Origin of the sequence: Streptomyces sp. NPDC059994, from assembly GCF_042737755.1 — a bacterium.
GTDB lineage: Bacteria > Actinomycetota > Actinomycetes > Streptomycetales > Streptomycetaceae > Streptomyces.
Genome location: NZ_JBHWUR010000032.1, coordinates 1 through 56,465 on the forward strand (window position 1 = coordinate 1; position 56,465 = coordinate 56,465).

Sequence of the window (56,465 nt, forward strand, 5' to 3'; positions counted from 1 at the left end):
CTAGCACGCCGCCCTCTCAAGGCGGTAGCGCCGGTTCGAATCCGGTCGGGGGTACGTGAAGAAGGGGCCCGGCACACATTGTGTGCCGGGCCCCTTCCGCATGCCCGGGAGCGGTCCGGCCCCGGGCGGCGCTCACGGCCGGACGAACCGCCGCGCCGACTCCTGCGCCTGGGCCAGCCGCCGCAGACTCAGCAGCACCGGCTCGTACAGGACGGTCAACGCCACGGCCGCCTCGATCTGTTCGGCGGGGGCGGCGTAGCGCTCCACCAAGTCCAGGTCGGTGATCGCGACTTGGGCGGCGGCCGCCGCGTACGGGGCCAACTCCTCGGCGGCGCAGGGATATCCGAGCCGGGTGAGCGCGGTCACCGCCGCCAGCAGCGTCCGATACGCCCCCGAGCTGCCCTGCGGGTGAGAGCCGCCGTACTGCCAGCCGAGTCCGTCGATCAGCGCGTCCACCGACTCGCGCGCGGCCCGCGCGTACGGGTCGGCGGGGTCGGGCTCCGGCGCGTTCGGCAGAGCCTCCACGGCGACGCCCAGGCGGGAGTGGTGGTCCAGGGAGTCGTCCTCCAGGGCCGTGAGCACCTCCTTGGCGGCGGCCACCGGCACCCGGCCCACCTGGATCAGCGCGCGCACCAGCTTGAGCCGCTGGACGTGGGTGGTGTCGTAGTCGGCCTGGGTGGCGGTGACCCGGTGGCCGGGCGGCAGCAGCCCCTCGCGCAGGTAGTACTTGATCGTCGCCGGGGCGACCCCGCTCCGCTCGCTCAGCTCCGCCAGTCTCATTCCTCTTGCGCCTTTCCTTGGAGAGTGCCACTATCTAACCACCGGATAGCGAAACTATCCAATGCACGCCCAAGCAGCTGTCACTGGTCACTGGGGGAACGCCATGAGTGAGAAGCCGATCGAAGGACGCATGACCGCCGCCGCCGAGGGGGACGTGGTGGTCTTCCTCATCGGGATGCGCATCAACCGCTTCCGCGCGCTGCGCAGTTGGCTGCCGGTCACCTCCGCGATGCCCCGGATGCTGAAGGAACTCGTCAAGGAGGAGGGCAGCGGGCTGCTCGGCTTCCAGCCCGTCCTGGCCGGGCCGCGCACGCTGGCGGTGGTGCAGTACTGGGAGTCCAAGGAGAAGCTCCTGGCGTACGCGTCGGCGCAGGACAAGGAGCACCGCCCGGCCTGGACGGCCTTCAACCGCCGGGCGCGCGGGGCCAAGGGGGCCGTGGGGGTCTGGCACGAGACGTATGTGGTCCCGGCGGGCTCGTACGAGTCGGTCTACTTCTCGATGCCGGGGTTCGGCCTGGGCAAGGCGACGGGCGTGGTCCCGGTCGGCCGCCGGGGCGACCGCGCGGCGGACCGCCTGAAGGCGGCGTAGCGCTCCGCTGGCGGGGCGCAGGTTTTTGGCTGCGGGCCGGGGTGTGTGCTCCGTCGAGGAGGGTCGTTCTCGGCTGCGGGCCGGTGGGGGTTGCTCGTGCGGTTCCCCGCGCCCCTCAAAACCTGTGGCTGAGCTGCGTTCTCAGGCCGTGGCGGACCCCCTGAGGGGCGCGGGGACCTGCGCGACCAGCCACAGAAGGCCCGCGGGCAAACACCGCGCCCCTCAAAACCTGTGGCTGAGCTGCGTTCTCAGGCCGCGACGGACCCCCTGAGGGGCGCGGGGACCTGCGCGACCAGCCACAGAAGGCCCGCGGGCAAACACCGCGCCCCTGAAAACACGCCTCCGGCCCACCGCTGCGGCGTTGAAGCGGTGGGCCGGAGACGGACGTGGGGCGGGCTAGCCGTTGCGGCGCAGGGCCTCGGAGAGGCGGGCGGCGGCGTCGATGACCGCCTGGGCGTGCATCCGGCCCGGATGGCGGGTCAGGCGCTCGATCGGTCCGGAGACCGAGACGGCAGCCACCACGCGGTTGGACGGGCCGCGCACCGGCGCCGAGACCGAGGCCACGCCCGGCTCGCGCTCGCCGATCGACTGGGCCCAGCCCCGGCGCCGTACGCCCGACAGGGCAGTCGCCGTGAAGCGGGCGCCCTGCAGGCCCCGGTGCAGGCGCTCCGGCTCCTCCCAGGCCATCAGGATCTGGGCGGAGGAGCCCGCCTTCATCGTCAGGGTCGAGCCGACCGGCACGGTGTCCCGCAGTCCGGACAGCCGCTCGGCCGCCGCCACGCAGATCCGCATGTCGCCCTGACGGCGATAGAGCTGCGCGCTCTCGCCCGTCACATCGCGCAGATGCGTGAGCACCGGCCCGGCCGTGGCCAGCAGACGGTCCTCGCCGGCCGCTGCCGCGAGCTCCGCGAGCCGCGGACCGAGGATGAACCGGCCCTGCATGTCCCTCGCCACCATGCGGTGGTGTTCCAGTGCCACGGCAAGGCGGTGTGCCGTGGGTCGTGCGAGCCCGGTGGCCGCGACCAGAGCCGCGAGGGTGGCCGGACCGGACTCCAGGGCGCTCAGGACGAGAGCCGCCTTGTCGAGAACGCCGACGCCGCTAGAGTTGTCCATGAAACGATACTCGCGTCTCACTCTGTGAAACGCAAGTTCAATTTTCTCCGGAACTTGCGAACCTGTACTGGCGGTCCGCACAACGGTCCGCAGCCACCGTCCGGTCCCGGGGGCCCGGGCGGAGCACCCGGTCTCTAGTTGGGCCGGCGACGACGCCGGCCGGAGGGAAAGCGATGGGTAGGACACTCGCGGAGAAGGTCTGGGACGACCATGTCGTCAGGCGCGCCGAGGGCGAGCCCGACCTCCTCTTCATCGATCTGCACCTGCTGCACGAGGTGACCAGCCCGCAGGCCTTCGACGGTCTGCGCGCCAACGGCCGCCCGGTCCGGCGCCTCGACCTCACCATCGCCACCGAGGACCACAACACCCCGACCATCGACATCGACAAGCCCATCGCCGACCCGGTCTCCCGGGTCCAGCTGGAGACGCTGCGCAAGAACTGCGCCGAGTTCGGCGTGCGGCTGCACCCGCTCGGCGACGTCGAGCAGGGTGTCGTCCACGTGGTGGGACCGCAGCTGGGCCTGACCCAGCCCGGCACCACCGTGGTCTGCGGCGACTCGCACACCTCCACGCACGGTGCCTTCGGCGCCCTGGCGTTCGGGATCGGCACCTCACAGGTAGAGCATGTGCTCGCCACCCAGACCCTGCCACTGGCGCCCTTCAAGACCATGGCCATCACCGTCGAGGGCGAACTGCCCGACGCCGTCACCGCCAAGGACCTGATCCTGGCCATCATCGCCCGGATCGGCACCGGCGGCGGCCAGGGCTACGTCCTGGAGTACCGCGGCCCGGCCATCGAGAAGCTCTCGATGGAGGCCCGGATGACCATCTGCAACATGTCGATCGAGGCCGGTGCCCGGGCGGGCATGATCGCCCCCGACCGGACCACGTTCGACTACCTCAAGGGCCGCGCGCACGCCCCCGAGGGCGCGGACTGGGACGCGGCGGTCGCGTACTGGCAGACCCTGAGGACGGACGAGGACGCGGTCTTCGACGCCGAGGTGGTCATCGACGCCACCGAGCTCTCGCCGTTCGTCACCTGGGGCACCAACCCGGGCCAGGGCGCACCGCTTTCGGCGTCGGTCCCCGACCCGGCTTCGTACGAAGACGCTTCGGAGCGCCTGGCCGCCGAAAAGGCCCTGGAGTACATGGGGTTGACCGCCGGGCAGCCGCTGCGCACCATCGATGTCGACACCGTCTTCGTAGGTTCGTGCACCAACGGCCGCATCGAGGACCTGCGCTCGGCCGCCTCCATCCTGGAGGGCCGCAAAGTCGCCGACGGCGTACGGATGCTGGTCGTCCCGGGCTCGGTGCGGGTCGCCCTGCAGGCCGTCGAGGAGGGCCTGGACAAGGTCTTCACCGCCGCCGGCGCCGAATGGCGGCACGCGGGCTGCTCGATGTGCCTGGGCATGAACCCGGACCAGCTGGCCCCCGGCGAGCGCTCCGCCTCCACCTCCAACCGCAACTTCGAGGGCAGGCAGGGCAAGGGCGGCCGCACCCACCTGGTCTCGCCGCAGGTCGCGGCCGCGACAGCGGTTCTCGGCCATCTGGCCTCGCCCGCCGACCTCACCGACGCCCGTACGCCCGCTGGAGTCTGATCAGCCATGGAAGCTTTCACCACGCACACCGGCCGGGCCGTCCCGCTGCGCCGCTCCAACGTCGACACCGACCAGATCATCCCGGCCCACTGGCTGAAGAAGGTCACCCGGGACGGCTTCGAGGACGGGCTGTTCGAGGCCTGGCGCAAGGACCCGTCCTTCATCCTGAACCAGCCCGAGCGCCAGGGGGCGTCGGTGCTGGTCGCGGGCCCCGACTTCGGTACGGGATCCTCCCGCGAGCACGCGGTCTGGGCGCTGCAGAACTACGGCTTCAAAACCGTGGTCTCGTCCCGGTTCGCCGATATCTTCCGGGGCAACTCGCTGAAGAACGGGCTGCTCACGGTGGTTCTCGACCAGAAAGTCGTGGACGCGCTCTGGGAGCTGACGGAAAGCGACCCGACCACCGAGATCACGGTGGACCTCCAGGACCGCCAGGTCCGCGCGAAGGGCCTCACGGCGGACTTCGAACTCGACGAAAACGCCCGCTGGCGGCTGCTGAACGGCCTGGACGACATCAGCATCACCCTGCAGAACGAGGCGGACATCGCCGCGTACGAGGCGAAGCGGCCCTCCTACAAGCCCAGCACCTCGCAGGTCTGACGGCCGGACGCCGCCTCTCCGGCGGGCCTTCGGCAGTCTTTCGGCCCAACACGCCCCCTGTCTTTCGGGACAGGGGGCGTGTTGCGTTGCGGGGTGTCAGGGTGGCGTCAACTAGCCTAGGCTGCACAGCAGATGGCCGGATTGGGACTTGCGCGACCGATGGTCGTTGGGGAGCCGGAAACCACCCGGAATCCCTCAGTTGCCCCCGCCGGAGGCGACAACTCGCCCCAGATGGCACAATCGGCGCATGGAACGCGACAGCCAACTCAAGCTCTACCGGGTCGTCGCGGACCGACTGAAAGAAGCGCACACAGTGGTGCGCGAACTGCAAGTCCCGGAGGGCGTACGGATGGCGCTGTCCCGGAAGCTGCTGGTCATCACAGCGGCTGCCAAACACGATCTCGCCGATGCGGCAAGGCGTCTGGACCGGTTGATGAAGGACCTCGACGAGGGCCGATTCCCCGAAGGCGACTGAGTCACAAGGAGTTCGGCGAAGGCCGACTTCGTTGCGGCACTAGGGTGATTAGCCCGTTTCGTGTTTGATTTGCGGTATATATCTGCCTAACGTGCGAAAAAGCCAGAACAGATTCGTTCCGGCCAATGTCTCCGAAGGGGAAGACGTGAACAAGGCGCAGCTCGTAGAAGCGATTGCCGACAAGCTCGGCGGCCGTCAGCAGGCCGCGGACGCCGTGGACGCGGTGCTGGACGCGGTCGTCCGGGCCGTCGTCGCCGGCGACCGTGTCTCGGTCACCGGTTTCGGTTCGTTCGAGAAGGTCGACCGTCCGGCCCGGTACGCCCGCAACCCGCAGACGGGTGAGCGTGTGCGGGTCAAGAAGACCTCGGTTCCGCGCTTCCGTGCGGGTCAGGGCTTCAAGGACCTGGTCAGCGGCTCGAAGAAGCTCCCCAAGGGCGACGAGGTCGCCGTGAAGAAGGCGCCCAAGGGCAGCCTCTCCGGTGGCACGTCCAGCCGGAGCACGGTCAAGAAGGCCGCGGCCAGGAAGGCCACCACCGCCAAGAAGACCACCGCCGCCAAGAAGACCACGGCGAAGAAGACGACCGCCAAGAAGACCACGGCGGCCGTGAAGAAGACCACGGCGGCGGCCAAGAAGGCCACCACCGCCAAGAAGGCCACCCCGGCCGCGAAGAAGACCACCACGGCGAAGAAGGCCACCACGGCCAAGAAGGCCACGGCGAAGAAGACCGCGCCCGCGAAGAAGGCCGTCGCGAAGAAGGCGCCCGCCAAGAAGGTCACCGCGCGAAAGACCACCGCCAAGAAGACGACTGCCCGCAAGAAGTAGGCACCGCCGGACGGCTCACGCGCCGGGCCGGGCTCCCCTCGGGGAGCCCGGCCCGCGGCATGTCCGGCCCGCCCTCCGGAAGGCCCGCCCTCCGGAAGGCCTCCGCCTCTGCAAGGCCTGCACCCCCGGAAGGCCTCCGCCTCCGGAAGGCCTGCGCCTCCGCAAGGTCCGCACCTCCGGAAGGCATGCGCCTCCGGAAGGCATGCGCCTCCGGAAGGCCTGCGCCTCCGGAAGGCCTGCGCCTCCGGAAGGCCTGCGCCTCCGGAAGGCCTGCGCCTCCGCAAGGTCCGCACCTCCGGAAGGCCTCCGCCTCCGGAAGGCCTGCACCCCCGGAAGGCCTTCGCCCCCGCAAGGCCCGCACCCCCGGAAAGCCCGCACTTCCGCAAGGCCCGCGCCCTCAGAAGGTCTGTAGCGTCACCAGTGTGATGCGCAGGGACGTGCCCGCGCCCTCCGTCTCGATACGGACGCGCTGGCCCACCCGCAGCAGCCGCAGCCCGCCCGCGTCGAACGCCTCGGCCCCGAAGTCCACCGGGGTGCCGTCGTCGAGCAGCACACTGCCGCTGCGGGTCTCGAAGTCGTATGTGTACGCGGTCGCCTGCATACCGGAAAGCCTAGTGCCCCGGTACGACATCCACCGCTGCCCGCAGCGCCGCCGTCGCCGGGCCCGGGCCCAGGGTCAGGGCGGCCAGCAGGTCCGCGCCGGTGTCCACGTCCCGGCGTACCGATTCCACCCCGTCCAGCAGGATTTCCGCCGCCCCCGAGGCCGAATGCGCGGCGCGCGAGGGGCCGCCGAAAAGCGGGGCCAAATCCACCCCGGGCCCGGCGGAAAGGAATGTCGTCCCGATTCCGGCCGCATCGGCAAGAAATGCGCGCGGAAATGTGGAGGCGGCATCCAGGACCCGGCCCAATTCCGCCGGCCGCAGTGCGGGGAGATCCGCGTTCAGGGCCGCGACCGCCGCCCCGGGGCGCAGCGCGCGTACCGCGTACGCCCCGTGCGCGAGGGCGGCGTTGAGGCCCGCGCCCGGGCGGTCCTCGACGATCCGGGCGCCCAGTGCGGCCAGCTCCGCGCCCGCCAGCGGATCGTCCGTGACTACTGCCACATCCCGTACCTCGGGGCAGGTGAGCGCCGCCCCCACGGTGTCCAGGGCGAACGCCAGGGCGAGCCGGGGCCGCAGCGCCGCGCCGACGGCGGCGGCGAGCCTGCTCTTCGCCAGTGCCAACGGCTTCAGCGGCACGACCAGGGACCAGCGGCCCGGTGATGCGGTGTTCGTGGCGTCCCCCTCGCTCTTGTCCCTCCCCGCCCCGTCGAACGGATAGGCGCTGGACAGGACGGGGATCATTGTCACCCGGCCAGGAGGAGTCGCCCCACGGCCGGGGCGTACGGTGTTCTCGACAGACCGGAGGGCCGGGGCGACACTTGCTCCCTGCGTTGGTCGCGCAGTGGTCGACAGTGGTCTGTCCTAGAGGAAGGTGCTCCGAGTGTCCCGCCGCAGAATCGGCTTCTGGTACCGCCTGGCGGCGGTCATCGCCAAACCTCCACTGGTGGTGCTTTTCAAGCGGGACTGGCACGGAATGGAGAACATTCCGGCGGAGGGCGGTTTTATCACCGCCGTCAATCACAACTCGTATCTCGACATGTTCTCCTACGGGCACTTCCAGTACAACACCGGACGGGTCCCCCGATTCCTCGCCAAGGCCGCGCTCTTCAAGGTGCCCGTGGTCGGGCCACTGCTGCGCGGCACGGGCCAGATCCCCGTCTACCGCGAGTCCTCCAACGCCTTCGGCGCCTTCCGGGCCGCCGTCGAGGCGATCGAGGGCGGCGAATGCGTCGCGTTCTACCCCGAGGGCACCCTCACCCGCGACCCCGACATGTGGCCGATGACCGCCAAGACCGGTGTCGCGCGCGCCGCGCTGCAGACGAGGGCCCCGGTCATCCCGGTCGCCCAGTGGGGCGCCAACTTGGCGATGCCGCCCTACGCCAAGGAGAAGAGGGTCCGCTTCTTCCCCCGCAAGACCCTTCAGGTGCAGGCCGGTCCGCCGGTCGACCTGGAGCGCTTCTACGGCAAGGAGCCCACCCCCGAGGTGCTGCGCGAGGCGACCGAGGTCATCATGGCCGCGATCACCCGCCAGCTGGAGGAGATCCGGGGCGAGAGCGCCCCCGCGAAGCCGTACGATCCGCGCGACGTCCGCGCACAGCTGCGCCGCAAGGCGGCCGGGGAGGGCATCAAGTGACGCACGCCGCCACCAAGGCAGCAGTATTCGGCACCGGCTCCTGGGGCACGGCGTTCGCCATGGTCCTCGCCGACGCGGGCTGCGAGGTGACCCTCTGGGGCCGCCGCCCCGAACTCGCCGAGGCGATCAACACCACCCGCACCAACCCCGACTACCTGCCGGGCATCGAACTGCCCGCTGCGGTACGGGCGACCACCGACCCCGCCGAGGCCGCCGAGGGCGCCGACTTCACCGTCCTGGCCGTGCCCTCGCAGACGCTGCGCGGCAACCTCGCCGCCTGGACACCGCTGCTCGCGCCCGACACCGTGCTCGTGTCCCTGATGAAGGGCGTCGAACTCGGCACCGCCAAGCGGATGAGCGAGGTGATCGAGGAGGTCGCCAAGGTCACCGCCGACCGCGTCGCCGTGGTCACCGGACCCAACCTCGCCAAGGAGATCGCCCAGCGCCGGCCCGCCGCCGCCGTGGTCGCCTGCCGCGACGAGGCCGTCGCCCAGCGCCTCCAGGCCGCCTGCCACACCCCGTACTTCCGCCCGTACACCAACACCGACGTCGTCGGCTGCGAGCTCGGCGGCGCCGTCAAGAACGTCATCGGGCTCGCCGTCGGCATCGCCGACGGCATGGGCCTGGGCGACAACGCCAAGGGCTCGCTCATCACCCGGGGCCTCGCCGAAACCACCCGGCTCGGCCTCGCGATGGGCGCCGACCCGCTGACCTTCTCCGGTCTCGCGGGCCTCGGCGACCTCGTCGCCACCTGCTCCTCGCCGCTCTCGCGCAACCACACCTTCGGCACCAACCTCGGCCGGGGCATGACGCTCCAGGAGACCATCGCGGTCACCAAGCAGACCGCCGAGGGCGTCAAGTCCTGCGAGTCCGTACTGGATCTGGCCCGCCGCCACGGCGTCGACATGCCCATCACCGAGACCGTCGTCGGCATCGTCCACGAGGGCAAGTCCCCGGTGGTCGCCCTCAAGGAGCTGATGTCGCGCAGCGCCAAGTCCGAGCGGCGCTGAAGGCGGCGGACCGAACGGGTACGCTCAACGCGATATGAGCAGCGAGAACCTCCCCCAGAGCCCTGAGAGCACCCAGCAGCCGCGCAAGCCGCGGGTGGCCGTCGTGTTCGGCGGCCGCAGCTCCGAGCACGGCATCTCGGTCGTCACCGCCGGTGCCGTGCTGCGCGCCATCGACCGTACGAAGTACGACGTGCTGCCCATCGGCATCACGACGGACGGCCGCTGGGCGCTCACCGCCGACGAGCCGGAGCGGATGGCCATCGCCGACCGCAAGGTGCCCAGCGTGGCGGAGCTCGCCGAGTCCGCCGAGGGCGGCGTCGTGCTGCCCGTGGACCCGGGCAACCGCGAGGTCGTCTACACGGAGCCCGGCGCGGTCCCCAAGGCGCTCGGCGAGGTCGACGTCGTCTTCCCGGTGCTCCACGGCCCGTACGGCGAGGACGGCACCCTCCAGGGCCTCCTGGAGCTCTCCGGCGTCCCCTACGTCGGCTCGGGCGTGCTCGCCTCGGCCGTCGGCCAGGACAAGGACTACATGAAGCGGGTGTTCACCTCGTTCGGGCTGTCCGTCGGCCCCTACCTGGTGGTCCGGCCGCGCGAGTGGGAGCAGGACGAGCAGGGCGCCCGCAAGCGGATCGCCGCGTTCGCGGGCGAGTACGGCTGGCCGCTGTTCATCAAGCCGGCCCGGGCCGGATCCTCCTTCGGGATCACCAAGGTCGACTCCTTCGACGGCCTGGACGAGGCCATCGAGGAGGCGCGGCGCCACGACCCCAAGTTCCTGGTCGAGTCGCTGCTGCGCGGCCGTGAGATCGAGTGCGGCGTCCTGGAGTTCGAGGACGGGCCGCGCGCGAGCGTGCCGGCGGAGATCCCGCCGGTCAGCGACCACGCCTTCTACGACTTCGAGGCCAAGTACATCGACTCGGCCGACGGGATCGTGCCCGCGCCGATCGGCGCCGAGGCCACCGCCGAGGTGCGCCGGCTCGCCGTGGAGGCGTTCGAGGCCGCGTCCTGCGAGGGGCTGGTCCGGGCGGACTTCTTCCTCCAGGAGAACGGCGAGTTCGTGATCAACGAGATCAACACGATGCCGGGGTTCACGCCGATCTCGATGTACCCGCGGATGTGGGAGGCGACGGGCGTGGACTACGCGGAGCTGGTGGACCGGCTGATCGACGCGGCGCTGCGCCGTTCGACGGGCCTGCGCTAGGGGCTGTCCGGTGGGTCTGGTCGGCTTCGGTGCGGGGTGTGATTTCGGTGCTGGTGAGCGGGTGTCTGGTGCGTCCAGCTGCGAGGCGGAGGATCGAGGCGACGCGGAGCGTCGGTGATTGACGACAACGCCGCAGATGGGCGTGCCGGACACCCGCGTGCCGACCAGGCCCACCGGACAGCCCCTACACCGTCTTCGGGATGGCCTTGCGGACGGGGGCGCCGAACGGCTGGAGCACGGACGCGTCGTTCGCGTACCGCTTCCCCGTTCGCAGCTCGACATAGGGGTCCCGGTACTGCGTGATGAAGCGGGGCCCCTCGTCGCGCTGCTGCACGGTCCAGTCGACGCCCTCCACGCCGACGCCCGGGAGCTTCGGATCCGACATCTCCTCGGGTCGCGGAATGCCGCAGCGCAGTACGATCTCCGCGTCCCCGTTCCCCCATCGGGCCGTCAGCGGTGAGTCAGGGGTGGGGTCGTGCCGCTTCTGCCCGGCCACGGTGTCCGGCAGCGCCTTGTCCAGCGCCGCGCAGGCGGCCGCCTCCTTCGCCGTCGGCGAGGGAACCGCGACCCCCGCGTCGGCGTCGGACGAGGAAGAACAGCCCGCGGCCGCCATGAGCATGGCGACCGCGGGCAGGACGAGCGGCGGACGGCGGCGCGGAGAAGTCACCGGTCAAGGGTAAGCGGGGGCTACAGATGAACCACGGGGCAGGTCAGGGTGCGGGTGATCCCGTCCACCTGCTGGACCTTGGCGACCACCATGCGGCCCAGCTCGTCGACCGTGTCCGCCTGGGCGCGCACGATCACGTCGTACGGCCCGGTGACGTCCTCGGCCTGGATCACTCCCGGAATCTTTGCGATGGTCTCGGCGACGGTCGACGCCTTGCCCACCTCGGTCTGGATGAGGATGTACGCCTGTACCACGGAACCTCCAGGGCGGCCACGAGGATCATGTCCCCTCCCTACGGCGGGGAGGCCCAAGGGGGGAAGAAAGAGACGCCACGGTATCGCGTCGCCGTGCGCCCGGGGGAGTACCGCGCAGGCGCGGGCGCTCGCACATCCGCGTGCGCGCAGCAGAAGTTGACGTATGTGTCGACGGTACCCACCGAGGTGACCGCTCGCGACCGCGAGCGCGCCGGGTGCCAAGGGGTAAGAGGATGAGAGGTGGCACGGTGAAAGGCACTGTGGGCGAGTTGGGGGAGTTCGGGCTCATCAGGGAGCTGACCTCCCGGCTCACCTCGACCCCCGCGGTACGGATCGGCCCCGGCGACGACGCCGCGGTCGTGACCGCACCCGACCGCAGGGTGGTGGCGAGCACGGACATCCTCCTGGAGGGCCGCCACTTCCGGCGCGACTGGTCGACCGCGTACGACGTGGGCCGCAAGGCCGCCGCGCAGAATCTGGCCGATATCGCCGCCATGGGCGCGGTCCCGACCGCGCTGCTGCTCGGCCTGGTCGTCCCGGCCGAGCTCCCGGCCACCTGGCCGGTCGAGCTGATGGACGGGATCCGCGACGAGTGCCAGGTCGCGGGGGCGGCCGTGGTCGGCGGCGACGTGGTCCGCGGCGACACCATCACCGTCGCCATCACCGCCCTCGGCGACCTGCGCAACCACGAGCCGGTGACCCGCGGCGGCGCGCAGCCCGGCGACGTGGTCGCGGTGACCGGCTGGCTGGGCTGGTCGGCGGCGGGTTACGCGGTCCTCTCACGCGGCTTCCGCTCGCCGCGCGCCTTCGTGGAGGCCCACCGCCGCCCGGAGCCGCCGTACCACGCGGGCCCCGCGGCCGCCGGGCTCGGCGCCACCGCCATGACGGACGTCAGCGACGGCCTGGTGGCGGACCTCGGGCACATCGCGGAGGCGAGCAAGGTCCGTATCGACCTGCGCTCGGGCCTGATCGACATCCCGACGCAGATGAACGACATCGGCCAGGCGGTCGGCGTCGACCCGCTCCAGTGGGTGCTGACCGGGGGAGAGGACCACGCGATCGTGGCGACCTTCCCGCCGGATGTGAAGCTGCCCGCCCGCTGGAAGGTCATCGGGGAGGTGCTCAACCCCTCGGCGCTGCCCCAGGTCACTGTCGACGGCGCGCCCTGGACCGCCAAGGGCGGCTGGGACCACTTCGGGGACGAGGAGTGAGCGCCGCGCCGCCCCGGGTGCTGACCGTCGCCGGTTCCGACTCCGGCGGCGGCGCGGGCATCCAGGCCGACCTCAAGACGATGCTGGCCCTGGGCGTCCACGGGATGAGCGTGATCACCGCGGTGACCGCGCAGAACTCGCTGGGCGTCCAGGGCGCCTGGGAGCTGCCCGCCGAGGCGGTCCGGATGCAGTACCGCTCGGTCGTCGACGACATCGGCGTCCAGGCGGTGAAGACGGGGATGCTCTCGTCCGCCGCCCTGGTGGAGACCGTGGCGGAACTCCTGTCCGGCACGGACGCGCCGGTGGTCGTGGACCCCGTGGGCGTCTCCAAGCACGGCGACGCGCTGCTCGCCGCCGAGGCGCTGGAATCCGTACGGAAAAGGCTGCTGCCGACCGCGACCGTGGCCACACCCAACCTGGACGAAGTGGCGCAGCTCACGGGCGTACGGGTCGAGGACGAGGACGGGATGCGGCGGGCGGCCGGGGCGATCCTCGCCTTCGGCCCCCGCTGGGCCCTGATCAAGGGCGGCCACTTCCCGGGCGACGCGATCGACCTGCTCACCGACGGCACGGAGGAGCACTGGCTCCGAGCCCCTCGCCACGACAACCGCCACACCCACGGCACGGGCTGCACCCTGGCATCGGCGGTGGCGTCGGGCCTGGCCAAGGGGCTGACGGTCCCGGAGGCGGTGAGGCAGGCGAAGGAGTACGTGACGGGCGCGATCACGCAGGGCTTCGCGCTGGGGGCGGGGATCGGCCCGGTGGATCACGGGTGGCGGTTCCGCACCCCGTAAGGGGCGCGGGGAACTGCGCGACAAGCCCCCGCCGGCCCGCAGATGACAGACCGCACTCCCAGCGGAGCGCTCCCGCAGCCTGAACGGACACGGCAAAAAGCCGGCCCACCGAGGTGGACCGGCTTTTTAAGGCAACCGCAGGGGCTGCGCTACGACGAAACGTCGCGTGTTAGCGCGAGACCTTGCCGGCCTTGATGCACGAGGTGCAGACGTTGAGCCGCTTCGGCGTCCGACCGACCACGGCACGCACACGCTGGATGTTCGGGTTCCAGCGACGAGACGTACGGCGGTGCGAGTGCGAAATGTTGTTGCCGAAGCTCGGCCCCTTGCCGCAAACGTCGCAGTTGGCAGCCACGGGTCACTCCAAAACTTCAGATGCACTTACAGTGAAATCCGGCGCACCGGAATCAGAGATCTGAAGTGGCTTGCCGGGGGAATGGCCCGACTCTCGCCGGGCAACCGGAGCAGCATACAACGGCTGCTCCCGAGATACGAAACTACCATGACCGCCGCCGCACCCCACCCCGGGCCAGAGCCCCTCCGCGGGTCTACCCTGCTGCTGGCCCGCAGCTCACCGGCCGCCCAAGGAGGACACCAGGTGCACGAGAAGGAGGGGCGGCCCGCAAGGCCTCCGTTGAGGGCGGTGGCGGGAGACGGGCGGGCTTTCGACGCCGTCGCGGTGCGCACCTGGTGCTCGCTGGCCCTGGACGGGCTCGGCCGGGACCGCGAGGAGATCGACGCGGTCAACGTCTACCCCGTCGCGGACGGGGACACCGGCACCAACCTCTATCTGACCGTGGAGTCCGCCCACCAGGCGGTCGAGGCGGTCTTCGCCGCGTACACCGAGGTGCCGGAGACGCCCGACGTCATACGGGCCATGGCGCACGGCGCCCTCGTCGGCGCCCGCGGCAACTCCGGCACCATCCTCTCCCAGCTGCTGCGCGGCATGGCCGAGGTGCTCGCCGAGCGCGGCACGGATCTGTCCGGGGCCCTGCGCCGGGCCGCCGAGTCGGCGTACGAGGCGGTCGCGCACCCGGTCGAGGGCACGGTCCTGACGGTGGCGAGGGCCGCGGCCGAGGCGGCCCTCGGGGTGGACGGCGACGCGGCGGCCGTGGCCACCGCGGCCTACGGCGGCGCCCGGCGGGCCCTGGAGGAGACGCCCGGGCAGCTCGCGGTCCTCGGCCGTGCCGGGGTCGTGGACGCGGGCGGCTGGGGTCTGGTGACGGTCCTGGGGGCGCTGGCGCAGGCGCTCACCGGCGAGGCCGCGCCCGTACGGCACGAGGCGCATCCGCCGCTCGACCCGCACTCCTGCCCCGCCGACCCCGCCGAGAGCGCCGGTCCGGCCTTCGAGGTGATCTACCTCCTGGAGGCCGGGGACGAGGCCGTGGCCCGGCTGCGGGGCCGCCTGGACGCGCTCGGGGACTCCCTGGTGGTCGTCGGCGGCGACGGGCTGTGGAACGTCCACGTACACGTGGACGACGCGGGCGCGGCGGTCGAGGCGGGCGTGGAGGCCGGGCGGCCGTACCGGATCCGCATCACCCACTTCGGGGCCCGCCCCGAGCCGCGCGAGCAGGTCCAGCGGGCCGTCGTCGCGGTCGTGCCCGGTGAGGGCCTGGCCGGGCTGTGCGCCGAGGCCGGGGCGACCGCCGTCCTGGCCCGGCCCGGCGAGCCCCCGGCCAGCGGCGAGCTCGTCGACGCGATCCGCCGCGCCCACGCGCGCGAGGTCGTCCTGCTGCCCAACGACGCCGAGCTGCGCCATACCGCCGCCGCGGCCGTGGAGCAGGCGCGCACCGAGGGCGTACGGGTCGCGCTCATCCCCACCCGGTCCGCCGTCCAGGGCCTCGCCGCGCTCGCGGTGCACGCCCCCGACCGCCGCTTCGACGAGGACGTGGTCGCGATGACCGCGGCGGCCGGCGCCACCCGGTACGCCGAACTGGCCGTCGCCGAGCGGCAGTCGTGGACCACGGCCGGCATCTGCCAGGCCGGGGACGTGCTGGGCCTCATCGACGGCGACGTGGCCGTGATCGGGCAGGACCTGGCCCGTACGGCCAAGGCGGTCCTGGACCGGATGCTGGCGGCGGGCGGCGAGCTGGTCACCCTGGTGCTGGCCGCCGACGCCCCGGCGGACCTGGCGCCCGGCATCGAGGCCCATGTGCGCGAGGCCCATCTGGCGGTGGACACCGTCGTCTACGACGGCGGCAACCAGAGCGCCCCGCTGCTGATCGGCGTCGAGTAGCGGGGCGAGTAGCGGGTCGAGCAGCCGGTCGAGGGGCCGGCCGAGTGGCCGCCGTACGCGGCGAGTTGTCCACAGGGGGCCGGGGGATCCTGCGGGATGTCAGTGGCGTGGTGTGCAATGGATCGCGTGCCTGCGCTCGATGAACCCCTCAAGAAGCTGCTCGGCGGACCCACCGCGAAGGTGATGGCCGAGCAGCTCGACCTGCACACGGTCGGCGACCTCCTCCACCACTACCCGCGGCGGTACGAGGAGCGCGGCCAGCTGACGAAGCTGGCCGAGCTGCCCCTCGACGAGGACGTCACGGTCGTCGCCCAGGTGGCCGACGCGCGCGTGCACACGTTCAACGGCGGCCGCGGCCAGCGCCTGGAGATCACCATCACCGACGGCAGCGGCCGCCTCCAGCTGGTCTTCTTCGGCCGCGGCATCCACAAGCCGCACAAGGAGCTGCTGCCCGGCAGCCGCGCGATGTTCGCGGGCAAGGTGTCGTTGTTCAACCGCCGCCTCCAGCTCGCCCACCCCACGTACGCGAAGCTGAGCGCCGAGGGCGACGACTCCGCCGACGTGGTGGACTCCTGGGCGGGCGCGCTCATCCCGATCTACCCCGCCTGCAAGGGCCTGGAGTCCTGGAAGATCGCCAAGGCGGTCGACGCGGTGCTGCCCAGTGCCCAGGAGGCCGCAGACCCGCTGCCCCCCTCCCTGCGGGAGGGCCGTGGCTTCGTCCCGCTGCCCGAGGCGCTGCTCAAGGTCCACCGCCCGCACAGCAAGGACGACGTGGAGCAGGCCCGCCAGCGGCTGAAGTGGGACGAGGCGTTCGTCCTCCAGGTGGCACTGGCCCGGCGGCGGTTCGCGGACACGCAACTGCCCGCCGTGGCGCGCAGGCCCGCCCCCGACGGCCTGCTCGACGCCTTCGACGCCAAACTGCCCTTCACCCTCACCGACGGCCAGCGCAAGGTCTCCAAGGAGATCTTCGACGACCTGGCCACCGAACACCCGATGCACCGGCTGCTCCAGGGCGAGGTGGGGTCGGGGAAGACCATGGTGGCGCTGCGCGCCATGCTCGCCGTGGTCGACAGCGGCGGCCAGGCCGCCATGCTCGCCCCGACCGAGGTCCTGGCCCAGCAGCACCACCGGTCCATCACCGAGATGATGGGCGAGCTGGCCGAGGGCGGGATGCTGGGCGGGTCCGACCTCGGCACCAAGGTCGTGCTGCTCACCGGCTCGATGGGCACGGCCGCCCGCCGCCGGGCGCTGCTCGACCTGGTCACCGGCGAGGCGGGGGTCGTGATCGGCACGCACGCGCTGATCGAGGACAAGGTGCAGTTCCACGATCTGGGCCTGGTCGTGGTGGACGAGCAGCACCGCTTCGGTGTCGAGCAGCGCGACGCCCTGCGCGGCAAGGGCAAGCAGCCGCCGCACCTCCTGGTGATGACGGCGACGCCGATTCCGCGCACGGTCGCGATGACCGTCTTCGGTGATCTGGAGACCTCGGTCCTGGACCAGCTCCCGGCGGGGCGTTCACCCATCGCCAGCCATGTCGTCCCCGCCCAGGACAAGCCGCACTTCCTGGCGCGCGCCTGGGAGCGGGTCCGCGAGGAGGTCACCAAGGGACATCAGGCGTACGTGGTGTGTCCGCGCATCGGTGACTCAGCGGACGAGGCGGACCAGAAGAAGGCGGCCAAGAAGAAGTCCGCCGAGGACGAGGCGGAGAAGCGCCCGCCGCTCGCCGTCCTCGACACCGCCGAGCAGCTGCGGAAGGGCCCGCTCCAGGGGCTGCGCGTCGAGGTGCTGCACGGCCGGATGCAGCCCGACGACAAGGACGACGTGATGCGCCGGTTCGCGGCCGGCGACGTGGACGCGCTGGTCGCGACCACGGTCATCGAGGTCGGGGTGAACGTGCCGAACGCCACCGCGATGGTGATCATGGACGCGGACCGGTTCGGCGTCTCGCAGCTGCACCAGCTGCGCGGCCGCGTCGGCCGTGGCTCGGCCCCGGGCCTGTGCCTGCTGGTCACCGAGATGCCGGAGGCGAGCGCCGCCCGGGCCCGGCTCAACGCGGTGGCCGCGACCCTGGACGGCTTCGAGCTCTCCCGGATCGACCTGGAGCAGCGCCGCGAGGGCGATGTGCTGGGCCAGGCCCAGTCGGGTGTGCGCTCGTCGCTGCGGATGCTCGCGGTCATCGAGGACGAGGAGGTGATCGCGGCGGCTCGCGAGGAGGCGGTGGCGGTGGTGGGCCAGGACCCGGATCTGGAACGGCTGCCCGCACTGCGGACGGCGCTGGACGCCCTGCTCGACAAGGACCGCGAGCAGTACCTCGACAAGGGCTGACGGGAAGCGGCCCGGCCGGGGCGCGGCATCCGCGCCGGGTTCTGAGAAACTGGGGGACACCAGTGACGTACGTACACCGACAAGGACTCAGATGACCCGCGTGATCGCCGGCCGGGCCGGCGGACGCCGCCTGGCCGTACCGCCGGGCAACGGCACCCGCCCCACCTCCGACCGCGCGCGCGAGGGCCTCTTCTCCACCTGGGAGGCCCTGCTCGGCACGCTGGAGGGGATCCGGGTCGCGGATCTGTACGCCGGGTCGGGCGCGGTCGGCCTGGAGGCGCTCTCCCGGGGCGCCTCGCACGCGCTGCTCGTCGAGGCCGACGCCCGGGCCGTGAAGACCGTCCGCGACAACGTGCGCGTACTGGGCCTTCCGGGCGCGGAGGTACGTAACGGAAAAGCGGAGCAGATCGTTGCGGGCCCGGCCCCCGAAACCCCCTTTGACGTGGTGTTTCTCGACCCGCCGTACGCCGTGACCGATGACGATCTTCGCGAGATCCTCCTCACACTCCGCACTCAGGGCTGGCTCGCCGACGAGTGCCTGGTCACCGTGGAGCGCAGCACCAGAGGCGGAGAATTCGGCTGGCCGCAGGGGTTCGAGCCACTGCGGGCCCGTCGTTACGGCGAGGGCACGCTTTGGTACGGTCGCGCCGCCTCTACGTGCGAAGACGCACCATGACCGGGAGCGAGGGACTTCAGTTGCGCCGAGCCGTCTGTCCGGGGTCGTTCGACCCCATCACCAATGGACATCTCGACATCATCGCCCGCGCCTCCAAGCTGTACGACGTGGTGCACGTCGCGGTGATGATCAACCAGTCGAAGAAGGGCCTGTTCACCATCGAGGAGCGGATCGGGATGATCCGTGAGGTGACCGCCGACTTCGGCAACGTGGAGGTCGAGTCCTTCCACGGCCTGCTGGTCGACTTCTGCAAGCAGCGCGACATCCCCGCCATCGTGAAGGGCCTGCGCGCGGTCAGCGACTTCGACTACGAGCTCCAGATGGCGCAGATGAACAACGGGCTCTCGGGCGTCGAGACCCTGTTCGTGCCCACCAACCCGACGTACAGCTTCCTGTCGTCCTCGCTGGTCAAGGAGGTCGCGGCCTGGGGCGGAGACGTCTCCCACCTGCTGCCTCCCCCCGTCCATGAGGCACTGGTCGCGCGGATCGCCGAGCGGCGCTGAGCTGACAGCCCGTCAGCTGGTGTCGTGCGGGACCCGACTGGCCTTACAGTCGTCCCGTCCGTCTCCCAACCAGTCGTAGAGAGTGGCGAGCACACGGTGGACGTGCAGAAGAAGCTGGACGAGATCGTCGGTGTGGTCTCCGGCGCCCGCTCCATGCCCATGTCGGCCTCGTGCGTGGTCAACCGCGCCGAGCTGCTCGCGCTCCTGGAAGAGGTGCGCCAGGCCCTGCCCGGCTCCCTCGCCCAGGCCCAGGAGCTGATCGGCGGCCGCGAGCAGATGGTCGAGCAGGCCCGCCAGGAGGCCGAGCGGATCATCGAGTCCGCGCACGCCCAGCGGGGCACGCTGATCTCCGACACGGCGGTCGCCCGGCAGTCGCAGGACGAGGCCGACCGCATCCTCGCCGACGCCAAGCGCGAGGCCGACGAGATCCGCGCCGAGGCCGACGACTACGTCGACTCCAAGCTGGCCAACTTCGAGGTCGTCCTCACCAAGACCATCGGCTCGGTCGACCGCGGCCGCGAGAAGCTGCTCGGCCGCGGCCCCGGTCTGGACGAGCAGGGGCAGGCCGACGCGGACGCCCCCGAGTACAGCCCCGACCCGCAGACCCTGATCCGGCGTGCCGACGAGTACATCGACACCAAACTCGGCGCCTTCGAGGCCGTCCTCGCCAAGACCCTCGAAGCGGTCGGCCGCGGCCGCGAGACCCTGCACGGCCGGATCGCCAGCGACGAGCTGGGCGCGCACATGGCCGCCCAGGACGCCGCGGGGGCCTTCGGGGGCCACACCAGCGACGCGGACTACCTCGCGGGCCTGGCCGACCTCACGGACCCCCAGCCGCAGGCCGCCGCCCAGCCCCAGCAGGCCCAGGTCCCGGCGCAGGTCTACGACCCGTACGGCTACGGGCAGGCCCAGGCCCAGCCCCAGCAGGACCCGTACGCCTACCAGCAGCAGCCCCAGCAGCAGTACGCCCAGTACGGCTACGACCAGCAGCAGCAGCAGCCGCAGCAGCAGGATCCGTACGGCTACGACCCGCAGGCGTACGGACACCAGCAACAGCAGGCCGTCCCGCAGCCCGCGCACCCGCCGCAGGGCGCCCTGGACGAGACCAGCCTCTTCGACACGAGCATGATCGACCTGGAACAGCTGCGTCAGTACGAGCAGGGGCGCTAGCGCGGACGGCCTCGCGGAGCCCGGATTGGGTCAATCGCGGCCCGTCCAGTATCCTGGCTCTTCGGTCGCGCGTACGTCCGCGATCAACGCTGCCCGCGCGTCGCCGCACCCACGGCGACGCATGGCGGCCACCCTCCACGATCCGAAAGCAGGAAGAACCCTGAGTACGCACCTCGACCACCGCAACCCTCTCGTGTTCGACACACACGAGCTGGGGCGGCGTCCCGGTGCCCTCCAGCGGATCTCCCGCACGGTCGAGGCGCCCGCCGATCTCGGGATCGACGGCGTCATCGGAGTGCCCCAGGGCGCGCCGGTGGAGATCGAGCTCCGCCTGGAGTCGGTCATGGAAGGGGTGCTTGTCACAGGCACCTCCCGTGCATCGGCCGAGGGCGAGTGCGTAAGGTGTCTGGAGCCGCTTGAGCTCGCGCTCGATGCGGACTTCCAGGAGTTGTTCTCGTACCCTGACGCCGACGACCGGAGCCGCAGCAAGCAGGCGGAGCCGGCCGACGACGCCGAGGACGAGGACACCATCCCGCTTGAGGACGGACTTTTCGACCTTGAGCCAGTGCTGCGTGATGCGGTGGTGCTCGCACTGCCGATGCAGCCGGTGTGCCGGGAGACCTGCCTCGGCCTGTGTTCCACCTGTGGATTCAGGCTTGAGGACGACCCCGACCACCACCACGATGCCGTCGACATCCGTTGGGCGGCACTGCAAGGACTCGCCGGGACCATCCAGGACGGCGAGAAGGACAACATGAGCGGCACTGCCTCTGACGTGCAGCGCGCCGCCGAGAAGCAGGAGAAGTAGCCGTGGCTGTTCCGAAGCGGAAGATGTCGCGCAGCAACACGCGCCACCGCCGGTCGCAGTGGAAGGCTGCGGTCCCCACCCTGGTTTCGTGTGAGCGTTGCCAGGAGCCGAAGCTCCAGCACATCGCGTGCCCGAGCTGCGGCACCTACAACAAGCGCCAGGTCCTCGAGGTCTGAGCGGCTGGTGAGAGGCCCGATGTCTGATCTGTCGAATGCCGGCGCCAAGAAGGCGGGCAGTAGCGACAACAACTCGGCCTCGTCCCACACGCTTCTGGAAGGGCGGCTCGGGTATCACCTTGAGTCCGCCCTTCTGGTGCGTGCACTGACCCATCGTTCGTTCGCGTACGAGAACGGCGGTCTGCCGACCAACGAACGGCTCGAGTTCCTCGGGGACTCGGTGCTCGGTCTTGTCGTCACCGACACGCTGTACCGCACCCACCCCGATCTCCCGGAAGGCCAGTTGGCCAAGCTCCGGGCCGCGGTGGTCAACTCTCGTGCGCTGGCGCAGGTGGGCCGTGGGCTCGACCTCGGCTCCTTCATCCGGCTAGGCCGGGGCGAAGAGGGCACGGGCGGCCGGGACAAGGCTTCCATCCTCGCCGACACCCTTGAAGCGGTGATCGGCGCGGTCTATCTGGACCAGGGTCTTGGGGCGGCTTCCGAGCTCGTCCACCGGCTCTTCGACCCCCTGATCGAGAAGTCCTCGAACCTCGGGGCCGGCCTGGACTGGAAGACCAGTCTCCAGGAGCTCACCGCGGCCGAAGGCCTCGGCGTTCCGGAGTACCTGGTCTCCGAGACGGGTCCCGACCACGAGAAGACCTTTACTGCTGCCGCCCGCGTCGGTGGTGTCTCGTACGGCACCGGCACCGGCCGCAGCAAGAAGGAAGCGGAGCAGCAGGCCGCGGAATCGGCGTGGCGCGCGATCAGCGCGTCCGCCGACGAGCGGCTCGCGAAGGCCAAGGCGGAGGCCGAGGCCGCCGTCGCCGAGCCGGAGGGCGGGACGCCGACCCCCGCCGCCGACCCGGCAGCCTGACCGTTTCCTGAACCCCTGCCCGTACGGATTCCGTACGGGCAGGGGTTTTTCCGTACCCGGGCCGGGGGCCGCCCACCGCCGGGGATACGCTGCGGTCAGCCCCGCGTCCACCCGCCCCTCCGGAGGAACCCGTGCCCGAACTGCCCGAGGTCGAAGTCGTGCGGCGGGGTCTGGAGCGCTGGGTGGCCGGGCGCACCGTGGACCACGTGGACGTGCTGCACCCCCGGGCCGTGCGCCGCCACCCGGCCGGCGCGGCGGACTTCGCGGCCCGGCTCAAGGGGCACCGCATCGGGGTGGCCCGGCGGCGCGGAAAGTATCTGTGGCTGCCCCTGGCGGACACCGGTCAGTCGGTGCTCGGGCACCTCGGGATGAGCGGGCAGCTCCTGGTGCAGCCCGAGAGCGCGCCCGACGAGAAGCACCTGCGGATCCGGCTGCGCTTCCAGGACGCTGTGACATCAGCCGCTTCCGCGGCGGGGGGCACCGAGCTGCGCTTCGTGGACCAGCGGACCTTCGGCGGCCTCTCGCTCCACGACAACACCCCGGACGGGCTGCCCGATGTGATCGCCCACATCGCGCGCGACCCGCTCGACGAACTCTTCGACGACGACGCCTTCTTCACCGCGCTGCGGCTGCGGCGCACGACCGTCAAGCGCGCTCTGCTCGACCAGTCGCTCATCAGCGGGGTCGGCAACATCTACGCGGACGAGGCGCTGTGGCGTGCCAAGTTGCACTACGAGCGCCCCACTTCGACCCTCACGCGCCCCAAGTGCGCCGAACTCCTCGGCCACGTACGGGACGTGATGAACGCGGCGCTCGCCGTCGGCGGCACCAGCTTCGACAGCCTCTACGTCAATGTGAACGGCGAGTCGGGGTACTTCGACCGCTCACTCGACGCGTACGGGCGCGAGGGCGAGCCCTGCCGCCGGTGCGGCACTCCGATGCGCCGGCGCCCCTGGATGAACCGGTCCAGTTACTTCTGCCCGCGCTGTCAGCGCGCGCCGCGCACCGTGTCGTAGCGCTCGCGGGCTTCGAGGACCGACGGCATCCGGTCCTCCATCAGGTGGATCAGCCCGAGGAGCCGTCCGGCGACCTCGTACCCCAGAGGGGTCAGGGTGTAGTCGACGCGTGGCGGGTTGGTCGGCTGGGCCTCGCGGTGGACGAGCCCGTCGCGCTCCAGCGCGTGCAGCGTCTGGGAGAGCATCTTCTCGCTCACGCCGTCGACCCGCCGCCGCAGCTCGTTGAAGCGGAAGCTTCCCTCGTGGAGCGCGCCCAGGGTGAGGCTGCCCCAGCGGCCGGTGACGTGCTCAAGGGTGCCGCGGGAGGGGCACGCCTTGGAGAAGACGTCGAACGGCAGGTCCGCGGGGTCGGCGGTGGCGGTCTCTTCCATACCTCTCACCATACGACGACACAGCGCTAACCAGAAGTTAGCGCTGTGTCGGGTGAGCTGTGTGTGCGGCGGGGTCCGGCGGCTCAGAAGCCGAAGTCCTGCGTCCACCACGGGCCGCCCTCGGCGAAGTGCACGCCGACGCCGAGCGTCTTGTAGTCGCAGTTCAGGATGTTCGCCCGGTGGCCCGGGCTGTTCATCCAGGACTCCATGACCGCCTTGGCGTCCGCCTGGCCGCGGGCGATGTTCTCGCCGCCCAGATTGCCGACGCCCGCCTTCGCGGCCCGGTCCCAGGGGCTCTTGCCGTCCGGGTCGGTGTGGTCGAAGAAGCCGCGCGCCGCCATGTCGTCACTGAACGCGGTGGCCAGCGCCGCCAGCGAGGCATCGGCCTTCACCGGGCTGCAGCCGGCCTGTGCGCGCTGCTGGTTGACCAGCGAGACGATGGTGGCAGCGGCCGCCTGCTCGGCGCTGGGCGCCTTGATCTGCCGCTGCTCCGGAATGACCTTCGCCTTGGACGGCCGCGCGGACGGCTTGGCCGTCTTCGGCGCGGCCACCGGGGCGGACGTCTTCTCCCGCGTCGGAGTCGGCGCGGCCGGCGACGGCTTCCGGGAGGGCGTGGCCGAGGGAGAGGTGAGCGGTGCGTGGGTGCTCGGCGAGGTGACCGGTGCCGAGGGGGCCGCGCTGGTCGGCTTCACGGCCTCGCCGCCCTGCTGACGCAGATCGGAGGAGGGGGTGCCGTCGGCCTGGACGCGCTCGCCCGTGGGCCCGCCGTTGAGCTCGAAGGACGAGCCGCCCGGCAGCAGGCCGGAGGCTATGGCTACTGCGCCCACCGCCACGGCGGCGGACGCGCCGAGCAGCCCGGTGCGCACGGGCCGCTTCCCGGCGGGCGCGGCGGAGCGACGATGGCGTCCCATCAGAGGGTCTCCCTCATTGCTTCGGTGCTGTGGTCCCTGGGCCCCAGGCCCCGTACGGGGCGACGGATGCTAGTCCGAACGGGTGAGGCTCATTGCGTCGGGACTGTACGCCATGACGCAAGAGGGCGAAGTGCTCCGTGAGGTATTGGCCGGTTAGCGTGCACCCATGAACGAAGATGCACGGCTCACCGCCTGGGTACGCGGCCGAGTACAGGGAGTGGGCTTCCGCTGGTTCACCAGGGCAAACGCTTTGGAGATCGGCGGCCTCGTCGGGTTCGCGCTGAACCTCGACGACGGGAGGGTGCAGGTCGTGGCCGAGGGGCCGCGTGATAAATGCCACCGTCTGCTGGAGTGGCTGAGGGACGGCGACACACCCGGCAGGGTCGACGGAGTCACCGAGATCTGGGCCACGCCCCGCGGCGGCTACGACAGTTTCGCGATCCGCTAGGACGGCCCGGCCGCCCGCATCGCTGCCCGGGGGCCGCGTACCAGTCGGTCGGTCCGGGTCCGGGGCCCCTGACCTCGTACGACTTCGTTGTTGCCAATCGCCCTCCGGCGTGCAAGGCTGCCGCTAGAAGGATGATCTCCACGCCCCCAGGGCTCCGAGGAGAGGCCTCGCCGGGTGCGTCCCGGCCGGACGGCCCCCGGACTGCCCGCCGATACGGGGCGTGATCGTGTTGACCGTCAAACTTTTTGGTGAGACGCTGGAAGCCCCGCGCACCTTAGCTGTTTGGCATGAAGAACACAGTCAAGTCCAAGCACCGCGGGTGCGATTCCCTCACGACCCAACCGCTTCGGTCGGTCACTCATTGTGGAGGACCATCCATCATGGCAAAGGCGCTTCTCGGTTACGTCGGCGGTTCCGACCCGCGACTCCTCGCCGAGATGCGACGGCTCCAGCAGCGTGTCCAGGACCTAGAGTCCGAGCTCGTACGGATCCAGTCCGAGAAGGACGCGCTGTCCGCTGCCGTTGCTTCGCATCGCGGAGACTCGCTGCTCGAAGGCATCGACATCGACGTACCCCAGGCGGAGCCTGCGCTCACCTGATCCGGGGCCGCACCTGAAGGCCCGTAGGTGAGATCCACTCTCCAGAGATAGATATGCAAGGGACGCCTCGGCGTCCCTTCTTTCTTGCCCGGACCGTCTTCGCCGCCGGTCTTTGCCGCCGGTCTTCGCCGCCGGTCTTTGCCGCTCGCCCGCACCGCCCCTCCGCTCCGTGCGGTCTTTCTCATCCGATGTGCCCTGCGTGGCCAGAGGTGAAACCGCCGGGGTGCGCCTTCCCGGGGCGGCACGGGGCGCGGAGAGTAAAGTCCGACGGCGTGCACCTCAAGGCCCTCACCCTGCGCGGGTTCAAATCATTTGCTTCCGCGACGACACTGAAGTTCGAGCCCGGCATCACCTGTGTGGTGGGCCCCAATGGCTCCGGCAAGTCCAATGTGGTGGACGCGCTGTCCTGGGTCATGGGCGAGCAGGGCGCCAAGTCGCTGCGCGGCGGCAAGATGGAGGACGTCATCTTCGCCGGGACGACCGGCCGCCCGCCGCTGGGCCGCGCCGAGGTCTCCCTCACCATCGACAACTCCGACGGCGCCCTGCCCATCGACTACGCCGAGGTCACCATCACCCGGATCATGTTCCGGGGCGGCAGCAGCGAGTACCAGATCAACGGCGACACCTGCCGTCTGCTCGACATCCAGGAGCTGCTCTCCGACTCCGGCATCGGGCGCGAGATGCATGTGATCGTCGGGCAGGGCCAGCTCGACTCGGTGCTGCACGCCGACCCGATGGGCCGCCGGGCCTTCATCGAGGAGGCGGCCGGCGTCCTCAAGCACCGCAAGCGCAAGGAGAAGGCGCTGCGCAAGCTGGACGCGATGCAGGCCAACCTCGCGCGCGTGCAGGACCTCACCGACGAGCTGCGGCGCCAGCTCAAGCCGCTGGGCCGGCAGGCGGCCGTCGCCCGCCGGGCCGCCGTCATCCAGGCCGATCTGCGCGACGCCCGGCTGCGTCTGCTCGCCGACGACCTGGTGCGGATGCGCCGGGCGCTGCGGGCCGAGATCGAGGACGAGGCGGCGCTCAAGCAGCGCAAGGACAGCGCCGAGGCCGAGCTGAAGGCCGCCCTCGCGCGCGAGGCGGAGCTGGAGGACGAGGTCCGCAGGCTCACGCCCCGTCTCCAGAGCGCCCAGCAGACCTGGTACGAGCTGTCGCAGCTGGCCGAGCGGGTGCGGGGCACCGTCTCACTCGCGGACGCGCGCGTGAAGAGCGCCACCGCCCAGCCGCCGGAGGAGCGGCACGGGCGCGACCCGGAGGACATGGAGCGTGAGGCCGCCCGGATCCGGGAGCAGGAGGCGGAGCTGGAGGCGGCCCGCGAGGCGGCCGAGCGCGCCCTGGAGGACACCGCGTCCCACCGCGCCGAGCTGGAGCGGGAACTCGCGCTGGAAGAGCGTCGTTTGAAGGATGTGGCCCGAGCCATCGCGGACCGGCGCGAGGGCCTGGCGCGGCTGCACGGACAGGTCAACGCGGCGCGGAGCAGGGCGGGTTCGGCGCAGGCGGAGATCGACCGGCTCGCGGCGGCGCGCGACGAGGCGGCCGAGCGCGCGGCGCTGGCCCAGGAGGAGTACGAACAGCTGAAGGCCGAGGTCGACGGCCTGGACGCGGACGACCACGAGCTCGGCGAGGCGCACGAGCGCGCCAAGCGCGAGCTCGCCGAGGCCGAGGCGGCCCTGGGCGCCGCCCGGGAGGCGGTCACGGCCGCCGAGAGGAAACGTGCCGCGGTGGCCGCCCGCCACGACGCGCTCGCCCTGGGCCTGCGCCGCAAGGACGGCACGGGCGCGCTGCTCGCCGCCCAGGACTCGCTCGCCGGGCTGCTCGGCCCCGCCGCCGCGCTGCTCACCGTCGCGCCCGGCCACGAGGTGGCGGTGGCCGCGGCCCTGGGCGCCGCCGCCGACGCGCTCGCGGTGTCGGGACCCGCCACCGCCGCCGAGGCGATCCGTCTGCTGCGCAAGCAGGACGCCGGGCGGGCCGCGCTCCTGGTGGGCGGGCTGCCGGGACCCAAGGAGCCCGATCCCGTACGGCCGGGCGGGCCGCCGTACGCGGCGGACCTGGTGCGCGGCCCGGAGGAACTGCTGCCCGCCGTACGGAAGTTGCTGCGCGGGGTCGTGGTCGTGGGCACCCTGGAGGACGCCGAGGACCTGGTCTACGCGCAGCCGGGCCTGACCGCCGTCACCGCCGAGGGCGATCTGCTCGGGGCGTACTTCGCGCACGGAGGATCCGCCGGGGCGCCCAGCCTGCTGGAGGTGCAGGCGTCGGTCGACGAGGCCGCCGCCGAACTCGCCGAGCTCGCGGTGCGCTGCGAGGAGCTCGCCGAGGTCCAGCGGACGGCGGGGGAGCGGCGGGCCCAGTGCGCCGGGCGCGTCGAGGAGCTGGGGGAGCGGCGCCGGGCCGCCGACCGGGAGAAGTCGTCCGTCGCCCAGCAGCTCGGGCGGCTCGTCGGGCAGGCGCGCGGCGCCGCCGGCGAGGCCGAGCGCACGGCGGCGGCCGCGGCCCGCGCCCAGGAGGCCCTGGAGAAGGCCCTTGAGGAGGCCGAGGAGCTGACCGAGCGGCTCCTGGTGGCCGAGGAGATGCCGGTGCAGGACGAGCCGGACACCTCCGTACGGGACCGGCTCGCCGCCGACGGGGCCAACGCCCGCCAGACCGAGATGGAGGCCCGACTCCAGCTGCGTACGCACGAGGAGCGGGTGAAGGGCCTGGCCGGGCGGGCCGACGCGCTCGACCGGGGCGCCCGCGCCGAGCGTGAGGCCCGCGCCCGGGCCGAGGAGCGGCGCGAGAGGCTGCGCCACGAGGCCCGGGTGGCGGCGGCCGTGGCGGCGGGCGCGCGGACCCTGCTCGCCCACGTCGAGGTCTCGGTGGTGCGGGCCGAGCGGGAGCGGGCCGAGGCCGAGGCCGCCAAGGCCGCGCGCGAGCAGGACCTGGCGGCCGCCCGGGCCACCGGCCGCGACCTCAAGGGCGAGCTCGACAAGCTGACGGATTCGGTGCACCGCGGCGAGGTGCTCGGTGCCGAGAAGCGCATGCGGATCGAGCAGTTGGAGACGAAGGCGCTGGAGGAGCTGGGGGTGGAGCCGGCCGGGCTGGTCGCGGAGTACGGCCCCGACCAGCCGGTGCCGCCGTCCCCGCCCGCCGAGGGGGAGGAGCTTCCCGAGGACCCGGACCACCCGCGCAACCGGCCCGTGGGTTTCGACCGCGCGGATCAGGAAAAGCGACTGAGGTCAGCCGAACGGGCGTACCAGCAGTTGGGAAAGGTCAACCCGCTCGCGCTGGAGGAGTTCGCGGCGCTGGAGGAGCGGCACAAGTTCCTCTCGGAGCAGCTGGAGGACCTGAAGAAGACCCGGGCCGACCTTCTTCAGGTGGTGAAGGAGGTGGACGAGCGCGTCGAGCAGGTCTTCACGGAGGCGTACCGGGACACGGCCAGGGAGTTCGAGGGCGTCTTCTCGCGGCTCTTCCCGGGCGGCGAGGGGCGGCTGATCCTGACCGATCCCTCCAACATGCTCGCCACCGGTGTGGACGTGGAGGCGCGGCCGCCGGGCAAGAAGGTGAAGCGGCTCTCGCTGCTCTCGGGCGGTGAGCGGTCGCTGACGGCCGTGGCGCTGCTGGTGTCGATCTTCAAGGCACGGCCGAGCCCGTTCTATGTGATGGACGAGGTCGAGGCGGCGCTCGACGACACCAATCTGCAGCGGCTCATCCGGATCATGCAGGAGCTCCAGGAGTCCTCGCAGCTGATCGTGATCACGCACCAGAAGCGGACGATGGAGGTCGCGGACGCGCTGTACGGCGTGTCCATGCAGGGTGACGGCGTCTCCAAGGTCATCAGCCAGCGCCTCCGCTAACCCATCTTCAATACTTGAACAAGCGCGACACGCCAGGGTCGCTCAACTCACAGGTCTGCCCCTATTGACTTCGAAACTTGAAGGCATATTCTCTGCAACGTTGCTTTTACCTTCAAGTGGTGGGTGACCTGAAGTTGTGCACCACTTGAAGTGCCCCCAACGCCCGGCGACGCTGCCGGGCGGCCCCAGGAGTTCACGTGACCAGCACTACGCAGCCACAGGCCTCGGGAGCCCGCACGGCGCACCCCGACCACCTCGGCCATGTCATCTTCATCGCGGCGGCGGCCGCGATGGGCGGCTTCCTCTTCGGCTACGACAGCGCCGTGATCAACGGCGCCGTCGAGGCCATCAGGGGCCGTTACGACATCGGCTCAGCGGCGCTCGCCCAGGTCATCGCGATCGCCCTGATCGGCTGCGCGATCGGCGCCGCCACCGCGGGCCGGATCGCCGACCGCATCGGCCGCATCCGCTGTATGCAGATCGCCTCCGTGCTCTTCACCATCAGCGCCGTCGGCTCCGCGCTCCCCTTCGCCCTGTGGGACCTGGCCTTCTGGCGCATCATCGGCGGCTTCGCCATCGGCATGGCCTCGGTCATCGGCCCCGCCTACATCGCCGAGGTCGCCCCCGCCGCGTACCGCGGGCGGCTCGGCTCCTTCCAGCAGGCCGCCATCGTCATCGGCATCGCGATCTCGCAGCTGGTCAACTGGGGCATCCTCAACGCAGCGGGCGGCGACCAGCGCGGACACCTGATGGGCCTGGAGGCCTGGCAGGTCATGCTCGGCGTGATGGTCGTCCCGGCCGTCCTGTACGGCCTGCTCTCCTTCGCCATCCCCGAGTCGCCGCGCTTTTTGATCTCGGCCGGCCGCGACGCGCGCGCCCGTGAGGTGCTCAAGGAGGTCGAGGGCGAGCACATCGACCTGGACGCCCGCGTCGCCGAGATCGAGCACGCCATGAAGAGCGAGCACAAGTCGGCCTTCAAGGACCTGCTGGGCGGCTCGTTCTTCTTCAAGCCGATCGTCTGGGTCGGCATCGGCCTGTCGGTCTTCCAGCAGTTCGTCGGCATCAACGTCGCGTTCTACTACTCCTCGACGCTGTGGCAGTCGGTCGGCGTCGACCCGACGCAGTCGTTCTTCTACTCGTTCACCACGTCGATCATCAACATCATCGGCACCGTGATCGCGATGATCTTCGTCGACCGGATCGGCCGCAGGCCGCTGGCGCTCATCGGATCGGTCGGCATGGCCGTCGGCCTCGCCCTGGAGGCCTGGGCCTTCTCGTACGACCTCGTCGACGGCAAGCTGCCCGCCACCCAGGGCTGGATCGCCCTGGTCGCCGCGCACATCTTCGTGCTCTTCTTCGCCCTGTCCTGGGGCGTGGTGGTCTGGGTCTTCCTCGGCGAGATGTTCCCGAACCGGATCCGCGCCGCCGCCCTCGGCGTCGCCGCCTCCGCGCAGTGGATCGCCAACTGGGCCATCACCGCGAGCTTCCCGTCGCTGGCCGACTGGAACCTCTCCGCGACCTATGTGATCTACACGATCTTCGCCGCCCTCTCGATCCCCTTCGTACTGAAGTACGTGAAGGAGACCAAGGGCAAGGCGTTGGAGGAGATGGGCTAATCCCCGCTGCCCCTCTCTCCTCGAACGCGTACTGCCCCGGCTCACCCATGGAGCCGGGGCAGTACGTCGTCCGTGAACAGGCGCAGACTGCGCCACCCCTCCTCCAGCGGCATTCCGCCGCACAGCGGGTGCAGGACCAGGCTCTCGGCGCCGAGCCCGGCGCACTCCTCGGGCGTCACGATCCGGTAGACGCCCTCGGCGCGCAGCTCCTCCACCGTGGACGCCGTCGACCGCACGGCCGAGCGGATGTCCTTGGACTGCCAGGACGCGTACATCCGCGCCTCGTGCAGGAAGTGCCGCCCGTACAGCGCCCATGCCCGGTCCGGGTCCTCGCTCAGGTGCAGCAGGGGCGTCTTCTCGGCGGGCATCATCGTCCAGCCCTCGGTGCCGTGCAGGGCCAGCTGCTCGCGGTAGTACGCCTCCAGGTCCGGCAGATGCGCGCTCGGGAAGAACGGCAGCCCGAGCCGGGCCGCCCGCCGGGCCGCCGCCTTCGAGGAGCCGCCGACGAGCAGCATCGGGTGCGGCTGCGTGAACGGGCGCGGAGTGACCCGTACCGTGCGGCCCTCGTAGGTGAACGGCTCGCCCGTCCACGCCTTGAGCAGCGTCTCCAGGAGCAGGTCCTGGAGCTTGCCGCGCCGGCCCCACTCGACGCCCGCCTGCTCGTACTCCTCGGGCCGGTAGCCGATCCCCGCGACCGTCACCAGGCGCCCGCCGCTGAGCAGGTCCAGGACGGCGATGTCCTCGGCGAGCCGCAGCGGGTCGTAGAGCGGCCCGATGATCGCGGACACCGTGACCGCGATCCGCCCGCCCGTCGCCCGACCACCACCCCTCAACGAGGCGCTGCGCGCCGCCGAATCTCCTTGCGTGGCGCCGAAGACCGCCCCCGCGAAGGCGAACGGGGAGGGCAGCCAGCCGTTGCCGGTGCCGTGGTGCTCCTCGGTCTGGACGGTGTCGACGCCGTGCGCGTCGGCGTACGCGGCCATCTCCACCGCGGCGCGGTAGCGGGCCGACAGGCTCTCGGGCGGCTCGTGCGGGGCCACCATGTTCATGCGTACGACCGTGAACGGCATGGGAAAGTCCCCCTCCGCCGGGCTGGATCCGGTGGAGGGGGACGGTAGCTGACGAGGCGTCAGACAGCCAGGGGTGCGCGCTCCCCGGCCGCCTCGTCCGCCTCTGCCGGGGCCGGCACCGCGGGCTTCGGCAGCACCACGTACAGCAGGCCCGAGATCACGATGGTGGCCACCCAGCCCAGGCCGTACTCGCCGACCGGGTTGTTCGAGGCGAGCGGGCCGGTGAACCAGTCCGAGGTGGTGAAGAGCAGCCCCGAGCCGAGGCCCACCGCCCAGGCGGCGACGGCGGCGGGGGAGAAGCCGCCCGTGTACCAGTAGGCGCTGGTGGGGGTGGTGTCGAGCAGTGCCTTCGCGTCGTACTCCGTACGCCGCAGCATGTCCGCGCCGAAGACGCCGACCCAGGCCGAGAAGGCGACGGCGAGCAGCGAGAGGAAGGCGATGAAGGAGCCCATGAAGCTCTTGGCGACCAGCATCAGCACGCCGCCGAAGGCCAGCGAGATCACGGCGTTGACCGAGACCGCCCAGTGGCGCGGGATCTTGAAGCCGAGGGTCTGCGCGGTGAAACCGGCCGAGTACATCGACATCGAGTTGATCAGCACCATGCCGACCAGGGCGATCAGCAGATACGGCACCGCGATCCACAGCGGCAGGATCTCACCGAGGAAGGAGACCGGGTCCGCGGCCGAGGCGAGGTCCGGCGTGGAGACCGCCATGACCGCGCCCATCAGGACCATCGGCAGCACAACGATCCCCGCGCCGCCCACGGAGCTGGCGACCATGGCCTTGGGCGAGGCCGTGCGCGGCAGATAGCGGGTGAAGTCCGGGGCGGACGGGATCCAGCTGACGCCGCCCGCGGCGATCAGGCCGGTGCCCGCGACCATCAGCGAGACCTTGCCCGCCGGGCGGTCGAAGACCGCGCTCCAGTCGGTGTTCAGGGCCAGATAGACGAGCACGAGCACGGAGAACGCGCCGAACAGATAGGTCGCGTACTTGTTGCACTTCTGTACGACGTTGATGCCGAGGCCCGAGATCGCGAAGGTCGTCACCACGAAGACCAGCAGCGTCACGATGATCAGGAAGGTGTTGCTCTTCACGCCGAGGACGATGTCCAGGACGGTCAGCATCGCGTAGGCGCCGGTGACCGCGTTGATCGTCTCCCAGCCCCAGCGGGCGACCCAGATCAGCGCGCCCGGCAGCAGGTTGCCGCGCTGCCCGAAGACCGCGCGCGACAGCGCCATGCCGGGTGCGCCACCGCGCTTGCCGGCGATCGAGATGAGCCCCACGAGGCCGTAGCTGACGACCGGGGCGGCGGTCCCGACGACGATCGCCTGCCAGAAGTTCAGCTGGTACGTCACGACGAGGCTGGCGCCCATCGTGAGCAGCAGCACGCTGATGTTGGCGGCGACCCAGGTCGGGAAGAGCTCCCGCGTTCTGGCGGTGCGCTCGCTGTCGGGGACGGGCTCCAGGCCACGGGTTTCCAGTGCGCCTTCGGACTGGGAAGTGGTGCTCATGGGGGTGCGGTTGCCTCTCGCTCGGCTCTGCGGGGAGCCGGTGGGGGTCATCTCGGGGGACTCTACGCGCGTTGACGCCTCCCCCTCCATCGTAACTTAATACGACGATTGCCCCATAATTCCCTTTGATCTTCATGCGAAGACACGACCGGGCGGACCGGTTGGAGCCAAGCAGTGGGCGGCTCGGCCGGCCCGACAGGCTGAGCCGCCCACTGGATGCGGGCTTCGCGCGCCGGACGCCCCCTCTGCTACCGGGGACGTTGTGACTCCGCCCCTCAGGGGCTTCCCGCCCACGCGGGGCCGAGCGGCGGACCAGCCCGGTCCGCAGGGAAGTGACCCCCTGTCCGTACTACGAACCGCGGTGGCAGCGGTCACGCATACTGAGGGAGTTATGGAATTCGTCATCCTTGCCGTAGTCATCGCCCTGGTCGCGGTCGGCGTGATCAGCGGGCTCGTGGTCAGCAGCCGCAAGAAGAAGCAGCTGCCCCCCACGGCCCCGCCGTCCACGCCGACCATCACTGCCCCGCCTGCCGAGCCTCACGTCGGCGAAGACGCCGCGGAGACGGCCGAGGAGCAACGCCGCACCATCGAGGAGGTCACCCTCCCCGAGGCCCCGGCGAGCCCCGTCGTCGTCGAGGAGGCGCTTCCCGAGGCGCCCGCCGCGCCCGAGATCGAGGTGCCCGAGCCGACGGCCGGCCGCCTCGTGCGGCTGCGCGCCCGGCTCGCCCGCTCCCAGAACTCGCTGGGCAAGGGGCTGCTCACGCTGCTCTCCCGGGACAACCTCGACGAGGACACCTGGGAGGAGATCGAGGACACCCTGCTCACCGCGGACGTCGGAGTCGCCCCGACCCAGGAGCTGGTCGAGCGGCTGCGCGAGCGCGTCCGCGTGCTCGGCACCCGCACCCCCGCCGAGCTGCGCACCCTGCTGCGCGAGGAGCTCGTGGCGCTGCTCGGCCCGGACCTCGACCGCACGGTGAAGACCGAGGGCGGCCTGGAGAGCCCCGGCGTCGTCATGGTCGTCGGGGTCAACGGCACCGGCAAGACCACCACCACCGGCAAGCTCGCGCGCGTCCTCGTCGCCGACGGCAAGTCGGTCGTCCTGGGAGCGGCGGACACCTTCCGCGCGGCCGCCGCCGACCAGCTGCAGACCTGGGGCGAGCGCGTCGGCGCCCGCACCGTGCGCGGCCCCGAGGGCGGCGACCCGGCGTCGATCGCCTTCGACGCGGTCAAGGAGGGCATCGCGGAGGGCGCGGACGTCGTCCTCATCGACACCGCGGGCCGGCTGCACACCAAGACCGGGCTCATGGACGAGCTCGGCAAGGTCAAGCGCGTCGTGGAGAAGCACGGCCCGCTCGACGAGATCCTGCTGGTCCTCGACGCCACCACCGGGCAGAACGGGCTGGTCCAGGCCCGCGTCTTCGCCGAGGTCGTCGACATCACCGGCATCGTCCTCACCAAGCTCGACGGCACCGCCAAGGGCGGCATCGTCATCGCCGTCCAGCGCGAGCTCGGCGTCCCGGTCAAGCTCATCGGCCTCGGCGAGGGCGCGGACGACCTGGCGCCGTTCGAGCCGGGCGCGTTCGTGGACGCGCTGATCGGCGACTAGGCGTTACGTACGTAACGCCTGTACGTACGACGAAGTGCCCGCTCCCCTCGTGCGGTTGGGGGCGGGCACTTCCGTGTGCGGGAACGCGTCAGAACGGGGCCCGGTGGCAGATGTACGCCAGCGTGCCCAGCAGCAGCCGGGCCTCCGGCGGGCGGGTCGCGGTGTCCAGGGACGGCGGGCGCAGCCAGTGGACGTCCGCCGACGGGGGCGCGGGCACATATGCCCCGGGACCCGGGCAGACCAGGTCCAGGTCGGCGTCGTCCCAGCCCATCCGGTAGAGCAGGCGTGGCAGTTCGGCCGCGGCCCCCGGGGCGACGAAGAAGTGCGTGCGGCCCGCCGGGGTGGTCGAGACCGGGCCGAGCGGCAGCCCCATCCGCTCCAGGCGCACCAGTGCCCGCCGCCCCGCGGGCGCCGCCACGTCCAGGATGTCGAAGGTGCGGCCCACCGGCAGCAGCACCGCGGCCCCCGGGCACTCCGCCCACGCCTTGCCGACCTCGTCCAGGGTCGCGCCCGCGGGCACCTCCGGCGCGAAGTCCAGCGGATGCGCTCCCGGCGCCGGGCAGCCCGCCTCGCCGCACGAGCACTGACCCGAGAGCTCCCGGGCCCCCGGGGCGACGTCCCAGCCCCACAGGCCCGTGTACTCCGCCATCGCGGTGACCTCGGTCGCGCGGCCGCGGCGCCGCGATCCGGGTCGGCTTTCGCGGATCCCCCGGCTGCCACCGATCGTGAACCCCATGCCCCCTCCAACGGATCTGACTCGACGGTGGTTACGATCCGGAGTCCCCTGATTGCGCACTGTTCACCCAGCGGCTCGCGGCGGAAGGGGAGGTGGTGCGAGCCGGTCCGCGCGCCCCGGCGTGCACCGCTCCATCGACTCCTGATCGACCTGTGTCAAGTGAATCGCGCACAGCGCCAGGGGAGTTCATTCGAAGGGGTGGCGAATGGTGGCGTTTCTGGAATCGCCCTCGCGGGAGCAGTGATCGTAGGATTACGTTCAGTACATGGACCCTTGAGACCCACGTGCTCGTGGGTATGCCAAAGGCAAGGAGCTGTACCGTCCGAAGGCCCGCGTCCTGAGGACAACAGGCCCCGGCTCGCGGCATTCTGATAGGGGTTCGCATGGCAGGGAAGGCGCACATGGCTTCAGCTGAATGGGGGCGTTCCAGTGGGCGGCAGTGGGGCTAGCGGTACGAGCGCCGGCAAGCGCCCCAACGAACAGCTGAGTTCGTGGTTCGTGCGGAGCGGCTGGTCGAAGGGCGAGCTCGCGCGGCAGGTCAACCGGCGGGCGCGCCAGCTCGGCGCGCATCACATCAGCACGGACACCTCCCGGGTGCGCCGCTGGCTCGACGGCGAGATGCCGCGCGAGCCGATCCCGCGCATCCTCTCCGAGCTGTTCTCCGAGCGGTTCGGCAGCGTCGTGGCCGTCGAGGACCTCGGGTTGCGCACCGCACACCAGTCCCCGTCGGTCTCCGGCGTAGACCTGCCCTGGGCGGGCCCCCAGACGGTCTCCCTGCTCAGCGAGTACTCGCGCAGCGACCTGATGCTGGCCCGGCGCGGCTTCCTCGGCACCTCACTGATGCTGTCGGCCGGGCCCGCCCTGATCGAGCCCATGCAGCGCTGGCTGGTGCCCGCGCCGCCCGGCGAGTCCATCAACGTGGAGACGCCCGCCAACGCCCGGCGCCCCTCCCGGCTCTCCAAACCGGAGCTCGACCTCCTGGAGACCACCACCGAGATGTTCCGCCAGTGGGACGCCCAGTGCGGCGGCGGACTGCGCCGCAAGGCCGTCGTCGGCCAGCTCCACGAGGTCACCGACCTCCTCCAGGAGCCGCAGCCCGAGGCCACCGCCCGGCGCCTGTTCCGGGTCGCGGCCGAACTCGCGGAACTGGCCGGGTGGATGAGCTACGACGTGGGCCTGCAGCCCACCGCCCAGAAGTACTTCGTCCTCGCCCTGCACGCCGCCAAGGAGTGCGGCGACAAGCCCCTCGGGTCCTACATCCTGTCCTCGATGAGCCGCCAGATGATCCACCTGGGCCGCCCCGACGACGCCCTGGAACTCATCCACCTCGCCCAGTACGGCAGCCGCGACTGCGCCACCCCCCGCACCCAGGCGATGCTGTATGCGATGGAGGCGCGCGCGTACGCGAACATGGGCCAGCCCAGCAAGTGCAAGCGGGCCGTCAGAATGTCCGAGGACACCTTCGGTGACGCCGGACTCGACGGCGAGCCGGAGCCCGACTGGATCCAGTTCTTCTCCGAGGCCGAGCTCAACGGGGAGAACGCGCACTCGTTCCGCGACCTGGCCTACGTGGCCGGGCGCAGCCCCACGTACGCCACGCTCGCCGAACCGGTGATGGAGAAGGCGGTCGCGCTCTTCGGCGAGGACGAGGTCCACCAGCGGTCGTACGCACTGAACCTGATCGGCATGGCCACCGTCCACCTCCTCAAGCGCGAGCCCGAGCAGTCGACCGTGCTGGCCGGAGAGGCCCTGAAGATCGCCAAGACGGTCCGCTCCGAGCGGGTCAACACCCGGCTGCGCAAGACCGTCGACACCGCCGTGCGGGACTTCGGGGACGTGGCCGAGGTCGTCCGGTTCACCGATCTGCTGGGCCGGGAGCTGCCCGAGACGGCCGAGGCCGTCTGAACACCCTGGGGAGCCGCCACGGCGGCATACAGGACACCGGCCGCGACGGCCGCCCCGTACAGCCCGACTCGGCTCCCCCGCGCCAGGTCAACCGGGGGACGTCGCGGCCGGTCCCCCGTCCGCGTGTACGCGGATGGTAGCCGCGCCCAGGACCGTGATCCGGCAGTTCATGCCGGTGTAACACGCCCGACCTCTTCGTCACGGTGGCGAAACATCGTGTGGCATCGACGGAAACCGCGCTGCGCCAACCTCATGGCGCATAACGGCCCACCCCTTCGCAGCCACTCGTTCGCCCCGCACGGGCCGCCGTACCGACGACGAGGAGACGCCGATGCCCCCAGGCATCACGCTCGCAGCTGACGCTCCGCAGCTGTCCAGCGCCAACACCGGATTCATGCTGATCTGCTCAGCGCTGGTAATGATCATGACCCCCGGCCTTGCCTTCTTCTACGGAGGCATGGTCCGCGTCAAGAGCACGCTCAACATGCTGATGATGAGCTTCATCAGCCTCGGGATCGTCACGATCCTGTGGGTGCTCTACGGCTTCAGCCTCAGCTTCGGCGAGTCCAACGGCTTCATCGGCTGGTCCAAGGACTACTTCGGGCTCAGCGGCATCGGCATCGTCCAGCTCTGGCCCGGATACACCGTCCCGATCTACGTCTTCGCCGTCTTCCAGCTGATGTTCGCGGTCATCACCCCGGCGCTGATAAGCGGCGCACTCGCCGACCGCGTCAAGTTCAGCGCCTGGGCGCTGTTCATCACCCTGTGGGTCAGCGTCGTCTACTTCCCGGTCGCGCACTGGGTCTGGGCCTCCGACGGCTGGCTCTTCAAGAAGGGCGTCATCGACTTCGCGGGCGGCACCGCCGTCCACATCAACGCCGGAGCGGCCGCCCTCGGCGTCATCCTCGTCATCGGCAAGCGCGTCGGCTTCAAGAAGGACCCGATGCGGCCGCACAGCCTGCCGCTGGTCATGCTCGGCGCCGGGCTGCTGTGGTTCGGCTGGTTCGGCTTCAACGCCGGCTCCTGGCTCGGCAACGACGACGGCGTCGGCGCGGTGATGTTCGTCAACACCCAGGTCGCCACCGCCGCCGCCATGCTCGCCTGGCTCGGCTACGAGAAACTGCGCCACGGCTCCTTCACCACCCTCGGCGCCGCCTCCGGCGCGGTCGCGGGCCTCGTCGCCATCACCCCGTCCGGCGGCTGCGTCAGCCCCCTCGGCGCGATCGCCGTCGGCGCCATCGCGGGTGTGCTCTGCGCCATGGCCGTCGGCCTCAAGTACCGCTTCGGCTTCGACGACTCCCTCGACGTCGTCGGCGTCCACATGGTCGGCGGCATCGCCGGCTCGCTCCTCGTCGGCCTCTTCGCCACCGGCGGCGTACAGTCCGACGCCAAGGGCCTCTTCTACGGCGGCGGCCTCGACCAGCTCGGCAAGCAGGCCATCGGCGTCGGCGCGGTCCTCGGCTACTCGCTGGTGGCCTCCGCCGTCCTCGCCTTCCTGCTCGACAAGACGATCGGGATGCGGGTTCCCGAGGACGACGAGGTCTCGGGCATCGACCAGGTCGAGCACGCCGAGACGGCGTACGACTTCAGCGGCGCGGGCGGCGGCACCGCCACCCGCACGCCCGCCCCGGCCCCGAGCGAGAAGGCAGCGCAGAACAAGAAGGTGGACGCATGAAGCTGATCACCGCGGTCGTCAAGCCGCACCGCCTGGACGAGATCAAGGAGGCCCTTCAGGCCTTCGGGGTCCAGGGCCTCACGGTCACCGAGGCCAGCGGATACGGGCGCCAGCGCGGCCACACCGAGGTCTACCGCGGCGCCGAGTACACCGTGGACCTCGTCCCCAAGATCCGCATCGAGGTCCTGGTCGAGGACGACGACGCCGAGCAGCTGATCGACGTCGTGGTCAAGGCGGCCAGGACCGGGAAGATCGGCGACGGCAAGGTGTGGAGCGTGCCGGTGGAGACGGCGGTCCGGGTCCGCACCGGCGAACGCGGCCCCGACGCCCTCTGATTTGGTCCCCCGATTCGGTACGGACAGGAGCTGCCGGTGACGCGTGTGGAAGTCAGCACAGAGACAGAGGACTCCGGATCCGGCGGCTATGCGGCGGCCCGGCTGCGCCTTCTCCAGGAGGAGGCGCGGTCCGGGCCGCCGCGCCGTGCCGCCCTGGCCGGGCTCACCGACGACTGGCTGGCCCAGCTCTTCACCGGAGCAGCCCGGGCGGCCGGGGTGCGCGGGGCCGCCCTGATGGCCGTCGGCGGCTACGGACGCGGCGAACTGTCGCCCCGCAGCGACCTCGACCTGGTCCTCGTGCACGACGGCAGCGCGAACGCGAGCGCCGTCTCCGCGCTCGCCGACAGCCTCTGGTACCCCGTGTGGGACCTGGGTCTGGCCCTCGACCACTCGGTCCGCACCCCCGCCGAGGCCCGCAGGACCGCGGGCGCCGACCTCAAGGTGCACCTCGGCCTCCTGGACGCCCGCCATCTGGCGGGCGAGCAGAGCCTGACGGCCTCTCTGCGCACCGCCGTCCTCGCCGACTGGCGCAACCTCGCGCCCAAGCGGCTGCCCGAACTCGACGCGCTGTGCCGCGAACGGGCCGAACGCCAGGGCGAGTTGCAGTTCCTGCTAGAACCCGACCTCAAGGAGGCGCGCGGCGGGCTGCGGGACGCCACCGCCCTGCGCGCGGTCGCCGCGTCCTGGCTCGCCGACGCGCCCCGCGAGGGCCTGGGGGAGGCCCGGCGGCGGCTCCTGGACGTCCGCGACGCGCTCCATCTGGCCACCGGCCGGGCCACCGACCGCCTCGCCCTCCAGGAACAGGACGCCGTCGCCGCCGCGCTGGGCGTGCTGGACGCGGACGTACTGCTGCGCCAGGTGTACGAGGCCGCGCGGACCATCGCGTACGCCAGCGACGTCACCTGGCGCGAGGTCGGCCGGGTCCTGCGGGCCCGCTCGGCGCGGCCCCGGCTGCGCGGTCTGCTCGGCGGCCGGACAGCGGCCCCCGAGCGGACCCCGCTCGCCGAAGGGGTGGTCGAACAGGACGGCGAGGTGGTGCTCGCGCTCGCCGCGAAACCCGAGCGCGACCCGGTGCTGCCGCTGCGGGCCGCCGCGGCCGCCGCCCGCTCCGGGCTGCCCGTCTCGCTGCACGCCGTGCGCCGCCTCGCCGCCGCGGTCCGGCCGCTGCCGGTGCCCTGGCCCGCCGAGGCCCGCGAGGAGCTGGTGACGCTGCTGGGCGCGGGCGAGTCCACCGTGCCCGTCTGGGAGGCGCTGGAGGCCGAGGGCCTGATCACCCGGCTGCTGCCCGACTGGGAGCGGGTGCGCTGCCGCCCGCAGCGCAACGCCGTGCACACCTGGACCGTCGACCGCCATCTGGTGGAGACGGCCGTACGGGCCTCCTCGCTCACCCGCCGCGTCGGCCGCCCCGACCTGCTCCTGGTCGCGGCCCTGCTCCACGACATCGGCAAGGGCTGGCCCGGCGACCACAGCGTGGCGGGCGAGGTCATCGCGCGCGACGTGGCCACCCGGATCGGCTTCGACAAGGACGACGTGGCCGTGATCGCCGTACTCGTACGCCACCACCTGCTGCTCGTCGAGACGGCGACCCGGCGCGACCTGGACGACCCCGCGACGGTACGGGCGGTGGCCGAAGCGGTCGGTACGGTCTCCACGCTCGAACTGCTCCACGCCCTCACCGAGGCGGACGCGCTGGCGACCGGACCGGCCGCCTGGTCGTCGTGGCGGGGCTCGCTCGTGGCGGACCTGGTGAAGCGGGCGGGGGCGGTGCTGGCGGGGGAGCCGGTGGACCCGGAGCCGCCGCTCACCACGGCCGAGCAGGAGCGCCTCGCGATGGAGGCCCACCGCACGCGCGGCCCGGTCCTCGCGCTGCGCGCCCAGACGGACGCGCCCGCGGACGAGGGGGCCCGCGAACCGCTCGGCGTGGAACTCCTGATCGCGGTCCCGGACCAGGCCGGGGTGCTGCCGGCGGTGGCGGGCGTGCTGGCGATGCACCGCCTCACGGTGCGGACGGCGGAGCTGCGGGCGATCGAACTGCCCGACCCCGTGGGCGGAGAGGTCCTCCTGCTGGACTGGCGGGTGGCGGCGGAGTACGGCTCGCTCCCGCAGGCGGCCCGGCTCCGCGCCGACCTGGTCCGGGCCCTGGACGGCTCCCTGGACCTCCCCTCCCGCCTGGCCGAACGCGAGGCGGCCCGCCGCCGGGGACCGGCCGCGCCCCCACCCCGCGTCACGGTCGCCCCGGCGGCGTCCCGCCTGGCCACGGTGATCGAGGTCCGCGCCCAGGACGCCCCCGGCCTCCTGCACCGCATCGGCCGCGAACTGGACCGGGCGGGGGTACGGGTGCGCAGCGCGCACGTCTCGACGCTGGGGGGGAACGCGGTGGACGCGTTCTATGTGACGGACGGGGAGGGGGAGCCGCTGGGGGCGGAGGTGGCGGTGGGGGTTGCGCGGGGGGTGGAGCGGGCGCTGGGCTCTGGGGGCGGTTGATTCCCCCACCCCGCCCGTTCCCTTAACTCTCCGAGGGCGGGTGGGGGTGGATGCGGCTTTCCCGGGGGCTACGCCCCCGGACCCCTGGGCGGGGCTAGGCCCCGGGGACCCCTTGCGGGGCTGTGCCCCCGGGACTGCCCCGGACCCCGGGCGGGGCTGCGCCCCGGGGGCCTCGTTTTTTGCCTGCGGGTGGGTGGGGGCTGGTCGCGCAGTTCCCCGCGCCCCTTCTTGGCCCGGTGTTTGTCTGCGGGCCGGTGGGGCTGGTCGCGCAGTTCCCCGCGCCCCTTTTTCGGCCCGGTGTTTGTCTGCGGGTCGGCTGTGGTTGCTCGCGCAGTTCCCCGCGCCCCTGACGGCAGAACGGGCACTGGCCACATTTCAGCCCCTCGGGCGTGCGAGGGACGGGGCCCGCGCATTCCGTCCCTCGGGCGTGCGAGGACCGGGGGCCGCACATGCAGCCCCCCGGGCGTGCGAAGAACGGGGGGCCCGCACATGCAGCCCCCGGCGCTTGAGGAGCGGGGCAGGGGGGCGCAGGCCCCGCCCTTCAGGGGCGCGGGGAACTGCGCGACCAGCCCAAGACGGTCCGCAGACGAACGGGGTCCGGGGCGGAGCCCCGAAAGCGGGTGCAGGGGGCGCAGGCCCCGCCTGGGGTGCAGGGGGCGGAGGCCCCGCCTGGGGTGCAGGGGGCGGAGCGCGGAGCCCCCCGCCCGGGGTCGGGGCGCAGCCCCCAGTAGCGCGCCCCCGGACAGTCAAGGGAACGGGGCGGGGTGGGGAAAACGTCCGCCGGGATACCCTGGGGGGCGTTCACCCGACCGCCCTACGAGCCGAGGATCCGCGACCACCGTGTTCGACACCCTCTCCGACCGCCTCAGCGCGACATTCAAGAACCTCCGGGGCAAGGGCCGCCTGTCCGAGGCGGACATCGACGCCACGGCACGCGAGATCCGTATCGCCCTGCTCGAAGCCGACGTCGCCCTGCCCGTCGTGCGTGCCTTCATCAAGCAGGTCAAGGAGCGCGCGTCCGGCGTCGAGGTCTCCCAGGCGCTCAACCCCGCCCAGCAGGTCGTCAAGATCGTCAACGAGGAGCTCATCACCATCCTCGGTGGTGAGACCCGCCGGCTGCGGTTCGCCAAGACCGCCCCGACGGTGATCATGCTCGCCGGTCTCCAGGGCGCCGGTAAGACCACCCTCGCCGGAAAGCTCGGCCAGTGGCTCAAGGGCCAGGGCCACGCGCCCCTGCTCGTCGCCTGCGACCTGCAGCGGCCGAACGCCGTCAACCAGCTCTCCGTCGTCGCCGGGCGCGCCGGCGTCGCGGTCTACGCGCCGGAGCCCGGCAACGGCGTCGGCGACCCCGTCAAGGTCGCCCAGGACTCCATCGAGTACGCCCGGTCGAAGCAGTACGACGTGGTCGTCGTCGACACCGCCGGCCGCCTCGGCATCGACTCCGAGATGATGCAGCAGGCCGCGGACATCCGCGACGCGGTCCGCCCGGACGAGATCCTCTTCGTCGTCGACGCCATGATCGGCCAGGACGCGGTCAACACCGCGGAGGCCTTCCGTGACGGCGTCGGCTTCGACGGCGTGGTGCTCTCCAAGCTCGACGGCGACGCCCGGGGCGGCGCCGCGCTCTCCATCGCGCACGTCACCGGCAAGCAGATCATGTTCGCCTCCAACGGCGAGAAGCTCGACGAGTTCGACGCGTTCCACCCGGACCGCATGGCGTCGCGCATCCTCGACATGGGTGACCTGCTCACCCTGATCGAGCAGGCGGAGAAGACGTTCAGCCAAGAAGAGGCCGAGAAGATGGCCTCCAAGCTGGCGTCGAAGAAGGGCCAGGACTTCACGCTCGACGACTTCCTGGCGCAGATGGAGCAGGTCCGCAAGATGGGCTCCATCTCCAAGCTGCTCGGCATGCTCCCGGGCATGGGGCAGATCAAGGACCAGATCAACAACATCGACGAGCGCGACGTGGACCGCACCGCCGCGATCATCAAGTCGATGACCCCGGGCGAGCGCCAGGACCCGCACCTCATCAACGGCTCGCGCCGCGCCCGTATCGCCAAGGGCTCCGGCGTCGAGGTCAGCGCGGTCAAGAACCTGGTCGAGCGGTTCTTCGAGGCCCGCAAGATGATGTCGCGGATGGCCCAGGGCGGCGGGATGCCCGGTATGCCGGGGATGCCGGGCATGGGTGGCGGCCCCGGCCGTCAGAAGAAGCAGGTCAAGCAGGCCAAGGGCAAGCGCAAGAGCGGCAACCCGATGAAGCGCAAGGCCGAGGAGCAGGCGGCCGCCGAGCGCCGCGAGCAGGGCCCCGCGGGCCTGCCCGCCGCCGCGCAGGTCCCCGAGGACTTCGAACTGCCGGACGCGTTCAAGAAGTTCATGGGCTGACGTCCGTTCGGGTACGTACTACGTACTTCGTACGTACGAGACGTTCGACGCAGCACCGCAAGGGCCCGCGAGCCGTACAGGCCGCGGGCCCTTGCGCGTATCCGGGGGCGGGCCCCCGGACGGCCCCTTCGGCCCATCCGGAATGCCCCGCTCCGACCGCTCTCCGATAATCGCCGTACAGGCCAGAGGAGAGCAGCGTGCCCACTCCCGTACCCCCACGAGATCGCACCGACCAGCCGTGGCGCTCCGAGGGCGCGCCTCCGCCGCCCCCGCCGAAGCGGAAGATGCCCGGGGGCTGGGGCAGCCTGATCCTCGCCGCGCTCGTCGTCTACCTGATCACCAATCTGATCCTGTCGTTCTTCGACGAGGGCAACGAGCCGACGCTGTCGTACACCGAGTTCAGCAAGCAGGTCGCCGCCGGCAACGTGGAGAAGATCTACTCCAAGGGCGACGCCATCCAGGGCCAGCTCAAGAGCTCGCAGACGGTGCCCGGGGGCAGCGACAAGTACACCAAGTTCACCACCCAGCGGCCGACGTTCGCCGACGACGACCTGTGGTCGCAGCTGACCAGACAGAGCGTCACGGTCACCGCCCAGCCGGTCGTCGAACACCGCAGCTTCCTGGCCAACCTGCTGATCTCGCTCGCGCCGATGCTCCTGCTGGTCGTCCTGTGGCTGTTCATCGCGCGCCGGATGAGCGCCCGTCTCGGCGGCGGGATGCTGGGGCGCAAGGCGCCGCCCAAGCCGGTCGAGCTGACCGAGGACAAGCGGACCACGTTCGAGGACGTGGCGGGCATCGACGAGGTCGAGGGCGAACTCAACGATGTCGTGGACTTCCTCAAGAACCCCGCCGCGTACCGGAAGATGGGCGCCCGGATGCCCGGCGGCGTACTGCTCGCAGGCCCGCCCGGCACCGGCAAGACCCTGCTCGCACGGGCCGTGGCGGGCGAGGCGGGGGTGCCGTTCTTCTCCGCGTCGGCCTCCGAGTTCATCGAGATGATCGTGGGCGTGGGCGCCTCACGGGTACGCGAACTCTTCGCCGAGGCACGGAAGGTGGCCCCCGCCATCATCTTCATCGACGAGATCGACACCATCGGCCGGGTGCGCGGCGGCGGCGCCGGGATGGGCGGGCACGACGAGCGCGAGCAGACGCTCAACCAGATCCTCACCGAGATGGACGGGTTCTCCGGATCCGAGGGCGTCGTCGTCATCGCCGCCACCAACCGGGCCGACGTCCTGGACCCGGCACTCACCCGGCCCGGCAGGTTCGACCGGATCGTGCAGGTCAGCCCGCCCGACCGGGGCGGCCGCGAATCCATCCTGAAGATCCACACCCGTGAGATCCCGATGGCCCACGACGTCGACCTCGCCCAGATGGCCCGCACCACCCCCGGCATGACCGGCGCCGAACTCGCCAACCTGGCCAACGAGGCGGCCCTGCTCGCCGTCAAGCGCCGCCAGAGCGAGGTCACCCAGTCGGATCTCTCCGACGCCCTGGAGAAGGTCCAACTGGGCGCCGAGCGGCCGCTGGTGATGCCGGAGGAGGAACGCCGCCGCACCGCATACCACGAGAGCGGCCACGCCCTGCTCGGCATGCTCCAGCCCGGCGCCGACCCCGTCCGCAAGATCACCATCGTGCCCCGGGGGCGGGCGCTCGGCGTGACGCTGTCCACCCCGGACGCCGACAAGTACGCGTACACCGAGGACTATCTGCGCGGCCGCATCATCGGCGCGCTCGGCGGCATGGCGGCCGAGCACGTCGTCTTCGACGTGGTCACCACCGGCGCCGAGAACGACCTCGAACAGGTCACCAACCTGGCCCGGGGCATGGTGGCCCGCTGGGGCATGAGCAAGAAGATCGGCCCCCTCACCGCCCTGCCGAGCGACGCCCAGCAGGCGTACGGGCTCGCCGCGGCCCCCGAGACCCTGGACACCATCGCCACCGAGATGCGCCGCATCGTCGACGAGTGCTACGCCGACGCGTGCCGCCTGCTGCGCGAGCACCGCCCCAAGCTCGACGCCCTCGCCGAGGCGCTGCTCCAGAACGAGACGCTGGAGGAGGAGGCCGCGTACCGCGCGGCGGGCATCCCGCGCCTGGCGAAGACGGAGTCCTGAGCGGCGCGGGGCCCGTGAGCCCCTACGCGCGCGTAGTTGAAGAGTCCGGGCCCCGGAACCCTACGGCGTACGCGCGATCAGGTAGCGGAACACGTTCGCCATCCACACCGTGCCGTCCCGGCGCAGATGCGGATGGAGCGCCTCCGCCACCTCCTTCTCGACCTGGACCTGGTCGGTGGCCCTGGCCGCCGCGTCGAACAGGCCCGTCGAGAGCAGCCCGCGCACCGCGCTGTCCGTGTCCGCGTAGCCGAACGGGCACGCCACCCGCCCCGACCCGTCGGGCCTCAGACCCGCCCGCGACGCCAGGTCCTCCAGGTCGTCGCGCAGGCTCGGCCGCCAGCGGGGCGCGTCGGCGAGCCGGGCCGCGACCCGCAGCACACCCGAGGTGGCACACCGCTCCGGCGGACCCCAGCCGGCCAGCACCACCGCGGCGCCGCGCTCGGCGAGCCGCACCGCGGCCTCCAGGGCCGGGACGAGACCGTCCGCGTCGCCCGCCGCGCAGCCGACCGGCTCGAAGGCGGTCACCAGGCCGTAGCGGGCCCCGGACGGATCGGCAGCCGCGCGCGGACCGCCCTCCAGGACCCGGGCGTCGCGGTCCCCGGCACGCCCCCACACCCCTTCCGGCAGCAGCCGCCCACGGGCCAGCGCGAGCCGCTCCGGCCGGGTGTCGACACCCGTCACGCGCGCGCCGCGCGAGGCCGCCATCAACAGGGCGAGCCCGGAGCCGCAGCCCAGGCCGAGCAGCCGGGTGCCGGGTCCCACCTCCAGCCGCTCGTACACCGCTTCGTAGAGCGGTACCAGCATCCGCTCCTGGATCTCCGCCCAGTCACGCGCGCGTGCACACGCCTGCGCGGGCGCGGCGGAGGCCGAGGGGGACTGGTGCCGGACGAGCGTAGGTGTCATGGAAAGCGCCCCAATCCGCAGAAGAGGTCAGCCGTGCGCTGATGGAAAGCCCCCGTGGACGTGCGGTCGCGCTCCCCCCGTATGCCAGGGAACTCCGCATCCGCCATCGCGTCCAGAGGGAGGGCGATTCACGTTCGGGGCCGCCGGGCCCGTACCATTCGCGCCATGGCAAAGGCACCCGTTCTCACGCCCCAGGCGGAAGACTTCCCCCGCTGGTACCAGGATCTGATCAACAAGGCCGAGCTCGCGGACAACGGTCCGGTGCGCGGCACCATGGTGATCCGACCGTACGGCTACGGCCTGTGGGAGCGGATGCAGCAGGAGATGGACGCACGCATCAAGGACGCGGGCGCCCAGAACGCGTACTTCCCGCTGTTCATCCCCCAGTCTTACCTGACCCGTGAGGCCGAGCACGTCGAGGGCTTCGCGCCCGAGCTCGCGGTGGTGACCCACGGTGGCGGCAAGGAGCTCGAAGAGCCCGTCGTGGTGCGCCCCACCTCCGAGACGATCATCAACGACTACTTCTCGAAGTGGGTGCAGAGCTACCGCGACCTGCCCCTGCTCATCAACCAGTGGGCCAACGTGGTCCGTTGGGAGATGCGGCCGCGCGTGTTCCTCCGTACGAGTGAGTTCCTCTGGCAGGAGGGCCACACCGCGCACGCCACCTACGAGGACGCCCGCGACTACGCGGCGCGCATCCACAAGGACGTCTACGCCGACTTCATGGTCAACGTCCTGGGCATCGACGTGGTCCTGGGCCGCAAGACGCCCAAGGAGCGGTTCGCCGGCGCCATCAACACCCTCACGCTCGAAGGCATGATGGGCGACGGCAAGGCCCTCCAGCTGGGCACCAGCCACGAGCTGGGCACCAACTTCGCCAAGGCCTTCAACACCCAGTACCTGTCCAAGGACGGCAAGCAGGAGCTGGTCTGGCAGACCTCGTGGGGCGTCTCCACCCGCATGGTCGGCGGTCTGATCATGTCGCACGGCGACGACAACGGCCTGCGCGTGCCGCCGCGGCTCGCCGCCGTCCAGGTCGTCGTCATGGCGATCAAGGGCGACGAGGCCGTCGCCAAGGTCCGCGAGCTCGGCGACCGCCTCAAGGCGCTGGGCATCCGCGTCCAGGTCGACGACCGGGTGGACACCCCCTTCGGCCGCCGCGCGGTGGACTGGGAGCTCAAGGGCGTTCCGGTCCGCATCGAGATCGGCCCGCGCGACCTGGAGGCCGGCACCGCGATGCTGGCCCGCCGCATCCCCGGCGGCAAGGAGCCCGTCTCCATCGACGCGCTCGGCGAACTGCTGCCCAAGGTCCTCGAAGAGGACCAGGCGCAGTTGCTGCGCGAGTCCCGCGAGCGCCGCGAGTCCCGTACGAGCGAGGTCACCACCATCGAGGAGGCCGCCGAGGCGGCCACCGCCGGCGGCTGGGCGCGCATCCCGTGGGCGACCCTCGGCCCCGAGGGCGAGGCCAAGCTCGCCGAGCAGGCCGTGTCCGTACGGTGTCTGGTCGCCGAGGACGGGTCCGTCCCCCAGGCCGACGACGCCCCCGGTACGGTCGCCATCGTCGCCCGCTCCTACTGAGTGGTCGTCGGCCTGTTCCGGTCGGCCGAAAACGCCTCTTGCGTACCGGCTGATTTCTGGAACCCCGGCGTGTTGACATCATCTACGCGCCGGGGCGTACGCGCCGCTACGTACTACCTTGGTGTGAGCTGTGAGGCTTCTCCGCAGATCAGCGCACCCGCCCTCGTCCGGACGCATCAACGGCAACTGACGGGTACGTGCAAATTATTTGGGATGCCCCGGAATAGGAACACCGGGGCACTCCGGCTCGTTGTCACGACGTGAGCACGACACCACCTGTTCTCGCCGCAGAGCTGGCGCAGGCGTGGGCCGACATTCAGCGGTACCACCCCGAGCTGCCTGACCTTGCCGCGCCCGAGTCCCTGATCGGAGAGTCCTCGTCCGCCTGCGGCGCCGAGCTCTCCTTCGAGCGACTGCTCCACGAGGCAGTCCACGGCATTGCCGCCGCCCGGGGTGTCCGCGACACATCCCGGGCCGGGCGGTACCACAACCGCAGATTCCTGGCCATCGCCGAGGAGCTCGGCCTCGACCATCCCGAGGAGCCGCATCCCAGCAGCGGCTTCTCACTGGTCGCGCTGAACCCCGAGGCGAGGCGTCGCTACCGGCCGACGATCGAGCGGCTGCAGCGCGCCCTCAAAGCACACACCGTGGCCACCGCCGCCGACACCAAGCGCTCCTTCCGGGGCCCGGCGGCACGGCACGGCTCCTCCGGCGGCGGCGTCCGCGTCAAGGCCGTCTGCGACTGCGGCCGCAACGTGCGCGTCGTCCCGTCCGTGCTCGCCCAGGCGCCGATCGTCTGCGGCGGCTGCGGCAAGCCCTTCCGTATCCCCGAGGTCGTGGCCGCGGCGAGCTGATCCCGGGCCGGTCGCCGGACGGGGGCGGCGCGGGCCGGGAGGCGGACACAGTGCTGGTGCGCCGCCCGGGGGTGCCCCACGGACCCCCGGCGTGCCCGGCCCCGGCATGTGGCACAATGGCTAGCTGTACTCGACAGCCGCACAGGAACCCTCTCGCCTCCGGCTGACGCGTCCATCGGGCACCCCGAGTACCGCAACCCCACGTGGCATCCCGTTGTGCCCAACCACGTCAAGACCAGGAGACACCACTCCAGTGGCAGTCAAGATCAAGCTCAAGCGCCTCGGCAAGATTCGCCAGCCGCACTACCGCATCGTCGTCGCCGACGCCCGCACCCGCCGTGACGGTCGCGCGATCGAAGAGATCGGTATCTACCACCCGACGTACAACCCGTCGCGCATCGAGGTCAACGCCGAGCGTGCGCAGTACTGGCTGTCCGTCGGTGCCCAGCCCACCGAGGCTGTGCTCGCCATCCTGAAGCTGACCGGTGACTGGCAGGCGCACAAGGGCCTCCCGGCCCCCGCGCCGCTGCTGCAGCCGGAGACGAAGGAGAGCAAGCGCCGCTCCTTCGACGAGTTCGCCAAGGCTCTCGAGGGCGACGACGCCAAGGGTGAGGCCATCACCCCCAAGGCCAAGAAGGCTGACAAGAAGGCGGACGAGGCTGCGGCCGACGCCGCCGAGTCGACCGAGGCCTGAGCATGCTCGAGGAGGCTCTTGAGCACCTCGTGAAAGGCATCGTCGACAACCCCGACGACGTGCAGGTCGCCTCGCGCACCCTGCGCCGGGGGCGCGTGCTGGAGGTCCGGGTCCACCCCGAAGACCTCGGCAAGGTGATCGGCCGCAACGGCCGCACCGCCCGCGCCCTGCGTACCGTCGTGGGCGCCATCGGTGGCCGTGGTATCCGCGTCGACCTCGTCGACGTGGACCAGGTCCACTGACAAGTTGGTTGTTTTACCGGATGCGCCGGCTCGGGCCGGGGAGGGCCATAGCGCCCGCCCCGGCCCGCAGTCGTCTGCGGAGCCCCCGCAGCCGCCTGTGAAGCCGTAGCCACCGAGAAGCCGCAGGCCCCGACAGGAAAGTTGAACGACGTGCAGCTGGTAGTCGCGCGGATCGGCCGCGCCCACGGCATCAAGGGCGAGGTCACCGTCGAGGTGCGCACCGACGAGCCGGAGCTGCGGCTCGGCCCCGGCGCCGTACTGGCCACCGACCCGGCCTCCACCGGGCCGCTCACCATCGAGACCGGCCGCGTCCACAGCGGCCGTCTGCTGCTGCGCTTCGAGGGCGTACGCGACCGGACCGCCGCCGAGGCCCTGCGCAACACCCTGCTCATCGCCGACGTGAACCCGGACGAGCGCCCCGAAGAGGACGACGAGTACTACGACCACCAGCTCATCGACCTCGACGTGGTCCTCACCGACGGCACCGAGGTCGGCCGGATCACCGAGATCTCGCACCTGCCGTCCCAGGACCTCTTCATCGTCGAGCGGCCCGACGGCACCGAGGTCATGATCCCCTTCGTCGGGGAGATCGTCACCGAGATCGACCTGGACGAGCAGCGCGCAGTCATCGACCCGCCGCCCGGCCTGATCGACGACCAGGCCGAGATCGCCTCCGCGCGCGACGAGGACGAGAGCGGCGCCGAGGACAGCCGGGGCGAGAACTGATGCGCCTCGACGTCGTCACGATCTTCCCCGAGTACCTGGAGCCCCTGAACGTCTCCCTCGTCGGCAAGGCACGCGCGCGTGGGCAGCTCGGCGTCCACGTACACGACCTGCGGGAGTGGACCTACGACCGGCACAACACGGTCGACGACACCCCCTACGGCGGCGGCCCCGGCATGGTCATGAAGACCGAGCCCTGGGGCGCCTGCCTCGACGACGCGCTGGCCGACGGATACGAGGCGGGGGCGCACGGCCCCGTCATGGTCGTGCCCACGCCCAGCGGACGGCCCTTCACCCAGGAACTCGCCGTCGAGCTCTCCCAGAAGCCATGGCTGATCTTCACGCCCGCGCGCTACGAGGGCATCGACCGCCGCGTCATGGACGAGTACGCCACGCGGATACCGGTGTACGAGGTGTCCATCGGCGACTACGTCCTCGCGGGCGGGGAGGCCGCCGTCCTGGTGATCACCGAGGCCGTGGCCCGGCTGCTGCCCGGCGTCCTCGGCAACGCCGAGTCCCACCGCGACGACTCCTTCGCCCCCGGCGCCATGGCCAACCTCCTCGAAGGGCCGGTGTACACCAAGCCCCCCGAGTGGCGCGGCCACGGCATCCCCGACGTCCTGCTCAGCGGGCACCACGGCAAGATCGCCCGCTGGCGGCGGGACGAGGCGTTCCGCCGTACCGCCCTGAACCGTCCCGATCTGATCGAGCGCTGCGACCCCGCCGCCTTCGACAAGAAGGACCGCGAGGTGCTGTCCATCCTCGGCTGGGCACCGGAGCCCGGCGGCCGATTTTGGCGCAGGCCCCAGGACGTGGAAGAATAAGCCGCTGCTGTACGCCCGGCCCACGCCCCTGCCACAGGGGGAAGGGCAAAGCGTTCCCCGCGCACGCGGGAGTCGCCCCACGGCTGTCCGGTGCGAACGGCATCCTGAACCCCATCACGATATTCCGCTGATGACCTGTGGCATCGGCGAGGAAGCAGAAGAACATGGCCAGCCTGCTCGACTCCGTCAACGCCGCGGCGATCCGCAGCGACGTCCCGGCCTTCCGCCCGGGTGACACCGTCAACGTCCACGTGCGCGTGATCGAGGGCAACCGCTCCCGTATCCAGCAGTTCAAGGGCGTTGTCATCCGCCGCCAGGGCGCCGGCGTCTCCGAGACCTTCACGGTCCGCAAGGTCTCCTTCTCCGTCGGCGTCGAGCGCACCTTCCCGGTGAACTCCCCGATCTTCGAGAAGATCGAGCTCGTCACCCGTGGTGACGTCCGCCGCGCGAAGCTGTACTTCCTGCGCGAGCTCCGCGGCAAGGCCGCGAAGATCAAGGAGAAGCGCGACAACTGAGCTCCGGCTCGGCGGTGAGCTGCGGCCCACCACACTCGCGCACGGTTCCACAGGACGGGCGGATAGGCTCTGCCCCCGATGGACACCGAAGCACAGCACACGGAGCGCGACCTCCCCTCCACCCCCCAGCCGGGGCGGCCGGAGCGGGGGTCGCGCTCCGCGCGTTTTACCGCCGTCGCCGCCCACCTGGAAGGGCCCTGGCGCAAGACCGCGGCCCTGTTCGTGGTGTGCCTGCTCTTCCTGCTGCTGCTCAGCCACTTCGTCCTGCAGCCCTTCCTGATTCCCAGCGGCTCCATGGAACCCACCCTGAAAGTGGGCGACCGGGTCCTGGTCAACAAGCTGGCGTACCGCTTCGGCAGCCATCCGGCCCGCGGTGACGTCGTCGTCTTCGACGGCCGGGGCTCTTTCACGGACGAGGCGCCCGAGGGGAACCCGGTGGGCAGGGCCCTTCGTTCAGCCGTTGCGGCCCTGGGGCTGACGGAGTCCGCCGGGAACGTCTACGTGAAACGGGTCGTCGGCATCGGCGGCGACCGGATCGTGTGCTGCGACAAGGGCGGGAGGGTCCAGGTGAACGGAACACCGGTGACCGAGGAGTACGTGCACCCGGGCGACACCCCCTCCGAGGTGCCGTTCGACATCGTGGTGCCCGACGGCACCCTCTTCGTCCTGGGCGACCACCGCTCGCACTCCAGCGACTCCCGCGACCACCTCGGCTCCCCGGGCGGCGGCATGGTGCCCGTGGACCACGTGGTGGGGCGGGCCGACTGGATCGGCTGGCCCTTCGGCCGCTGGTCGGGGATCGGCGGCTCCGGCGCCTTCGCGCGCGTGCCCGCACCGGGCGGCGCCCATGGGTAACCGCGGACGCCCGCGCTCGGCGCCCCGCCCGGCCGACGAGCAGCCGCTGCTGCCCACCGGCACCCGGCCGACGTCGCGTGCGGCGACGCGGGGAGCGGCCGCCCGGCCCGCCCCGCAGCCCGGCGCGTTCGCGGCTTCCGAGGCGCCCACGGCCGAACCGGCCGGCCCCGACGGCCCTTCGGGACGCTCCGGGCCCACCTCGCCTCCCGCGGAGGCAGCAGCCGGCGCCGGGCGCCGGCCCGGCCGCCGGGCCCAGCAGGGCCGGGCCGACCGGCGCAGGCTCGCCCGGAAGGTGAAGCGCCGCCGACGCAGGTCCGCGGTGAAGGAGATACCCCTGCTCGTCGGGGTGGCGGTGCTCATCGCCCTCGTACTGAAGACGTTCCTCGTCCAGGCCTTCGTGATCCCGTCCGGCTCGATGCAGCAGACGATCACCATCGGCGACCGGGTGCTCGTCGACAAGCTCACGCCCTGGTTCGGCTCGAAGCCGCAGCGCGGCGACGTGGTGGTCTTCGAGGACCCCGGCGGCTGGCTCAAGGACGAGAAGAAGACGACCGGCGGCAGCGACCCGGTGGTCGTCAAACAGGTCAAGCAGGCCCTCACCTTCATCGGGCTGCTGCCCTCCGACAACGAGCAGGACCTCATCAAGCGGGTCATCGCGGTCGGCGGCGACACCGTCAAGTGCTGCGACGCCAACGGCAAGGTCACCGTCAACGGCGTACCCCTGGACGAGCCCTATGTGAACCCGGGCAACCCGCCCTCGGAGATCAACTTCGAGGTGAAGGTGCCCGAGGGACGGCTGTTCATGATGGGCGACCACCGCTCGAATTCGGCCGATTCCCGCTTCCACCTCAACGAGGCGTACCACGGGACCGTCTCCGAGGGCGGGGTCATCGGGCGGGCCGTCGTCATCGGCTGGCCCTTCGACCGCTGGAAGTGGCTGGAGGAGCCAGCGACATTCGGCTCGGTGCCGGACGCGCCCGGCAGGTCGGACAACGCGCTCGGTGCGTCGCATAGGGTGTCCTCCCGGGATCCGGCTGCGGATCCCGGGAGATCACGTGAAGTAGCAGTAAATAAATCGATATCGGATGACCCGAAATCGAACGAAGCAATCCCGCCCCCGAGCCCTGCGGAACTCCCGCTCGTTATGGGAGTGGTGGGCCTGCGCCTGGCACGGCGCGGGCGGTGGCACGGAGTGAGGAGTGGATGTGGGGGATTTGGCGGTCGGCGCACGATCCGGACACGACGAGCCCGAGGAGCGGCCGGACCGGCACGCCGACTCTCCCGCACAGGCTCAGGCCGCCAGCGGTGGTGGCGGCACCGCCGACGGCGGCTCGGGAGGTGACGGCGAGCCGGGCGGCGGCTCGGACCCCATCCCCAGGAAGCAGCGCTCCTTCTGGAAGGAGCTGCCGCTGCTCATCGGCATCGCGCTGATCCTCGCGCTGCTGATCAAGACGTTCCTGGTGCAGGCGTTCTCGATCCCCTCGGACTCGATGCAGGACACCCTCCAGCGCGGTGACCGCGTCCTGGTCGACAAGCTGACGCCGTGGTTCGGCTCCACGCCCGAGCGCGGCGAGGTCGTCGTCTTCCACGACCCGGGCGGCTGGCTGGAGGACCAGAAGCCGGCCGAGCCCAACGTGGCGCAGAAGTTCCTCAGCTTCATCGGCCTGATGCCGTCCGCCGAGGAGAAGGATCTGATCAAGCGGGTCATCGCGACCGGCGGCGACACCGTGGAGTGCAAGAAGGGCGGCCCGGTCAAGGTCAACGGCCACGCCTTGAACGAGCCGTACATCTTCCCCGGCGACAGCGCCTGCGACGATATGCCGTTCGGCCCGATCAAGGTCCCCAAGGGCCGGATCTGGGTGATGGGCGACCACCGCCAGAACTCGCTGGACTCCCGCTACCACCAGGAGCTGCCGGGCGGCGGCACCGTCTCCGACGACAAGGTCGTGGGCCGCGCGTTCACCATCGCGTGGCCGCTCAACCGCCTCGACTGGCTCGGCATCCCGGGCACCTTCGACCAGAAGGGCCTCAACGGCATGGGCTCGGCGGCCCCGGTGGCCGCAGGGCTCGCGGGCGCGGTGCCGCTCGTGCTGTGGCGCCGCCGCCGGCTCACCCGGCCGAGTGACGCGATCGAGGGCACCGACCTCACCCGGAAGGGCTGACCGCGCGGGATACCGCCGGGTAGGGTGCCGTCCCGGATCGTCGATCTCCGGGGCCCGCGCAGGACGCGGGCGACCGGGGGAGGAGCACTGGGATGAGCGGAACAGGACGTACGGACGACGGCCGCGGCCGGGGTCTCGGCAATCTGCTGTCGGGACTGGCCGTGGCCGTCGGCTGTGTGCTCTTCCTCGGCGGGTTCGCCTGGGGCGCCGTCGAGTACAAGCCGTACACGGTGCCGACCCAGTCCATGAACCCGACGGTCAAGGCGGGCGACCGGGTCCTCGCCCAGCGCATCGACGGCGCTGACGTCAAGCGCGGCGATGTGGTGATCTTCAAGGACAAGGTCTGGGGCGACGTCCCCATGGTCAAGCGCGTCGTCGGCATCGGCGGCGACACCGTCAAGTGCTGCGACCAGGG

General features: G+C 71.4%; 54 protein-coding genes (1 of these 54 running past the window's edge). 41 read left to right on the forward strand and 13 right to left on the reverse strand.

What is annotated here, in order from left to right; translation table 11 throughout:
- Nucleotides 1-132: 132 nt before the first annotated feature.
- Nucleotides 133-780, reverse strand: a complete 648-nt coding sequence (locus ACFWA7_RS17995; protein ID WP_385542593.1) for a MerR family transcriptional regulator — start codon at nt 778-780, stop codon at nt 133-135.
- A 103-nt stretch (nt 781-883) separates the two neighbouring features.
- Here ACFWA7_RS17995 and ACFWA7_RS18000 point away from each other — a divergent pair, with 103 nt between their 5' ends.
- Nucleotides 884-1,369 carry a DUF4188 domain-containing protein gene (locus ACFWA7_RS18000; protein WP_385542596.1) on the forward strand — a complete coding sequence of 162 codons (486 nt, stop codon included), beginning with the start codon at nt 884-886 and terminating at the stop codon, nt 1,367-1,369.
- A 396-nt stretch (nt 1,370-1,765) separates the two neighbouring features.
- Here the strand turns inward: ACFWA7_RS18000 and ndgR are convergent, their stop codons facing one another.
- Nucleotides 1,766-2,482, reverse strand: a complete 717-nt coding sequence (gene ndgR, locus ACFWA7_RS18005; RefSeq protein WP_371654937.1) for an IclR family transcriptional regulator NdgR — start codon at nt 2,480-2,482, stop codon at nt 1,766-1,768.
- 173 nt (nt 2,483-2,655) lie between these two features.
- Between ndgR and leuC the strand changes: the two genes are divergently transcribed.
- The 4 genes from leuC to ACFWA7_RS18025 all read left to right on the forward strand — a co-directional run bounded on the left by leuC (nt 2,656) and on the right by ACFWA7_RS18025 (nt 5,978).
- Complete coding sequence (gene leuC / locus ACFWA7_RS18010; RefSeq protein WP_385542598.1) at nt 2,656-4,080, forward strand: 3-isopropylmalate dehydratase large subunit; 1,425 nt, start codon at nt 2,656-2,658, stop codon at nt 4,078-4,080.
- 6 nt (nt 4,081-4,086) lie between these two features.
- A complete protein-coding gene (leuD, locus tag ACFWA7_RS18015; RefSeq protein ID WP_385542600.1) occupies nt 4,087-4,680 on the forward strand; it encodes a 3-isopropylmalate dehydratase small subunit in 594 nt (197 codons plus the stop codon).
- 247 nt (nt 4,681-4,927) lie between these two features.
- Nucleotides 4,928-5,155 (forward strand): hypothetical protein, encoded by a 228-nt coding sequence (locus tag ACFWA7_RS18020; RefSeq protein ID WP_283141355.1) that lies wholly within the window; start codon nt 4,928-4,930, stop codon nt 5,153-5,155.
- Nucleotides 5,156-5,300: 145 nt separating this feature from the next.
- Complete coding sequence (locus ACFWA7_RS18025; RefSeq protein WP_385823816.1) at nt 5,301-5,978, forward strand: HU family DNA-binding protein; 678 nt, start codon at nt 5,301-5,303, stop codon at nt 5,976-5,978.
- Nucleotides 5,979-6,375: 397 nt separating this feature from the next.
- On the opposite strand, the gene ACFWA7_RS18030 is transcribed toward ACFWA7_RS18025, so the two are convergent.
- The gene (locus ACFWA7_RS18030; RefSeq protein WP_371654942.1) at nt 6,376-6,579 is read right to left on the reverse strand and encodes a hypothetical protein; all 204 of its coding nucleotides are present in this window, start codon (nt 6,577-6,579) and stop codon (nt 6,376-6,378) included.
- A gap of 10 nt (nt 6,580-6,589) precedes the next feature.
- Nucleotides 6,590-7,318 carry a 2-phospho-L-lactate guanylyltransferase gene (cofC, locus tag ACFWA7_RS18035; RefSeq protein WP_385542673.1) on the reverse strand — a complete coding sequence of 243 codons (729 nt, stop codon included), beginning with the start codon at nt 7,316-7,318 and terminating at the stop codon, nt 6,590-6,592.
- A 139-nt stretch (nt 7,319-7,457) separates the two neighbouring features.
- Here cofC and ACFWA7_RS18040 point away from each other — a divergent pair, with 139 nt between their 5' ends.
- The 3 genes from ACFWA7_RS18040 to ACFWA7_RS18050 are packed head-to-tail and all read left to right on the forward strand — an operon-like array spanning nt 7,458 to nt 10,418.
- The gene (locus tag ACFWA7_RS18040; RefSeq protein ID WP_385823818.1) at nt 7,458-8,210 is read left to right on the forward strand and encodes a 1-acyl-sn-glycerol-3-phosphate acyltransferase; all 753 of its coding nucleotides are present in this window, start codon (nt 7,458-7,460) and stop codon (nt 8,208-8,210) included.
- A complete protein-coding gene (locus ACFWA7_RS18045) occupies nt 8,207-9,220 on the forward strand; it encodes an NAD(P)H-dependent glycerol-3-phosphate dehydrogenase (protein ID WP_385823820.1) in 1,014 nt (337 codons plus the stop codon). Before ACFWA7_RS18040 ends, ACFWA7_RS18045 begins: the two co-directional genes overlap by 4 nt.
- Before the next feature lie 34 nt (nt 9,221-9,254).
- Nucleotides 9,255-10,418: a D-alanine--D-alanine ligase family protein gene (locus ACFWA7_RS18050; RefSeq protein WP_385542610.1), complete on the forward strand. Its 1,164-nt coding sequence runs from the start codon at nt 9,255-9,257 to the stop codon at nt 10,416-10,418.
- Nucleotides 10,419-10,602: 184 nt separating this feature from the next.
- Here ACFWA7_RS18050 and ACFWA7_RS18055 read toward each other — a convergent pair whose 3' ends face one another.
- Both ACFWA7_RS18055 and ACFWA7_RS18060 read right to left on the reverse strand, forming a co-directional pair.
- Complete coding sequence (locus ACFWA7_RS18055; RefSeq protein ID WP_385823822.1) at nt 10,603-11,085, reverse strand: DUF3515 family protein; 483 nt, start codon at nt 11,083-11,085, stop codon at nt 10,603-10,605.
- Nucleotides 11,086-11,105: 20 nt separating this feature from the next.
- Nucleotides 11,106-11,339, reverse strand: a complete 234-nt coding sequence (locus tag ACFWA7_RS18060) for an Lrp/AsnC family transcriptional regulator (protein ID WP_064070330.1) — start codon at nt 11,337-11,339, stop codon at nt 11,106-11,108.
- Nucleotides 11,340-11,587: 248 nt separating this feature from the next.
- Here ACFWA7_RS18060 and ACFWA7_RS18065 point away from each other — a divergent pair, with 248 nt between their 5' ends.
- Both ACFWA7_RS18065 and thiD read left to right on the forward strand, forming a co-directional pair.
- Complete coding sequence (locus ACFWA7_RS18065) at nt 11,588-12,550, forward strand: thiamine-phosphate kinase (protein WP_385542617.1); 963 nt, start codon at nt 11,588-11,590, stop codon at nt 12,548-12,550.
- Nucleotides 12,547-13,344, forward strand: coding sequence for a bifunctional hydroxymethylpyrimidine kinase/phosphomethylpyrimidine kinase (thiD, locus tag ACFWA7_RS18070; protein ID WP_385823825.1), 798 nt, complete (start codon nt 12,547-12,549; stop codon nt 13,342-13,344). Before ACFWA7_RS18065 ends, thiD begins: the two co-directional genes overlap by 4 nt.
- A 169-nt stretch (nt 13,345-13,513) precedes the next feature.
- Here the strand turns inward: thiD and rpmB are convergent, their stop codons facing one another.
- Nucleotides 13,514-13,699 carry a 50S ribosomal protein L28 gene (rpmB, locus tag ACFWA7_RS18075; RefSeq protein WP_003951095.1) on the reverse strand — a complete coding sequence of 62 codons (186 nt, stop codon included), beginning with the start codon at nt 13,697-13,699 and terminating at the stop codon, nt 13,514-13,516.
- A gap of 288 nt (nt 13,700-13,987) precedes the next feature.
- Here rpmB and ACFWA7_RS18080 point away from each other — a divergent pair, with 288 nt between their 5' ends.
- From ACFWA7_RS18080 to mutM, 9 genes are all read left to right on the forward strand, one after another.
- On the forward strand, nt 13,988-15,580 hold the full coding sequence (locus ACFWA7_RS18080) for a DAK2 domain-containing protein (protein ID WP_385542676.1): 1,593 nt from the start codon (nt 13,988-13,990) through the stop codon (nt 15,578-15,580).
- A 117-nt stretch (nt 15,581-15,697) separates the two neighbouring features.
- The gene (gene recG / locus ACFWA7_RS18085; protein ID WP_385823827.1) at nt 15,698-17,905 is read left to right on the forward strand and encodes an ATP-dependent DNA helicase RecG; all 2,208 of its coding nucleotides are present in this window, start codon (nt 15,698-15,700) and stop codon (nt 17,903-17,905) included.
- A gap of 91 nt (nt 17,906-17,996) precedes the next feature.
- Nucleotides 17,997-18,581 carry a 16S rRNA (guanine(966)-N(2))-methyltransferase RsmD gene (gene rsmD, locus ACFWA7_RS18090; RefSeq protein ID WP_385542626.1) on the forward strand — a complete coding sequence of 195 codons (585 nt, stop codon included), beginning with the start codon at nt 17,997-17,999 and terminating at the stop codon, nt 18,579-18,581.
- 20 nt (nt 18,582-18,601) lie between these two features.
- Nucleotides 18,602-19,084, forward strand: coding sequence for a pantetheine-phosphate adenylyltransferase (coaD, locus tag ACFWA7_RS18095; protein ID WP_385823863.1), 483 nt, complete (start codon nt 18,602-18,604; stop codon nt 19,082-19,084).
- A gap of 96 nt (nt 19,085-19,180) precedes the next feature.
- Nucleotides 19,181-20,254, forward strand: coding sequence for a DivIVA domain-containing protein (locus tag ACFWA7_RS18100; protein ID WP_385823829.1), 1,074 nt, complete (start codon nt 19,181-19,183; stop codon nt 20,252-20,254).
- A 121-nt stretch (nt 20,255-20,375) separates the two neighbouring features.
- Entirely contained in the window at nt 20,376-21,062 is a 687-nt protein-coding gene (locus ACFWA7_RS18105) for a YceD family protein (RefSeq protein WP_385542631.1), read from the forward strand.
- Nucleotides 21,063-21,064: 2 nt separating this feature from the next.
- Nucleotides 21,065-21,238 carry a 50S ribosomal protein L32 gene (gene rpmF, locus ACFWA7_RS18110; RefSeq protein ID WP_003965982.1) on the forward strand — a complete coding sequence of 58 codons (174 nt, stop codon included), beginning with the start codon at nt 21,065-21,067 and terminating at the stop codon, nt 21,236-21,238.
- 19 nt (nt 21,239-21,257) lie between these two features.
- Nucleotides 21,258-22,091: a ribonuclease III gene (gene rnc, locus ACFWA7_RS18115; protein WP_385542634.1), complete on the forward strand. Its 834-nt coding sequence runs from the start codon at nt 21,258-21,260 to the stop codon at nt 22,089-22,091.
- A 131-nt stretch (nt 22,092-22,222) separates the two neighbouring features.
- Nucleotides 22,223-23,107 carry a bifunctional DNA-formamidopyrimidine glycosylase/DNA-(apurinic or apyrimidinic site) lyase gene (gene mutM, locus ACFWA7_RS18120; RefSeq protein ID WP_385542637.1) on the forward strand — a complete coding sequence of 295 codons (885 nt, stop codon included), beginning with the start codon at nt 22,223-22,225 and terminating at the stop codon, nt 23,105-23,107.
- Here mutM and ACFWA7_RS18125 read toward each other — a convergent pair.
- A complete protein-coding gene (locus tag ACFWA7_RS18125) occupies nt 23,080-23,478 on the reverse strand; it encodes a winged helix-turn-helix transcriptional regulator (RefSeq protein WP_385823831.1) in 399 nt (132 codons plus the stop codon). The two genes, mutM and ACFWA7_RS18125, sit on opposite strands and share 28 nt — an antisense overlap.
- A gap of 83 nt (nt 23,479-23,561) precedes the next feature.
- On the reverse strand, nt 23,562-24,389 hold the full coding sequence (locus ACFWA7_RS18130; protein ID WP_385823833.1) for a CAP domain-containing protein: 828 nt from the start codon (nt 24,387-24,389) through the stop codon (nt 23,562-23,564).
- Nucleotides 24,390-24,555: 166 nt separating this feature from the next.
- Between ACFWA7_RS18130 and ACFWA7_RS18135 the strand changes: the two genes are divergently transcribed.
- The 4 genes from ACFWA7_RS18135 to ACFWA7_RS18150 all read left to right on the forward strand — a co-directional run bounded on the left by ACFWA7_RS18135 (nt 24,556) and on the right by ACFWA7_RS18150 (nt 30,882).
- Nucleotides 24,556-24,837, forward strand: coding sequence for an acylphosphatase (locus tag ACFWA7_RS18135; protein ID WP_385542646.1), 282 nt, complete (start codon nt 24,556-24,558; stop codon nt 24,835-24,837).
- 380 nt (nt 24,838-25,217) lie between these two features.
- The gene (locus ACFWA7_RS18140; RefSeq protein WP_067164723.1) at nt 25,218-25,436 is read left to right on the forward strand and encodes a hypothetical protein; all 219 of its coding nucleotides are present in this window, start codon (nt 25,218-25,220) and stop codon (nt 25,434-25,436) included.
- 272 nt (nt 25,437-25,708) lie between these two features.
- Nucleotides 25,709-29,266, forward strand: a complete 3,558-nt coding sequence (gene smc / locus ACFWA7_RS18145; protein ID WP_385823835.1) for a chromosome segregation protein SMC — start codon at nt 25,709-25,711, stop codon at nt 29,264-29,266.
- A gap of 197 nt (nt 29,267-29,463) precedes the next feature.
- The gene (locus tag ACFWA7_RS18150) at nt 29,464-30,882 is read left to right on the forward strand and encodes a sugar porter family MFS transporter (protein WP_385823837.1); all 1,419 of its coding nucleotides are present in this window, start codon (nt 29,464-29,466) and stop codon (nt 30,880-30,882) included.
- Between the two features lie 41 nt (nt 30,883-30,923).
- Here the strand turns inward: ACFWA7_RS18150 and ACFWA7_RS18155 are convergent, their stop codons facing one another.
- Both ACFWA7_RS18155 and ACFWA7_RS18160 read right to left on the reverse strand, forming a co-directional pair.
- Complete coding sequence (locus ACFWA7_RS18155; protein WP_385542655.1) at nt 30,924-31,952, reverse strand: LLM class flavin-dependent oxidoreductase; 1,029 nt, start codon at nt 31,950-31,952, stop codon at nt 30,924-30,926.
- Nucleotides 31,953-32,011: 59 nt separating this feature from the next.
- Entirely contained in the window at nt 32,012-33,463 is a 1,452-nt protein-coding gene (locus tag ACFWA7_RS18160) for a cytosine permease (protein WP_385542658.1), read from the reverse strand.
- Nucleotides 33,464-33,854: 391 nt separating this feature from the next.
- On the opposite strand from ACFWA7_RS18160, the gene ftsY reads away from it, so the two are divergent.
- Nucleotides 33,855-35,069, forward strand: coding sequence for a signal recognition particle-docking protein FtsY (ftsY, locus tag ACFWA7_RS18165; RefSeq protein WP_385542661.1), 1,215 nt, complete (start codon nt 33,855-33,857; stop codon nt 35,067-35,069).
- Nucleotides 35,070-35,157: 88 nt separating this feature from the next.
- Here the strand turns inward: ftsY and ACFWA7_RS18170 are convergent, their stop codons facing one another.
- Nucleotides 35,158-35,805: a bifunctional DNA primase/polymerase gene (locus ACFWA7_RS18170; RefSeq protein ID WP_385823839.1), complete on the reverse strand. Its 648-nt coding sequence runs from the start codon at nt 35,803-35,805 to the stop codon at nt 35,158-35,160.
- 429 nt (nt 35,806-36,234) lie between these two features.
- Here ACFWA7_RS18170 and ACFWA7_RS18175 point away from each other — a divergent pair, with 429 nt between their 5' ends.
- From ACFWA7_RS18175 to ftsH, 6 genes are all read left to right on the forward strand, one after another.
- Entirely contained in the window at nt 36,235-37,710 is a 1,476-nt protein-coding gene (locus ACFWA7_RS18175; protein WP_385542667.1) for a hypothetical protein, read from the forward strand.
- A 331-nt stretch (nt 37,711-38,041) separates the two neighbouring features.
- The gene (locus ACFWA7_RS18180; RefSeq protein WP_385542670.1) at nt 38,042-39,385 is read left to right on the forward strand and encodes an ammonium transporter; all 1,344 of its coding nucleotides are present in this window, start codon (nt 38,042-38,044) and stop codon (nt 39,383-39,385) included.
- A complete protein-coding gene (locus ACFWA7_RS18185; protein WP_101390346.1) occupies nt 39,382-39,720 on the forward strand; it encodes a P-II family nitrogen regulator in 339 nt (112 codons plus the stop codon). Before ACFWA7_RS18180 ends, ACFWA7_RS18185 begins: the two co-directional genes overlap by 4 nt.
- Nucleotides 39,721-39,756: 36 nt before the next feature.
- Nucleotides 39,757-42,204 (forward strand): [protein-PII] uridylyltransferase, encoded by a 2,448-nt coding sequence (locus ACFWA7_RS18190; RefSeq protein WP_385823841.1) that lies wholly within the window; start codon nt 39,757-39,759, stop codon nt 42,202-42,204.
- A gap of 840 nt (nt 42,205-43,044) precedes the next feature.
- Entirely contained in the window at nt 43,045-44,586 is a 1,542-nt protein-coding gene (gene ffh / locus ACFWA7_RS18195) for a signal recognition particle protein (RefSeq protein WP_385546426.1), read from the forward strand.
- Nucleotides 44,587-44,783: 197 nt separating this feature from the next.
- A complete protein-coding gene (gene ftsH, locus ACFWA7_RS18200; protein ID WP_385546421.1) occupies nt 44,784-46,700 on the forward strand; it encodes an ATP-dependent zinc metalloprotease FtsH in 1,917 nt (638 codons plus the stop codon).
- Between the two features lie 60 nt (nt 46,701-46,760).
- Here ftsH and ACFWA7_RS18205 read toward each other — a convergent pair whose 3' ends face one another.
- Entirely contained in the window at nt 46,761-47,603 is an 843-nt protein-coding gene (locus tag ACFWA7_RS18205; protein WP_385823843.1) for a methyltransferase domain-containing protein, read from the reverse strand.
- 165 nt (nt 47,604-47,768) lie between these two features.
- Between ACFWA7_RS18205 and proS the strand changes: the two genes are divergently transcribed.
- The 11 genes from proS to lepB (ACFWA7_RS18260) form a co-directional block, all read left to right on the forward strand.
- The gene (gene proS, locus ACFWA7_RS18210) at nt 47,769-49,181 is read left to right on the forward strand and encodes a proline--tRNA ligase (protein WP_385546415.1); all 1,413 of its coding nucleotides are present in this window, start codon (nt 47,769-47,771) and stop codon (nt 49,179-49,181) included.
- Between the two features lie 260 nt (nt 49,182-49,441).
- Complete coding sequence (locus tag ACFWA7_RS18215) at nt 49,442-50,035, forward strand: hypothetical protein (RefSeq protein WP_101390352.1); 594 nt, start codon at nt 49,442-49,444, stop codon at nt 50,033-50,035.
- Nucleotides 50,036-50,288: 253 nt separating this feature from the next.
- Nucleotides 50,289-50,729, forward strand: coding sequence for a 30S ribosomal protein S16 (gene rpsP, locus ACFWA7_RS18220; protein WP_266984282.1), 441 nt, complete (start codon nt 50,289-50,291; stop codon nt 50,727-50,729).
- Nucleotides 50,730-50,731: 2 nt separating this feature from the next.
- A complete protein-coding gene (locus ACFWA7_RS18225) occupies nt 50,732-50,971 on the forward strand; it encodes an RNA-binding protein (protein ID WP_361391908.1) in 240 nt (79 codons plus the stop codon).
- A gap of 150 nt (nt 50,972-51,121) precedes the next feature.
- Nucleotides 51,122-51,697: a ribosome maturation factor RimM gene (gene rimM, locus ACFWA7_RS18230; protein ID WP_385546409.1), complete on the forward strand. Its 576-nt coding sequence runs from the start codon at nt 51,122-51,124 to the stop codon at nt 51,695-51,697.
- Nucleotides 51,697-52,518: a tRNA (guanosine(37)-N1)-methyltransferase TrmD gene (gene trmD / locus ACFWA7_RS18235; RefSeq protein WP_385823845.1), complete on the forward strand. Its 822-nt coding sequence runs from the start codon at nt 51,697-51,699 to the stop codon at nt 52,516-52,518. The genes rimM and trmD overlap by 1 nt, the downstream gene beginning before the upstream one ends.
- 164 nt (nt 52,519-52,682) lie before the next feature.
- Nucleotides 52,683-53,033: a 50S ribosomal protein L19 gene (rplS, locus tag ACFWA7_RS18240; protein ID WP_385546403.1), complete on the forward strand. Its 351-nt coding sequence runs from the start codon at nt 52,683-52,685 to the stop codon at nt 53,031-53,033.
- Nucleotides 53,034-53,111: 78 nt separating this feature from the next.
- Nucleotides 53,112-53,888 carry a signal peptidase I gene (gene lepB, locus ACFWA7_RS18245; RefSeq protein ID WP_385823848.1) on the forward strand — a complete coding sequence of 259 codons (777 nt, stop codon included), beginning with the start codon at nt 53,112-53,114 and terminating at the stop codon, nt 53,886-53,888.
- Nucleotides 53,881-55,230 (forward strand): signal peptidase I, encoded by a 1,350-nt coding sequence (gene lepB / locus ACFWA7_RS18250; protein WP_385823850.1) that lies wholly within the window; start codon nt 53,881-53,883, stop codon nt 55,228-55,230. The genes lepB (ACFWA7_RS18245) and lepB (ACFWA7_RS18250) overlap by 8 nt, the downstream gene beginning before the upstream one ends.
- Before the next feature lie 115 nt (nt 55,231-55,345).
- A complete protein-coding gene (gene lepB / locus ACFWA7_RS18255) occupies nt 55,346-56,050 on the forward strand; it encodes a signal peptidase I (RefSeq protein ID WP_385823865.1) in 705 nt (234 codons plus the stop codon).
- A 92-nt stretch (nt 56,051-56,142) separates the two neighbouring features.
- Nucleotides 56,143-56,465: the 5' end (the start) of a signal peptidase I gene (lepB, locus tag ACFWA7_RS18260; RefSeq protein ID WP_385546394.1), read on the forward strand. The gene runs 424 nt beyond the window's last position; only the first 323 of its 747 coding nucleotides appear in the window; its start codon is at nt 56,143-56,145; its stop codon lies beyond the right edge, outside the window.

What these genes read in the sequence shown, in the direction of transcription:
- leuD (WP_385542600.1), top strand. Translation starts at nt 4,087, where the DNA reads ATGGAAGCTTTCACCACGCACACCGGCCGGGCCGTCCCGCTGCGCCGC.
- ACFWA7_RS18020 (WP_283141355.1), top strand. Translation starts at nt 4,928, where the DNA reads ATGGAACGCGACAGCCAACTCAAGCTCTACCGGGTCGTCGCGGACCGA.
- proS (WP_385546415.1), top strand. Translation starts at nt 47,769, where the DNA reads ATGGCAAAGGCACCCGTTCTCACGCCCCAGGCGGAAGACTTCCCCCGC.
- ACFWA7_RS18170 (WP_385823839.1), bottom strand. Translation starts at nt 35,805, where the DNA reads ATGGGGTTCACGATCGGTGGCAGCCGGGGGATCCGCGAAAGCCGACCC.
- ACFWA7_RS18140 (WP_067164723.1), top strand. Translation starts at nt 25,218, where the DNA reads ATGGCAAAGGCGCTTCTCGGTTACGTCGGCGGTTCCGACCCGCGACTC.
- ACFWA7_RS18185 (WP_101390346.1), top strand. Translation starts at nt 39,382, where the DNA reads ATGAAGCTGATCACCGCGGTCGTCAAGCCGCACCGCCTGGACGAGATC.
- rsmD (WP_385542626.1), top strand. Translation starts at nt 17,997, where the DNA reads ATGACCCGCGTGATCGCCGGCCGGGCCGGCGGACGCCGCCTGGCCGTA.
- ACFWA7_RS18130 (WP_385823833.1), bottom strand. Translation starts at nt 24,389, where the DNA reads ATGGGACGCCATCGTCGCTCCGCCGCGCCCGCCGGGAAGCGGCCCGTG.
- ACFWA7_RS18205 (WP_385823843.1), bottom strand. Translation starts at nt 47,603, where the DNA reads ATGACACCTACGCTCGTCCGGCACCAGTCCCCCTCGGCCTCCGCCGCG.
- rplS (WP_385546403.1), top strand. Translation starts at nt 52,683, where the DNA reads ATGGCCAGCCTGCTCGACTCCGTCAACGCCGCGGCGATCCGCAGCGAC.
- ACFWA7_RS18135 (WP_385542646.1), top strand. Translation starts at nt 24,556, where the DNA reads ATGAACGAAGATGCACGGCTCACCGCCTGGGTACGCGGCCGAGTACAG.
- rnc (WP_385542634.1), top strand. Translation starts at nt 21,258, where the DNA reads ATGTCTGATCTGTCGAATGCCGGCGCCAAGAAGGCGGGCAGTAGCGAC.
- ACFWA7_RS18105 (WP_385542631.1), top strand. Translation starts at nt 20,376, where the DNA reads ATGGCGGCCACCCTCCACGATCCGAAAGCAGGAAGAACCCTGAGTACG.
- ACFWA7_RS18155 (WP_385542655.1), bottom strand. Translation starts at nt 31,952, where the DNA reads ATGCCGTTCACGGTCGTACGCATGAACATGGTGGCCCCGCACGAGCCG.
- ACFWA7_RS17995 (WP_385542593.1), bottom strand. Translation starts at nt 780, where the DNA reads ATGAGACTGGCGGAGCTGAGCGAGCGGAGCGGGGTCGCCCCGGCGACG.
- lepB (WP_385823850.1), top strand. Translation starts at nt 53,881, where the DNA reads ATGGGTAACCGCGGACGCCCGCGCTCGGCGCCCCGCCCGGCCGACGAG.
- ACFWA7_RS18225 (WP_361391908.1), top strand. Translation starts at nt 50,732, where the DNA reads ATGCTCGAGGAGGCTCTTGAGCACCTCGTGAAAGGCATCGTCGACAAC.
- lepB (WP_385823848.1), top strand. Translation starts at nt 53,112, where the DNA reads ATGGACACCGAAGCACAGCACACGGAGCGCGACCTCCCCTCCACCCCC.
- ACFWA7_RS18180 (WP_385542670.1), top strand. Translation starts at nt 38,042, where the DNA reads ATGCCCCCAGGCATCACGCTCGCAGCTGACGCTCCGCAGCTGTCCAGC.
- ACFWA7_RS18050 (WP_385542610.1), top strand. Translation starts at nt 9,255, where the DNA reads ATGAGCAGCGAGAACCTCCCCCAGAGCCCTGAGAGCACCCAGCAGCCG.
- recG (WP_385823827.1), top strand. Translation starts at nt 15,698, where the DNA reads ATGGATCGCGTGCCTGCGCTCGATGAACCCCTCAAGAAGCTGCTCGGC.
- leuC (WP_385542598.1), top strand. Translation starts at nt 2,656, where the DNA reads ATGGGTAGGACACTCGCGGAGAAGGTCTGGGACGACCATGTCGTCAGG.
- ACFWA7_RS18000 (WP_385542596.1), top strand. Translation starts at nt 884, where the DNA reads ATGAGTGAGAAGCCGATCGAAGGACGCATGACCGCCGCCGCCGAGGGG.
- trmD (WP_385823845.1), top strand. Translation starts at nt 51,697, where the DNA reads ATGCGCCTCGACGTCGTCACGATCTTCCCCGAGTACCTGGAGCCCCTG.
- ftsY (WP_385542661.1), top strand. Translation starts at nt 33,855, where the DNA reads ATGGAATTCGTCATCCTTGCCGTAGTCATCGCCCTGGTCGCGGTCGGC.
- ACFWA7_RS18125 (WP_385823831.1), bottom strand. Translation starts at nt 23,478, where the DNA reads ATGGAAGAGACCGCCACCGCCGACCCCGCGGACCTGCCGTTCGACGTC.
- cofC (WP_385542673.1), bottom strand. Translation starts at nt 7,318, where the DNA reads ATGATCCCCGTCCTGTCCAGCGCCTATCCGTTCGACGGGGCGGGGAGG.
- ndgR (WP_371654937.1), bottom strand. Translation starts at nt 2,482, where the DNA reads ATGGACAACTCTAGCGGCGTCGGCGTTCTCGACAAGGCGGCTCTCGTC.
- ACFWA7_RS18160 (WP_385542658.1), bottom strand. Translation starts at nt 33,463, where the DNA reads ATGAGCACCACTTCCCAGTCCGAAGGCGCACTGGAAACCCGTGGCCTG.
- ACFWA7_RS18030 (WP_371654942.1), bottom strand. Translation starts at nt 6,579, where the DNA reads ATGCAGGCGACCGCGTACACATACGACTTCGAGACCCGCAGCGGCAGT.